Source organism: Neobacillus sp. 19 (assembly GCF_049463095.1).
Lineage (GTDB): Bacteria > Bacillota > Bacilli > Bacillales > Cytobacillaceae > Neobacillus.
In genome coordinates this window covers 1-57,671 of record NZ_JBMPZU010000041.1, presented here as the reverse complement: position 1 = coordinate 57,671, position 57,671 = coordinate 1, and the positions used below count along the sequence as shown (strand labels likewise).

Here is a 57,671-nt window from a genome sequence, read left to right as displayed (position 1 = left end):
AGAAGGCCAACGAACTGATCGGCCCAATGCCCTTTTTATGAGAGATTTAATGTTCATGACACCTGAAGGAGCAATCATTTGCCGCCCTGCTATTCCTGCTAGACGCGGCGAAGAAAAAGCGGTGGCAAGGACACTCTCATCTCTTGGTGTTCCAATTATTAAAACCATTAATGGTGATGGCTACTTCGAAGGCGCTTGTGCGATGTGGGTCAATCGAGAAACAGTGATTATTGGAACTGGCAGCCGGTCAAACGAGTCAGGTGCCCTTCAAGTAGAACGAGAGCTAAGAAATATTGGTGTCAAAAATATCATTAAAACGCAAATCCCTTATGGATCCATCCATTTAGACGGTTATATGAATATGATTGATGTAAATAAACTTGTCATTTTTCCTTGGCATACAACCTATGATTGCATGAAACAACTACTCGACCTTGGCATCGAATTAATAGAACTGCCATTTATTGATGAACTCAAACAGGGAATGAGTTTAAACTTTGTTGCCTTAGCGCCAGGAAAGATTGTCATGCCATCAGGTAACGAGAAATCAAAGAAATTATTTATGGAACATGGTATTGAAGTGATTGAGATTGAGATGGACGAAATCATTAATGGCTGGGGTGCCATCCATTGTATGACTGCTTTTTTAAATAGAGATCCAGTGTAAAAGGATTGAGCTTCGGCCCAATCCTTTTTTATAGTTATACCTTAACCTTCAACAATTCAGCTTCAAAATTAGTTAGCAGAGTGAACAGCAGCGTTTTAGTACCTTCTAAAAGGTGATCCTGGTTAATCCAGTCCTTTGGTTCTTGAATAAACTCCCCTGCTGGAATGTGGCTCCCTAGCTTCTGTTCGAAGACTGAAATGATCTCATTCGTGAATTCAGGATGAAACTGGAGCCCAATCACATGATCCTCATAGGAAAAAGCCTGGTTCTTACAGCCTCTGCTTGAAGCAAGCCTCAAAGCCTCAGGCGGCAAATCATATGTGTCTCCATGGAATTGAAACGCTGTAATGCTCTCTCCGATTCCGTCAAAAAGCGCCTGTGATTGAACATCCGCTTCCAGCCTAATTGGCCACCAGCCAATTTCTTGGTGTGTGTGTGGATAGACTCTTCCACCTAAAATTTCTGCTAATAACTGGGCACCTAAGCAAATACCCAACACCTTTTTCTTCTGCTCAATCGCTTCACGGATAAAATGCTTCTCGTCCACCAGCCATGGGAAATCCGCTTCCTCATAGGCTCCCATTCTTCCCCCTAAGATAATCAGCATGTCAAAGTCCTGCATAGATGGGACAACCTCATTGTTGTACATTCGGGTGCATGTTAAAGAATGGTTCCTTTCTTTTACCCATTCCTGAATATATCCTAAGGTAGCCAATTCGTCATTTTGAATATAATGAATTCTCATCATGTTAACTCCTTATACAATAAATAAATTTCATTTGACATTATTTAGGGGTTCCATTTTGTAAAAAAATCCTAATATCAATTGGATATTAGGATTAGTTATGACCTGTGAGGGGTTCGAACCCCCGACCTCAACCCTGTCAAGGTTGCGCTCTCCCAGCTGAGCTAACAGATCTCTTATTAAGCTACAAATCTAATTATAGTGAAAAAGCTAAAAATGTCAATAATGTTTTAATGTTTTTTCTCAAAAATTTCCCGACCACATAAACATACACTCCATTTCCACTTGAATAAAGAACTAACGTTCGGTTACAATAGGAGATAATGAAGGGAGTGAATTAAATGGATGGGCTTTTGATCCGTTCAATCGAAGAACATTTGCCGTTGGAGATGATTTACCTTGCGAATAACCAGGAATTATCGCAGCGCAAACTGATTGTAAAAGAAGTGAATGATGACTACATTCGTGCCTATTGTTTAAGTCGGAAACAAATGCGTACCTTTAAACGTGAAAACATTTTATCTATTATGCCTGACTCACAATCCAAACATCGCTATCTTCATTAATCCTTCTCCCGCCCTTATCCACTACCATTCATACTACTAAAAGCAATTCCTCAACAGTTATGTTAAAATGCACTTGTACTATTCGAATCAAGGGGGAATTGTCGTAATGGAATTTCCAAAAGGCACTATTAAAGAACTTATGTTTCAGAGTAAGGAACTTGGCGAGGAAATGCAGCTCCTTATTTATCTCCCAGCAAACTTCTCACCGCTTTATAAATACTCGCTGCTAATTGCGCAGGATGGCCGGGATTATTTTCAGCTTGGCCGGATTGGTCGATTGGCAGATGAGTTTCTTTTTGGACGGGAGATTGAAAATATTATCATTGTTGGGGTACCCTATAAAGATGTAGAGGACCGCCGGCGAAAGTACCATCCCGATGGCAGCCAAAACCAGCAATATATTCGGTTTTTAGCGCATGAATTAGTGCCTTTCCTCGATAGAGAGTTTCCAACATATCATATGGGCACCACAAGGGCTCTTATTGGTGATTCGCTTGGGGCTACTGTTTCATTAATGACTGCACTGCAATATCCACATACTTTTGGAAAGATACTACTGCAGTCTCCAATGGTAGACGAAAAGGTATTGAAGCTGGTCAATGACTTTTCCGAAGCACAGCATGTGGAAATTTATCATGTGATCGGCTCCCAAGAAACGGAAGTTCGAACCACGGATGGCAAAGTAAGTGATTTCCTAAGCCCGAATCGGGAACTCTCTAAATTAATCACCAAAAAGCCTTTTACATATTTTTATGAGGAGTTCAACGGAAATCATACCTGGACATATTGGCAGCCGGATTTAAGAAGGGCATTAAAAATGTTATTTTAGTCTTATAACTTTCGGCACAAGTTTTTATCTAGGTATGTAAGTTATTTTATATATTTTGAATTTTTGCTATAATGATAAGAAGCCTGTTTTTTATTTTATTTTTTTAAAATATAATTTTTTTAAAATGGAGGTTAACCTATGAAATTTGGAGTTGTTATTTTCCCGTCAAAAAAGCTTCAAGATTTAGTGAATTCTTATCGAAAGCGCTATGACCCGCATTATGCCCTTATTCCTCCACATCTAACGTTAAAGAATGCCTTTGAAGCTCCTGAAGAAGATGCAAAGGAGTTTGCTGATAAATTACGTCAAATCGCTAATAATACTAAGCCGTTCACATTAAAAACATCAAAAATCAGCTCATTTAAGCCTGTCAATAATGTGATTTATTTTAAAATAGATCCGACGGAAGAGCTTTTACATTTGCACAATGATATTAATCAAAAGTTTAACAGTCAAAGTGTTGATTATGCTTTTGTACCCCATATTACAATTGGCCAAAAGCTTTCTAACGATGAGCACTCAGACGTCTTTGGTGCACTGCGGATGACAAATGTAAATCACGAAGAAACAATCGACCGTTTCCATCTTCTTTATCAGTTGGAAAATGGTTCTTGGACCGTTTATGAAACATTTCGACTTGGAGAGGAATAGTTGACCGTGACCGTTAAAGTTGTTGAAAATCAAAAAGAACTTGATGATGCTTTTTCAGTAAGAAAGATTGTTTTCGTCGAAGAACAAAATGTTCCACTTGAAGAAGAAATCGATCAATATGAAGATGATGCCACCCATTTTGTAATGTATCATCAAGGATTACCCGTGGGTGCCGGCAGATTTAGAGTAATTGATGGATATGGGAAAGTTGAACGGATTTGTGTTATGAAAGAAGCACGAAAGACAGGTGCCGGAAAGGCGATTATGAAAGCAATTGAGAGCCATGCCCAAGAACAAGGATTACACAAATTAAAGCTAAACGCCCAGACTCAAGCCATTCCTTTTTATGCCGGCCTTGGCTATGAAGTGGTTTCAGAAGAATTTCTGGATGCAGGAATTCCCCATAAAACTATGATGAAAGAAAGATAAGCTAAATGTTTATTGGAAAGACGAGTGACTTTGCACTCGTCTTTTTTTATTCAGTGCTTATATTAATTACTGGTAATCTCACTTTTGCTCATGAATCTCCTTCCCCTGCCTACACGGTTTTGTTATGATAGAAGATGTCTTATTAGAAGAAATAGAGGTTTAAATATGAAAACAGCTATCTATCAAAATCAAAATATATCACTAAATCAACTAGCTCGCGGTCACTATCAAAAGATATTTCTTGCCGGAAAAAATGGTGAACTGCACTGTCCTGTTTGCAAGGAGAAGGTGCGCTTGTTTCTTGGCATTCAGGGGAACCCTCATTTTTATCACGCACTTTCACCTGAAAAACAATGTCCGGATCCCGTCACTCCAAGTACCACCAAAGAAGAAAATGAACAATACATTGAGCGCAACGGATTTAAGATTCCACAAGCCAGAACCATTACAGCAGCCTCCAAAGACTTAGAATTCTTCAAACCTGCTAAAAACATTGAATACACTGTCCCGTTTAATCAAAAAATCAGTCAACATCAACACGATGTTCCCCCCTATTTACAGCAGCTTGCTGAAAACGGAACGGTCCTTGATCAAAGTCAGGCTGCGGCAGTTACGGAAACGGAGGGCTCCCTTTTGGTCCTCGCTGGTGCAGGAAGCGGCAAAACAAGGGTATTAACAGCGCGAACCGCTTTTATGCTGGAAGTTAAGCAAATCGATCCACGCAATATCATGCTCGTTACCTTTACATCGAAAGCCGCTGCCGAAATGAAGAACAGGCTGCTCACCTACCCGAATATGAAAAGAGAAAAAATCAATCGGCTTGTCACCGGCACATTTCATAGCATTTTTTATCGCATTCTTATGTTTCACGATGGAGGGAATTGGTCTTCTGACAATTTGCTGAAAAAAGAATGGCAGCGGGATAAAATTTTGAAGGCAGCCGGTAAAGAACTTAACTTGTCAGAAAAAGAATTTGCCTATGATTTAGCACTGCAGCAAATTGGCTTTTGGAAAAACTCGCTTAGATTTCCAAATGAAGTGAAGCCCGAAAACGCGTGGGAAGAAAAAACTGCGGTCCTATATCAAAAATATGAGCAATACAAACAGCAACATGGACTGTTTGATTTTGATGACATGTTAATTGGTTGTTATCAGCTTTTGAGCACCTCTCCTGCCTTGCTGGAACAGTACCAGAATCGCTTTCATTACTTTTTAATCGATGAGTTCCAGGATATAAATAAGGTCCAGTACGAGCTCATTAAACTTCTTTCAGGAAGAAATAAAAACGTTTGTGCTGTTGGTGACGATGATCAGTCGATCTACTCGTTTAGGGGCAGTGACCCTAGTTATTTATTGGAATTTGAAAAGGATTTTCCCTACGCTAAACTGGTAACCCTTGACCAAAACTATCGTTCAACACATGAAATTGTGGCCGCTGCGAATCAAATGATTGCCGCAAATAAAATACGGCGGCCGAAGAAAATGAAGGCACAATTTGCGTCTGGAACGCTGCCGTTGTTATTTTTTCCCTATGATGAAGAGGAAGAAGCAACGATGATTGTCACCGATATCCAGGAACAGATTTCAAAAGGAGCAAACCCTAGTGATTTTGCGATTCTTTATCGGACAAATGCCAGTTCCCGTGCTGTGTTTGAACGCTTAGCCAGCTCCAACCTTCCGTTTAAAATCGACCAGGATGCGGAAAGCTTTTACGACCGTTATATTGTACGGAGCGCTTTAGCCTTTTTAAGGGTCAGTTTAAACGAAGATGATTTGCAGGCACTAACAGATATTCTTCCGTTATTATTTTTAAAACAAACGGTTCTAAAAGATATTAAAGCAGAGAGCATTCTAGAAGACTGCAGTTTCCTTGAGGCCCTTTCACACTTGAAAACATCCCATGCCTTTCAAGAGAAAAAATTGAAAAAGGCGGTAACGGTTATCCGTGGTCTAAAGCATTTGTCCCCTGCCGCGGCCATAGAAAAGGTTGAAAAAGACCTTGGGTTTCTTGATTTTCTTAAAAAACGGGGAAATGAGTCAAGTAAGCTTGAAAAAGGATCGGATGATCTAAAGGACCTTAAAGTGGCAGCAAAAAGCTTTGAGTCAATTGAGGCATTGCTGACCCATACCGCGCATATGTCGGCAATGAACAAGGAAATAAAAAATTTAAGCAAACATTTTACGGATGCCGTCAGCCTTAGCACAATCCATCGTGCGAAAGGGCTTGAATACGAAACAGTTTACATGATCGGTGCTGTGGATGGAAGCCTGCCTCACGATTTTGCCTTAGATGCTTATCGAAATGGCGACTTTACCGGTCTTGAGGAAGAGAGAAGATTATTTTATGTAGCGATGACTCGTGCCAGGGAGCAGCTGTTGATTTCTGTGCCGGGCAGCAGAAGAGGAAAAAAGGCAAACCGCTCAAGGTTCTTAGCTCCGATAAATAAAATGAAGAAGACCGATTCCTAATATTTTAGGAGCAGGTCTTCTTTCTTTACTTCTTATTCATCATATTCGCAATTGTATTGAAATCAAGCTGTTTGCCATCGTTAATAATGGATTTAACAATTTGATCTTCCATATCTTTACTTACTGGTTTATTGGCAATTTGAGACACTCTGCGAATCACATTACGGACTGTTTTTTCATCTTTAAAGTTAGCATGCTGCAAGGAGTTTGCTAAATCAAAGATATCTTTCATGTTGACGCCCGTTTTCTTTTCTATGTTTTTAAAGAACCCATTATCCATGTTCAAAACTCACACTCCTTCATAAACTACTTTATTGTATGAAGGATTAAGAATTTGGTGATTACAAGGAAAAGAAAGGGGCTGGCCACTTTTTGGGGCCACCCCTCCCATCGAAACAAGCTTAGTAAATCTTAATAGAAGCTTGCACCGACAATGATTAAAAGGATGAACAATACAACGATTAAAACGAAAGTAGAACCTCCGTAGAAACCGCCGCCGTAGCCGTAGCCGTAGCCGCCATATCCAAAGCACATAGACTGTCACCTCACTTTTGTAATCTCATTAATAACATATGAAATTACTTAATAATGTGTATAGGCATGACAGCCTTATCAAATAGTTAGAAGAAAAATGTGCTTTTCACCCTTTAGGTTTAAAAATTAGTGCCCCAATAAATCCAAAAATAATTGCCGCGGAGATTCCTGAGCTGGTCACTTGGAACATGCCTGTTAATACGCCAATAAGTCCATGTGCCTCCGCATCCTGCATTGCCCCGTGGACTAAGGAATTTCCAAAGCTTGTGATGGGTATCGTTGCTCCTGCCCCGGCAAAATCAACTAATGGTTCATACAGTCCGAACCCGTCTAATACAGATCCGATGCAAACGAGCAAGCTTAAGGTATGTCCAGGAGTTAGTTTCGCTACATCAAATAAAAGCTGCCCAATGACACAAAATAGCCCGCCAATCACAAATGCCCAAAAAAACATTGCAAGCATTGACTCACCCCCTATTCTTCATTCATCTCAATAGACACAGCATGTGCAATACATGGAATCGACTCATTTTGTTGAAAGCTGAGCGGGGATAATAACGCCCCCGTCGCTACTGCCAGTATTCGTCTATAGGTACCCTTTTTTAACTGATTTAGCAAGTGTCCATATATAACTGTAGCCGAACACCCCGCACCGCTTCCTCCGGACTGAACCGGCTGATCATCCTTGTACATAAGTAATCCGCAATCCTGAAATTGTTTTCTTTGCAAATTCAGGCCGCTCTTGTTAAGCAATTCAAATGCGGTATCATGACCGACTCTGCCTAGGTCTCCGGTCACAATTAAATCATAATGTGATGGATCTAATTGCAGATCACGAAAATGCGCAATAATTGTATCTGCCGCTGCGGGCGCCATTGCCCCGCCCATATTAAACGGATCAGTTAATCCCATATCAATGACCTTCCCGATGGTCGCCGAAGTTGTCACAGGGTGCTGACTTCCCGTCTGATTAGGCTCCACAAGGGCCACTCCAGCGCCGGTTATCGTCCACTGAGCTGTCGGCGGCTTCTGGCCGCCATATTCTGTCGGATAGCGGAACTGCTTTTCTACAGCTGCATTATGGCTTGAGGCACCTGTTACCACATATTTTGCCCCCTGATAATTAACCACAAAAGACGAAAGTGCTAACCCCTCCATTGATGTGGAGCAGGCACCAAAAAGGCCGAAATAGGGAATCTGCATCGTTCTGGCTGCAAAGCTCGTTGGCGTAATCTGATTGATTAAATCACCGGCAAATAAAAATTGCACTTGTTCTTTTTGAATATTTCCTTTCTCCAAGGCCAGTTTAATAGCCTCTTCAAGCAATAAACGATGTGCCTTCTCATATGACTCTTTTCCCATCCAAAGGTCTTCATATAATAAATCAAAATCATTCGCCAATTTTCCATTCGCTTCAAATGGTCCGCCCGTTACACCCGTGGCTGTAATCATTGGCCGATTTGTGAATACCCATGATTGATGCCCTTTTAACAATTACAAAACCCCCCAAATTACGAGCAGCGTTTTAATCAATGCAACAACGAACGCAGAGAATACTCCAAAGAGAATGACTGAGCCTGCGAGTTTAAACATATTCCCGCCCACACCGAGAACAAATCCTTCTGTCCGGTGTTCAATCGCTGCTGAAATAACAGCGTTTCCAAATCCGGTAACCGGTACGGCACTTCCTGCCCCTGCAAATTGCCCCAGCCGGTCATATACGCCAAAGCCTGTTAACAGCATAGAGAAAAAGACCATCGTTGCAACAGTAGGATTGCCGACACTCTGTTCGGTAAAATTAAAAAAATATATGTAAAAATAACTGACAGCTTGACCAATCACGCAAATGAGTCCGCCTACCCAAAATGCCTTAATACAATTCTTCAGTACAGGTCTTTTTAGTTCATGCTTTTGCTGAAGCGCTTGATAGTTCCGCTGCTGTGGGGTCATATTTTGTTGTTTTTCTTTGCTCGGCATACTTATTCTTCCTTTCTTACTTTAGATCTTCTGTCATTTTTACGATTTCCTTAAACCGCTTTTCGGCTTCCTTCCGAGTAAATTTTGCTGATTCCATGCGCTCATTCAGCCTGACGGTTTCAAGAAAAATCTTATAATCGCTTGAGACCGTAAATTTTTCTTTCGGATATTTCTCTTTTAGCATTGAACTTACATTCTTTTCGATCTTTTTCATTTTAAAACGGTGCAGATGCTTCACCTTATAAACGACAAGCGTATCCTTTTTCCCCTTTACAACGGCAACATCATAAAGTTCCGGCAAAGAACTGACCTCCTTTTTAATTTCTTCCACTCCGTCACTGTTCTTTGCTTTGTCAGTCATGACTGGATTAGGATTTGTCGTTTTCACCAATGCTAGTCGACTGTCTTTTTCCTTGTCGTTATGATTACAGGCTGCCAATAATAATAAACACAAAAGCATGAATAATCGGTATTTAGTCGCCATCTTATCCCTTTCCTTGCTCCATTTTTAAAGTTACTCTTATGAAGTAGTTTTTTCACATTAACAAAAATTATGACTAGGTTAGTTAATTTTTACTGTTAGGACCCTCACTAAAATGAAAAACTGCCAGATCCCCAGCAGTTTTTCATTTTACTTTGAAGTTTTTTTACCACACCCACAGCCTTTTCTCCGTTTTGTGTTTGCCGCTTGAACTGTTTGTTTTTTCTGCTGTCCTTGTTTTTTTGTATTCATCTTCTCTCTCCCTCGAATCAATAGATTTACTCCTAATTAGAATATGATGTTAACTAATGTCTTGTCTCAGCGAAAGAATTATTTTTCGATAAAATACTGTACAAAAAATTCAATAATTGAAGCAAAGCCTGCAACCGCTAAAATAAGTATGATAGGTGCAGCAATGGTAGGGGATAGATAGCCAGCTCCTACGATAAGGGCTGATGCCCAGATTCCCGTACACCAATAACAACTGAGAAGTTCACCTAGAAATTTCTTAACCCCTGATTTCTTCGGAAGGTAATAGACCTCTAGTTCGCCTTCCTCATTTTCCTCACTTACTTCATCAAAAAAAGGGGCGCGAATAAATTCGGTAATTTTATCAAAAACAAGTAATCTTGTCAGCCTAAAGCTTGCGAGTGACAAAATAATCAAGTTTAAAAAGGTTATTTTCATCTCAAGTGGTCCTTTCTTATACAATTTGCGCTTATATCCGCCTAATTTTTCCAAACAAGGCAATTGTCCGTAACCCAAATGCGCCTTGTTAAATATGTTAGTAATGTAAGATATATAACGGTATAAGGAGGAAAAATAAATGGGTTGTGGAAATAATCATGACGATTTTCGCAATGGTAACTGTGTATGCGAAGTAGTTCGTGCCATTAAAGATATCCAAGATAATGCTGTAGAAGAAGAATGCGCAGAGTGTTCCAGCTGTTTTACTGAACCACTAGGTGCTATGGTGTCACCGGCTAGGAGAGAACCGGTTGATACACGAGTATTTGTCTTAAGTACGGCAGACGGAACTCCGTTTCATGCATTCTTAACGCATGAAGGTAACGCCTGTGTATCCATCTACTTCCGTGTAGAAGAAGTATTTGACAATTGCTGTGCTACACTTCGTGTTTTAGTGCCTGGACACCGCGATAGCAGCGGACACTTTGCTCCGGTGAACCTTGTTTCAAGCAGCGACAAATGCTGTGTGGACCTCACAAAGGTTTGCCAGGTCGACAGATTCCGCGCCAGCAGAGATTGCATTACGGTTGACTTGAAATGCTTCTGTGCGGTTCAATGTATTGCAGACGTTAACCTAGGATTATGCAATTAAGATAAACTGCTAAAGAAAATGAGCCAGTCGTGAATCGGCTGGCTTTTTCAGATTGTCCAGTTCCAGCGCCCTAGCGGCTAGTGTCCTTCGCGTTCCGCTCTACGATAAGTCAACATCGAATCGCCTCCGGCTCTTCGTGTTTCCTTTATCTCAGTTGGAACGCTCCAGGCCATACGCCGCTGACCAGGGCGCTTCCGCTTTTCTTTTTTCTAGATATTCTTTATCCCGATCATGATGACATCCTTTATTTCCCCTAGCGGAATGGTTTTTGATGTCTGGTCGTGAAATTGGATTGTAACATGGTTTTGATCGTATTCCGTTAAATAACCTTGATAATTTTTTTCAGCGGTATAAAAGACACATGGGACAGGTGGAAGTACTTTTGGAAAGTTGATTAGGTAGTCTAATCGTTCCAATACATCCATTTCTTTAAAGGGTTTGACCCTTTTAAGACCTGTTCTTTTGTTTTGCGGATGATGGGCTGTTTGTGTATGTTCTGCTTTGACTACTTCAATTGGGATCGGTTCCTGGAAAAGCTCCTTTTTCGCAAGGGAAATTTTCTTTTGAGCGTTATTCTGAATTTCCTCCTCTTGAGGTTCCTGTTCGCTCCTGCTGGTATATATCTCCTGCATATTATTGTTTGTTGGCATCCTAGAAAAGGGCTGATGAACATATAAAAGCGGCCCCTTACTCTTCATTTTCGACATGAATCACACCTCACCTCCTAATCCCCTCATCCTACACAATATATGTATGCAAAATGCCTATTCCCGTTCACAAGGAATTTCCTCATATAAAAGAATACATAACAAAAGCCCGCTTTTTTACGCGGGCTAAGGTTTTTATTATAGAATGTGATACCCTGAATCAACGTGAATGTTTTCGCCTGTAATCCCACGCGAAAGGTCACTGAAAAGGAATAGAGCGGTGTCACCGACTTCTTCAGGTGTAGTTGTTTTCCGTAATGGTGCCTTTTCTTCAATTTCGTTTAAGATAGAATTGAATTCTCCGATTGCTTTAGCTGAAAGTGTACGGATGGGACCAGCAGAAATGGAATTAACACGAATCCCATCTTTACCGAGATCTGCTGCTAAATAACGGACGCTGGCATCAAGAGAAGCTTTTGCAACACCCATAACATTGTAGTTCGGAATCGCGCGCTCGCCGCCTAAATACGTTAATGTAACAATGCTGCCGCCCTCAGTCATTAAGCCTCGTGCTTCTTTGGCTACAGCTGTTAATGAAAAGGCGCTTATATTTTGTGCAAGGAGGAAACCATCCCTTGAAGTGTTGACAAATTCACCTTTTAATTCCTCTGTTTTGGCAAAGGCAATACAATGTGCAAGACCGTGAATCGTTCCGGCTGCCTCCTTTATTTTTGCGAAACAATCGGCAATTGCTTCATCATTTGTTACATCACATGGAAGTACAAGTGTCCCTTCCGCCTCTAACGAATCAGCTAGTTCACGAACACTGCTCTCAATTCTTTCACCGGCATATGTGAAAATTAATCTTGCCCCTGCATTATGCAATGATCGGGCAATTCCCCATGCAATACTTCGTTTATTAGCTACACCCATGACTACATATGTTTTACCTGCTAATGAAAAATTCATATTTAAAAGTCCTCCTACAATAATTACAAGATATTAGCACTTGGTACTAATATTACACTAATTTTCCACAAATGAAAAGCATGTGATTCTTTCCTAAAAATGATTTTTAACATGTTTCGCAAAATTCCAATTCCCTTTTCAATTCATCTACATATTCCTTTGAGCCTGTTACAATCAGGCGGTCATGCATCTGTAATTCAGTATCACCATGGGGAACAATCGAATCCTTCTCTCTAAAAATTCGTACAAAAATAATATCACCTGTAAACGGAAATCTTCTTAACGACATCCCTTCAAAATGCGGATTCAACATCACAATTTCAAAAAGCCCTTCCTCTTGGTCCGTTAGAATGTTAATCAATGTAGGTGATTCGATTAACGCCCGGAGCAATGTTTTTGAAGACTTAAAGGCAGAGTACACTTCAATATGCTGCTCTCTCAAGCTTTGTTCTAAATCTTGACTTTCAATCCGGGCGATTACCCTTGGAACGGTTTTCTCCTTTGCTGCAATCGCCAAGACTGCATTCACATTTTCATCCCCTGTTGAAATTACCACAATCTCAGACTGATATACATCTGTATGTGCAATGGTCTCAATGGAGTAATCAGGGATTTCGATAATATCAAAAAGCGAATTGGCAATCTGCTTTTCCGACTTTTCCATTTTTGTATGGTACAGAACTGGATCATATAGTCCGGACTTTAACTCCCGCGATACTGGCAGAGTAACCTGGTTTGCACCTAAGAAAGAAACACGGACCTTTTTGCTCGTAACCGCTTCTTTCGGAAACAACTTTTTAAAGACAATTGGTGTAATAATTGATGTAATTACCGCTACTAAAATTAGTGTCCCCTTCATCTGCTCCGTAATAACCCCAATTCTCTCCCCTATTGTAGCGGCAGCAATAACCAGTGAAAGGGTCGATGTAAGTAGAAAACCGGAGGAAATTACCGTTTTTAGATCATACCAAATTTTTAACAGGTAGACTGGCAAAAGTTTAGATAGCAAGAGACCAACTAGTAAAAGCGGGATTAAAAGCAAAAGCTTCTTTTCACTGAAAAGAGACCACACATCGAGATTCACACCTACCATCACGAAGAAAATTGGGATTAAAAAGCCGTATCCAAAGGAATCTAGCTTATGGACAAGCTCCTGGTTTGGTGATAATAACGATACAAGAACTCCGGCTAGAAATGCTCCAAGGATATTTTCAGCACCGACAGTTTCGGATAAACCTACTAGGACAATAATAAGTGTAAATACCGCTCTTGTTCCAATTTGTACTGTCCCAGTTGACAAAGTCTCAATGAAGTTCCGATTTTTAAATCTTTTTCCGACAAAATAAAGGACAATACCAGCAGCGAATAAAATCAACAGCAGCCAGGTATTTCCGTGACCCGCTTCATACAGCGAGACAAAAATGGCAAGCAAAATCATCGTGACTAAATCAGCTATGACAGCAACCAGCAAAATAATTTGTCCGATTACTGTTTTCATTAGGTGGGCCTCTTTTAAAGTAGGCACAACTACCCCGAGCGAAATGGTCGAAATGATAAGTGTCATTAAGAAGGCATTATCGATAAATCCGGCAATGACAAACAAATAGGATAACCCAAGAGAAAAAACAAAGATTCCGGCAAAGATAATGGTGGCGACAGCAAACGTATTTGGCTCTTTTTTACCGTTCGGAAGAATTTCCCGCTTTTTACTGCCTGTAAAGGCCGTAAAATCAATTTCAAGCCCGCTTAAAAACATCAGGAAGATGAAGCCAAGGGATGAAAGTGTAGAAAGCCATGCGTCCTGATGAACGATATCAAAACCGCTTTTCCCAATAATCAGCCCCATAATAATTTCAGCAACGACTACCGGGATAAAATTCAATTTAAACCTATGTAGAATAATGGGAGTTATAAATGCCATGGTGACAACCACAAGCAAAGAAATGACTGAGACGTGCTGCTCCATAATTACTTCACCTCTTAAATCTAAAGATTCCTTTTAATAAAGTTTCCTCTTTTAACAAAAAATAATTGAAGGATCAGGGGGTGTAACCAATGAAAATTGATATTATCGGTGATATTCACGGGTGTTTAAACGAGTTTAAGGAGTTAACCTTAAAGCTTGGCTACAGATGGGATAATGGTTTACCAGTGCATCATGAGAACAGGTTACTTGGTTTCGTTGGTGATTTAACGGACAGAGGGCCCGAATCTCTAAAAATGGCTGAGATTGTTTGGCAGCTAGTCGTCAAGCTAAAACAAGCTTATTATACTCCTGGAAACCACTGCAATAAGTTATACCGTTTCTTTCTAGGGAACAAAGTTCAGATTGCACATGGACTTGAAACAACTGTAGCAGAATATGAATCATTATATAAAAAAGACCAGCAATCCATTCGTAAAAAATTTATTGAGCTTTATGAAAAGGCCCCACTTTATTTAGTATTAGATAATCAAAAGCTCATTATTGCACATGCTGGAATAAAAGAAGAGTTTATCGGACAGACACATGCAAAGGTTAAAGAATTTGTTCTTTACGGAGATATTACGGGTAAAAAGAATCCTGACGGCACACCGGTTAGACGGGATTGGGCGAAAACGTATCATGGCGATTCCCGTATTGTTTACGGACATACACCGGTAAAAGAGCCGCGAATCCTTAACAATACGTATAATATTGATACAGGTGCCGTATTTGGCGGCAAGCTTACCGCATTAAGATACCCTGAAATGGAATTGATTTCTGTACCTTCTTCTATGCTTTATGTTGAAGAAAAATTTAAAGAATTTGATTGATTAATTAAAAATGACGAGGCTGATCTCAGGTCAAAGCAGATCAGCCTCTAATATGACACTCATATCCTGTGGAAGCGATGCTGAAAACATCATCTCTTCTCCGGAGAATGGGTGCTTAAATTTGATTTGTTTGCAATGAAGCGCCTGCCGATTGAGTAACGTTACATCTCCTCCATACAAATCATCACCGAGCAAGGGATGGCCAATATAGGACATATGAACCCTAATTTGATGCGTCCTACCTGTTTCAAGTTGTAACTCAATATGTGAAAACGCATTATGTCTCTTTAGTACCCGATAATGCGTACAGGCATATTGACCGTCGTTACGTACTTCTCTTTCGATTATACTGTCCTCTTTACGGCCAATCGGTTCCTTAATACTACCACTATCTTGCGCAAGTAAACCAGCGGCAAAAGCCTCATACGTCCTTTTAACCTGTCCGTTCTGCTGCATTTTGCTAAACAAGTGATGAACATGACGATGCTTAGCAATTAAAACAATCCCCGATGTATCACGGTCAAGCCTTGTGACGATATGAGATGTTGCTTTAAGGTTAATCCGTTGATAGTAGCCGACAAGGGCATTGGCTAGACTGCCCTTAGGGTGTTCCCTAGAGGGAATCGTATTCATACCAGCTGGTTTGCAGACAACAAGAAGATAATCATCTTCAAACAAAACACTTAACGGCAGATCCTCGCCTTGAACTCCTTCGCTGGGATGCTCAGCGGGAAATACAACCGTCAGGACATCGCCCGTTAAAAGTTTGTATCGGACATTCATTTCTTCACTATTTACCCGTATCCCTCCGCCTTTAAACTTAATATCAGTTAAAGCCGTACGTGAAATCTCTTCCTTTTTTAAAAATTCCTTTATTAACATGCCGCTATTCTGTTCATCGATTATCCATTTCAATTGAAAACGAGATGTCATAATATTGCTGCCTTCCTCCTAGTCCGAAATAAATGAGTCATGAACTCTTTTCCAGAATGGAAATGGACGAAAGCGGGCAAAACGAATCTTCTCCTCCGGCACCCTAAATTGAATCGATTTAACGTCCTTATGAAGCAGTGTCAAATGATCAATCGTTACCTGAAAATCTGAACGGTTAACAGGTTTCAGCATACAGTTATGATGTGCAGGAAGGATTAGCGGCGAGCCCACTGTTCTAAATACCTTGTTATTAATGGACGCCATTTCCGCGACTTGAATGGCAGATATCGCCGGGTGAATAATTGCCCCACCCAGCGCTTTATTATATGCCGTACTTCCAGAAGGAGTTGAAACGCAGAGACCATCGCCACGGAACCGTTCAAAATGCTGGCCGCGAATTTCAACATCCATCACAAGTGTTCCCTCTACACTTTTTACTGTTGATTCGTTTAGGGCTAAATACCTTGATTCCTTACCGGCATGCGAGTATCGAATGATGACCTCAAGCAGTGGATATTCGACAACTTGATAAGGAGTTTTAGCTATAGCAATCACAAGCTTTTCAATTTCATCCGGTATCCAGTCGGCATAAAAACCGAGGTGCCCTGTATGGATGCCGACAAATGCCGTTTTGCTTAAACGACTGCTGTAGCGGTGGAAAGCATACAGCAACGTTCCATCGCCGCCAATGGAAACAACAATATCGGGCTGGTCCTCATCGTAGATAAGATCAAAATCAAGTAAATACGTCCTCATTTTGTGCATTAAAATGTTTGATTTTTGATCTCCTTTTGAAGTAATCGCAAATTTCATTTGTTTATGCTCCTTGTAATTAGTGGCTTTCAAAAGGCGGTCATATGATTAGTTCTTATCTTCCTGCGTTAACTCTTTCTTTCTTGTAAAAAAAGCTTGAGCTTCCTGGATTTCACCGCGGATTATTGACATTTCCTCGTCAAGCCGAAAAGCGGCTTCGGAAGCTCTTTGCAGTCTCATTTGAATATCAGTTGGAAATACTCCTTTATACTTGTAATTTAATGAATGTTCAATTGTCGCCCAAAAATTCATTGCCAGCGTTCTGATTTGAATTTCGGCAAGGATTTTCTTCTCGCCATGAATGGTTTGAACCGGGTAGCGAATCACCACATGATAGGAACGATACCCGCTCGTCTTTTTATGAGAGATGTAATCTCTTTCCTCCACTACTTCCAGATCATTGCGGTGTCTTAACAAATTGACAACCATATGTATATCTTCTACAAATTGACACATAATTCGCATGCCTGCAATATCTTGCATTTCCTCTTCCAAACGTTCAAGCGGTATACCTTTTTGATTAGCTTTATCGAGAATACTTGCGATTGGTTTAACGCGCCCTGTAACAAATTCAATGGGTGAATGAGAAGAATCTAATTCAAATTGCCCCCTCATTCCCTTTAATTTTATTTTTAGCTCAGATACAGCCTGCTTATATGGGGCTAAAAATTGATCCCAATGCTTCATGATTTCACCTCGATGAAAACAAATTATGTTTAGAAAATCCCTTCAACTTTTGTAACCATTTCATTCCCATAATTACTATTACCTTTAATATTACTAATTACATATTCTAATTCCTCAGAAAAATTTGTTAGCTCTAACTGTTCTTCATTATAGGCAATACAGACCGGTGTCTCTTGCTCGTTCGCAGTCTTTAATAACGGCCAGATTTCTTCAGATAAAACGATATATGTATAATCCTCTTGATCCTCCATTAAATAAATGAATGCATACTGGTCAGAATCCACAAGAATCTGCTCCCCCGGAACCAATCCGGTGATGGGTTCATTTGTTTCTAATATAAGCTTGTTTTCTATCAAGTTCGCCTGTTGGATTGTAATCCTTTTTTTCATCTCGTTTCCCTCCATCTTTCACCATCTTATTTTAACATAATTCACCCATTTCTCCCAAGGATTGCAGTTTGATAATGATAGCTGAAATCACCTGCAGTGGACATGTATGAACGTTCATCGTTATGATTAAGAAAACTATCATCGAGAAAGGGTGAGCTGCGGTGTCACAAAATATTGAGATCGAATTTAAAAATATGCTTACAAAAAAGGAATATGAGCAGCTTCTTAAGGAATTCAAAATAAAGGATGGCCAAATTTTTTCCCAAGAAAATCATTACTTTGATACAGCCGATTTTTCTTTAAAGGAAACGGGTGCTGCTTTACGCATCCGTCAAAAAGGAGGAGCTTACGAAATGACCCTAAAACAGCCTAATGAGGTTGGACTGCTAGAAACCAATCAAACCTTAAGCCGGGTAGAAGCGTCATTGGCAATGAATCAGGGGCAGCTCCCATACGGAATCATCCAGGAACTAATCGCAGAACAGGGTATTCCTTTTTCCAAAATAGATTATTTTGGATCGCTCACGACAAATAGAGTAGAATTTCAATACAAGAATGGATTACTTGTTCTTGACCATAGTTCTTATATGGGAATTGATGATTACGAATTAGAATATGAAGTGGATTCCTTTACCGAGGGACAGAAAATTTTCCTAGAACTTCTTGCTCAATTTGGGATTCCAAAACGGAAAACGGAGAATAAAATCCTCCGCTTCTATAATCAAAGATATAAACAGTTATAATTGATATAGGAAAATTAACCTAAAGGAAAACTTTACTATTCTGTAAAATTCCCCTTTTCAAGGCAATTCATTTGAGATATGAATGGGGCATTGATAAAATATGAATACAAAAGATTTTAAAGGAGTTGTCAACATGATTGAAAAAAAGCTTACACCATTTGAGGCCATTGGTGAAGATACATTATACCGTCTTGTCGACACTTTTTATGGCCTCGTTGCACAACATCCTGAGCTCTGCTCCAATATTCCCAAATCAATTTACTGAAATAGCACGAAAACAGAAGCAATTTTTGACACAATATTTAGGCGGGCCCCCGATTTATACAGAGGAACATGGACATCCGATGATGCGTGCCCGTCATTTGCCCTTTCCAGTTACACCATCGCGGGCAAAAGCATGGTTATCTTGTATGAAAAACGCAATGGATATGGTCGGCTTACATGGTACAATCCGAGATGATTTCTATGACCGGCTCTATCTTACTGCCCAACATATGATTAACACGCCTGACGAAGGCGAGATACCAGGTGAAAATCGTGAGTAATTCTAAATCACCCGGCGCAAAGAAACGTTGCAGCGGCGGTGATAAAAAACCAATTGAAATATATATGTTCATTGATCCGCTTTGCCCTGAATGCTGGGCACTTGAGCCGATTTTAAAGAAACTGCATATTGAATATGGAAGGTATTTTTCAATTAAACATGTGTTAAGCGGACGGTTAGCGGATTTAAATTTGAGCAAGAAAAAGAACTATGAAAATATTGCTCAACTCTGGGAAATGACAGCGAGCAGAACGGGCATGTCCTGTGATGGAAGCTTGTGGTTAGAAAACCCTGTAGATAACCCTTATACTGTTTCGATTGCCCTGAAAGCTGCCGAATTACAAGGCAGACGCGCGGGTCTCCGTTTTCTCCGGAGAATTCAGGAAATGCTGTTTTTAGAAAAGCAGAATACTTCTAATCTTGAGGTATTAAAGGAATGTGCCAATAGTTCAGGCTTGGATGTTGAAGAATTTATGGCAGATATCCATTCTGAGAGTGCAGCGAAAGCCTTTCAATGTGATTTGAAAATCACCTCCGAAATGGATGTTTATGAAATTCCTACCCTCGTGTTTTTTAATGAAAATACCGAGGATGAAGGGATTAAAATTACTGGTTCCTATCCTTATGAGGTGTATGTCCAAATATTAGAGGAAATGCTTTCTGAAAAGCCAGTACAATCTCCTCCGCCTTCATTAGAAACATTTATGAAATTTTTTAAATTTGTTGCCTCGAAGGAAATTGCCGTAGTCTATAATATGTCGATTTCACAAATTGAACGGGAAATGAAGAAATTGCTTTTAAAGCAAGTGGTGGAACAAATTCCGGCCAAGTACGGAACATTTTGGCGGTATATTGAAGAATAAACGAATGTCGGTTCAATGTGTTCCGACAATTTTTATGCATATCCAGAAAACGAAAATGCCTTGCAGTTTTAAACACTGCAAGGCATTTTTCTATTAATACGAACAAAGGGGATGGGAGAAATTTTTCACGGTCAAACAAAGGGGTATATGTTTGTTGTGATCAACTTCACGCATTAAATATACCATGCGATTAGAGCTGCTGACAATAAGTTTGTGCTACATTTCACAATATTGTCAAAAAGACAGGTTAAAGTCATATATTCACGAAGTGGACAATAAACATAGTAGTGAACAACCTTACAAAGGTGGAATTTACTGTGAGCAAAATTCCTTTTGTCATCATCGTACTTTTTATAATATTTGCTTTTTTTCTGCACATTCTTGCATTACTTAAGATTTTTCCTATATTACTTAGTGCTCCTATTTTATTTATTTCTATATTAATCTTCCTTACTTATCTTAATGATCGTAAACGATTTAAGGGATTTTAAAAGGGATGGACCTAGATTTAGGCACCATCCCTTTTCCTTACTTATATTAATAATTGTTCTAATTCGTTCAGTTTCTCTTCAAACACTTTACAAGCATTTTTAATTGGATCGGCACTTGTCATGTCAACTCCCGCTTTTTTAAGTACTTCAATTGGGTAATCTGAGCTTCCGGCACTTAGGAACTCCTCAATATACCGTTTGACAGCAGGCTCGCCTTCTTCTAAAATCTGCTTACTAAGAGCGGTAGCTGCACTGAAGCCTGTTGCGTACTGATAAACATAGTAATTGTAATAGAAATGCGGAATTCTTGCCCATTCTAAACCGATTTCCTCATCAATCACAATATCCTCTTCTCCAAAATACTTTTTATTCAGTTCATAATAGGCCTTTGTTAAAGCATCGGCAGTTAATGCCTCATTATTTTGTGCCATTTGATGAATGAGATGCTCAAACTCAGCAAACATTGTCTGGCGGAACACAGTTCCTCTAAAGCCTTCTAAATAATGATTTAGGAGGTAAATGCGCTTTTGCTCATCATCAATTGTTTTTAACAGGTAATCATTTAATAGTGCCTCATTACAGGTGGAGGCTACTTCAGCAACGAAAATCGAATAGTTACCGTACGGATATGGCTGAGCTTTCCGTGTATAGTAACTATGCACGGAATGGCCAAATTCATGGGCTAATGTAAATAAATTATTCACATTATCCTGCCAATTCATTAAAATATATGGATGTGTCCCATATGCTCCAGAAGAGTATGCACCACTGCGCTTCCCTTTATTTTCGTGAACATCAACCCAGCGATTTTCAAAACCTTCTTTTAAGATTTTCACATATTCCTCGCCTAATGGTGCCAGTCCCTTAATGACTAAATCCTTTGCCTCATCGTATTCGATCGGCATTTTCACATCTTTTACTAACGGGGTATATAAGTCATACATGTGCAGCTCCTCTAAACCTAACACTTTTTTACGAAGCTTAACATAGCGATGTAATAGGTGAAGATTTTCGGTCACTGTATTGACAAGATTATCATAAACACTTTCCGGAATATTGTTTGCAGAAAGGGCGGCATGTCTTGCTGAATCATATTTTCTAACTCTTGCATTAAAGTTGTCCTTTTTCACATTTCCGCTTAACGTGCTTGAAAAAGTATTTTTAAAATCTCCATACGTTTTATAAACAGCTTTAAAGGCATCGCGGCGTACCCGCTGATCTCCGCTTTCCAAGAAACGGCTGTAACGGCCGTGGGTCACTTCAACCTCTTCACCATTCTCATCTTTAATGGTTGGAAATTGAAGATCGGCATTATTCAGCATCCCAAAGGTGTTGCTCGAGGCGTCCATCACTTCTCCTGCTTCTGCTAAAAGGGCTTCTTGCTCCGCACTCAGCACGTGTGGCCTTTGAAGATTAATCTCCTCCAACGCATGTTCATATAGTTTTAACTCCTGTTTCTCATTGAGGAAACCTGTAACTTTGCTTTCGTCAATTGAAAGAATTTCAGGAACAATAAACGCTAACTGACTCGCTGCCTGAGAGTAGAGATTCTTCATTCTGTCATCTAACCCTTGATAAAAAGAATTGGTCGTGTCTTGATCGTAGCGCATATGTGAGTATGTATAGAGCTTTCCAATTCGTTCTAACAGTTTATCTTGGAACTGTAGCGCATTATAGAGTGTCTCCGCACTCTCTCCTAATTTCCCTTCAAATTCTTTAATCCCTGGAATTTGATTTTTTACCTCTTGAAACTCTTTTTCCCATTCTTGATCACTTGCAAAAATATCTTCTAAATTCCACGTGTCTTCCACAGCGATTTCACTTCTAGCCGGTAGAGATTTTACAGCGGTTTCATTTGCCATGATCCATCCTCCATTCATTGTGATAACTCATAAACCTTCTCATAAATATATTCTCTTTATTCTTCCATTTTCCTTTTTAAAGCGTAAGAAAAGACAGAACATCTCCACTTATTATACCCATTCGTTCATTTTCAATTGTTTTTTAGAAGGATATTGCTATTTTTTTGATAAAAACGCAGTTTTACTTCTTCACTTTCACTATTTGACCTTGGTATGACGATCCTTCGTTGTAATTGATATACAGAGTCTTGTTTTCGTGTCAGTATTCCCAGGTGTTCCAAGGTTTGTACATATTCAATAAGTGGTAAGATTGGGTTTAACTGCTGTAGTTGTGGAAGGGTTCTTATCAATATTTCGCATTTTCTTTTTCTCTTGTTAAAATGAATGGTTACCTCTTGAAAAGTTATGAAATCGCCAGGGTTCTTATTGGCTAATACATCAAGATAGAAATAGGTTTGCCAAATGATTGGAGGTGTTTGTAATAGTAATGCATGTGCTACTGGAAGACCAATTTCAGGAGGTAATAGGAAAAGATTAAGGCCTCGGCTATAAATCTCATGGAGAAATACTTTTTGACTCGGCTGCGGATGAAGTCCCCAATTGAAGATAAACTTTTCAGTCTCTGCTTTCCAGCTTGATAAATTAAACTGGTTCTTTTGATAAGGTTCTAATAGCCCATCTAACTCAATATTGTGTTGTGGAATAAAGGAATACTTAGCAAATGCGTTTTTTATCGAGAAGGAGGTAATCGATTCTACCAATTGAAATAGATGCTTTTCGGGGCAATAAGCAGGAATATAAAGATTTCCTGAAGAAGTACTTCGTAAAAATAAATATTGAAAAGTGGATAATGAGATGATGTCTTTCTTTTTTTGGTGGATGTGACAACTGGAGATGATCCATAGTGGGGTATAACCATTTTCCAAATACGTTTTAGTCCTTTTATTAAAATCCATTCCCGGTATGGTTGAACATTGATACTCTAATGCATATTTGTTTCCATTATGTTTAAACATTATGTCAGGCCGCTGCTGAATTTCACTGTCATAGTATTCAATTTCTGCCGGAATCCCTTGTCTTATAAGCCATTGAAAAAGTTGCCGTTTCCCTTCGAGATGTTCATATGATTCATTTTCAAAACTATCTCGGCATGTGCTTCCACGTTTATGTGCAAAGTGAAAAATCCGCTGATCTCCTAATTTAAGTACTACACTCTCTCCACAGATGGGACAAACAAATTCTTCCTTACTGCGATAACTCATCAGGGTTTCCTTTTTATAATTAAGACCGAGACAAAGTTTTTTACCTGTTTTTGTACGTGCGGTTAGCAATTTTACTCTCCTCCTTTTCTACCTTTAACTTCGCCAAATTCTGCTAAAATCCTCTAAAAAAAATAAAAAAATCCCGTCGCAATTCAACGAGATTTTTACCCTTATAAAATTAGAATTTGTCAGTTCTTGCTTAGAGAATTTTCCAGCTCCAGGGCGCTTCCGCTTTTCCTTATAAAAGTGGTGATAGTAACCGTGCTGTTGACTCCAATAATCTAAGGCCAATATGACGTTCTTGAAACGTTTTTAATTCTAGCTGTTTGGCATATTCAAGGTCATTAATATATTCTTCAACAAGCTTTTCTGTACTTTTTGTCCGGAATAAGAATGCATTCACCTCGAAATTCAAGTGAAAACTTCGCATATCCATATTGGACGTCCCGATTGAAGCAAGTTCATCATCAACGATTACGATTTTACTATGCATAAAACCTCGTTCATATTCATATACCTTAACTCCCGCTTCCAGAAGCTCAGGGAAATAAGATCGTGAAGCATGAAAAACAATTCGTTTATCAGGACGGTTCGGTACAAGCAGCCTCACATCTACACCGCTTAGTGCGGCGACTTTGATGGCTGAAAAAATATCTTCATCCGGAATAAAATACGGTGAAGCAATCCAAACCGTTTTTTTTGCAGAAGCAATCATCGAGAAGAAGATATTTTTAATAACGCTCCATTCATTATCAGGGCCGCCGGCAATAAGTTGAACACCTCCGTGGCTTTTATGATCTAATTGGGGTGATAAGTATTCCGCTGTCAAAAAACTATGATTTGTCATATAATACCAATCTTGCAAAAAGATAAGCTGAAGTGTCCGAACAGCTTCCCCTTTTAGCATTAAATGTGTATCTCGCCAATAGCCAATATCCTTGTCTCTCCCTAAATACTCGTCCCCAATATTTAATCCGCCCACAAAACCGATTGTTCCATCAATTACAATGATTTTACGATGATTCCGGAAATTAAATTTATTATTTAAGAAAGGCAATTTTACTGGGCCAAACGGGACCGTTTCAATTCCGGCATTTTTCAATTCATTAATGTAGTTTTTTGATAGTTGCCATGAGCCTACGGCATCATACAAAAAGCGAACCTTAACTCCTTCATTGGCCTTATTAATTAAAATATCTTTTATTTCCTGGCCGATATGATCGTGACGAACTATATAATATTCGAGATGAATATGATGTCGTGCCCTTTTCAATTGTTCAATAATTTGACTAAAGGTTTCTTCTCCATTGGTTAATACCTTTGTAGCTGTATCAAAGGAAATAGGGCTGTTCCCAAGTTTTTGAGCCAAATTAAATAGCTTCCCGTGATGTTCACCCATTAAACTGAGCTTTTCTTCATTTCTCGGGTCATCTTCCCCTTCTACTGTGAGAAATGCTTGTTTATCAAGGAAATACTTCTTTCTAAACATCTTCTCTTTCCGATAATTACGTCCAAATAAAAGATAAAAAATAAAACCAATAAGCGGAAAGCTCCCTAATACAACCAACCAAGTAATAGTTTGGGTTGGATGACGATTTTCAAGAAATATCACAAATCCAATAAAAATAACGGAAAGCGAAATTAAAACACTTAAGAATCCAAAAATTCCACTTTCTAATTGATCCTTAAAGAAAAACAAGAGTCCGGACAATACTGCTAAAAATATAACCACCCTTACAGTGTTTTTCAAAGGAATCACCTGCCAAACATCTCATTATAATTTAAAGTATGAAAAATACCGATTTCAATTATGAAATCGGTATCCTTTTAGGTAAAATATTTTCGCAGTTCATCAAAAACATCTTTAGAAATAATTTCTTTTCCATACTCATGAACACGATGAATTGTAAGCTGTGTCTCATAACCGTATTCGAGTAAGATACTAAGAATATTATCAATTTCATCTTCTTCATATATATCTTCCGGAAATTCTGTATATAAATAATATTTTCCTTCAAAGTGATAAAGTTTTGTTACTAGATCATCTAAACCTGCTCGATTCGATAAGCTGATGATATCTTCAAAGTCATGAAATGCAAGCAGAAATTCTAATGTCTCTTCCTCGAGCAATATGTCTTCTTCATCGGAATGATTTGGATTAAAATGCTGATCTAAGATCTCTTCAATATTACCATCTACAGGAATGTCTTTTATTTTTTCATTAGGAATGGGGAGCTCAAACTTTTGTCCATCTTTAGAAAGCTGTGCTTTGGTAACAAGAACCTCTAAACCCTTGTCAAGTGCTTGGACTTGTATCCAAAGTGGACCTTCAACGACAAAATCCTCTTCACCATGAACCTCATCCATCATTTCCCAAAAGAGTTCTTCACTGCGCTCTCGATTGTACCAAATTTCCTCACGATCAAAGCCTCTTTCTTCAATGTCACCATAGGAAATATAGAACTTCACAGTATTCTCATTAATGCGTTCAATCTCCATCATAACCTCTCCCTTCCATTTTCCATATTGAAGGGACTATATACCCCCAGCAGATCATGCCATTAAATAAATTACTTCAAAAAGGTAAATAATCTTGTACTTTCATTTTATGACAAAAGCACTAATAAGGGAAATAAAAAACACGAAATTCTAAAAAACCATTATAATGCCTATATGTTATTCTAAAGATATACTAATTATTCCGTATTATCAGGATAAAGACGGATGAAAGTTCCTTATATTGTATCAAATTGCAGGTTCAACTACAAATTTCCGGTCTATATAAGAAAAGCGCAAGCGCCCTGGTCAGCGGCGTATGGCCTGGAGCTCTCCAACTGAGATAAAGGAAACACGGTGAGCGTAGCGAACCGATGTTGACTTATCGTAGGGCGGAGAGCGAAGGACACTAGCCGCTAGGGCGCTGGAGCTGGACATTTCTCAAAGTCAAAACTTATAAATTCTTATATAAAAAAGACCTCCGTTTAAGAAGGTCTTATCATTTAATTGACCATGCGCTGCGCTTCACGCAATTGAAATGTTCTTACCCTTCTTGGAAGGAAACGTCGAATTTCATCTTCATTATAACCAACTTGTAAACGTTTTTCATCAATAATAATGGGACGACGTAATAACCCAGGATTATCTTTAATTAAACCAAATAAATCTTGAAGTGGCATTGCATCTAAATTCACATCTAATTTTTGGAACGTTTTTGATCTTGTAGAAATGATTTCATCCGTTCCATCTTCCGTCATTCGAAGAATTGCCTTTATTTCCTCCATTGATAATGGTTCAGAGAAAATATTTCTCTCTGTGTATGGAATTTCATGTTCTTCTAACCATGATTTAGCTTTTCGACATGATGTACAACTTGGTGAAGTGTATAGTGTTACCATCCGTGCTTCACACTCCTCTATTATTTGCAATTTATATTATAAATACCCTGTAAAATGGAATTAAAACTTATAAAATGTAAATTCATAATTAAAATTATTATAAATAAGTAATTTATATCATTAATTATACACCACAGTTTCTAAAAAAGGTATCCTTTTTTCAAAAATGTTTAAATAGCCAAAACCAATCCATTATTTATGTTCACATTATATTAGACGAATGATTTCTACAAAAGTTTCAAAATTTTATTCATTCTCACCAAAAAGTTTTGATTTTCTCTTCTAAAATATTCGTTCCTAAAGGGAGTGTTTTTGAGGGTATATTAAAACTTGATTCTCAATTAAAAACCGGTAATGAAAACGCATTCATTTTATTCTAAAACTTTCTCCTTATTAATTTATTTTCCTCTTTCAATAAGAACCAAGTTCTTTTACAATTAAGTGTAGGGGATATTTCATTTCTCATGATGACTATTCAAAAATGGAGGGTTTTTATCATGGTTGGATACATAGCTGATTTAACGATTGTCGCACTTCTAATCATTGGAATTACTGCCTTTATGGGGGTAATTACAAATGGTATTGGCGAAAAAGTATTCGGGGGCAAACGTCGTTCTGAATTTGTTGATGAAAGTGCAAAATATCAGGTAGGATGGAAAACTGTTGGCGGCAACCGAAAATAAGATAAAAAAACGATCTCAATAATCGAGATCGTTTTTTTTATTATTTTGATTGTGCTTGATATTGCTTATATTCTTTCTCCGAACAAAGAACAAAATGACCTGGGGTAACTTCCCTGAATTCAATTACCTCATTTTTATCATAATTATGACTTGCCGGATCATAGGATTTACGTTTACGTGTCCGCTCACTGATCGGATCCGGTGATGGAATCGCTGATAATAGCGATTGCGTATAGGGATGTAATGGATTTTTATAAAGGTCATCCGCAGATGCAAGCTCCACCATTTTTCCAAAATACATTACGCCGATACGATCGCTAATGTATTTAACCATCGAAAGATCATGGGCAATAAACAGATAGGTTAAACCCTTCTCTTTTTGCAGCTTCTTCATTAGATTTACAACCTGTGCTTGAATGGAAACGTCCAAAGCGGAAATTGGTTCATCTGCAATAATGAATTCAGGCTGAACAGCCAGTGCACGGGCAATGCCAATCCGCTGCCGCTGCCCGCCGCTGAACTCATGTGGATACCTGTTAGCATGTTCCTTGTTTAACCCAACAGTTTCCAGGAGATCATATACTTGCTGCATCCGATCCGCTTTTGATGTTGCCAATCCATGGATATCAATTCCCTCGGCAATAACATCAGCAATTTTCAATCTAGGGTTTAAAGATGCATACGGGTCCTGGAAAATCATTTGCATTTTACGATTAAAATCTTTCAATTGCTTTTTTGACTTTTTACCGTGTACATTCACACCATCGTACAAAACTTCCCCACCGGTGGCATCATACAAGCGGATAATCGTTCTGCCTGTTGTCGATTTACCACAGCCAGACTCACCTACAAGCCCCATTACTTCACCCTTATAAATATCGAAGGAAACGTTATCGACTGCCTTAACTTCATTCGGCTTTCCTTCGTTAAAATATTGCTTTAAACTTTTAATTTCAAGTAGTTTTTCTCTCTCAGCCATCTATTTTCCCTCCTTCATACCAGGAGTCCGACTTTTTTTTAATGTTGCAGCACCGCTTGCTGCACCCGCTATACCAGCATATTGGCTATGACGCCTTTTAACTGCCTCTGGCGGTTCAACTTTAGGAGCATCCGGATGCAATAGCCAAGTTGCTGCATAATGGGTATCAGACACCTTAAAGAATGGCGGCTCTTGCTCCATATCTATTTTCATTGCATACGGGTTACGCGGTGCAAATGCATCTCCCTTAGGAGGATCTAATAAATCAGGAGGTGTTCCTGGAATTGAGAATAATTCCTCATCATCTGTATCCATGTCCGGCATAGAGCTGATTAATCCCCATGTATACGGGTGTTGAGGATTATAGAAGATTTCATCCGCCGTTCCTATTTCTACAATTTTCCCGCCATACATAACCGCTACACGGTCGGCAACATTGGCAACAACACCTAGATCATGAGTAATAAAAATAATCGAAGTATCGATTTTCTTTTGCAGGTCCTTCATTAACTCAAGAATTTGGGCCTGGATGGTCACGTCAAGAGCTGTTGTAGGTTCATCCGCGATCAGAACTTGAGGATTACATGCTAAAGCAATTGCAATTACTACCCTTTGTCTCATCCCGCCGGAAAATTGATGCGGATACTGATTGATGCGGATCTCCGGTTTTGGAATCCCAACCAGCTTTAATAATTCAACGGCTCTTTCTTTCGCAGTATGCTTGCTCATATTCTGATGTTTAATAAGCGGCTCCATGATCTGGTTTCCAATTTTCATCGTTGGATTTAATGAAGTCATTGGATCTTGAAAAATCATCGAGATATCATGGCCGCGGATTTTTTGCATTTGTTTATCCGTTAACTTGGTCAGGTCTTTCCCATTAAAAAGGATTTCCCCGCTCTTTATTTCAGAATTGTGTTCCGGTAATAAACGCATTATCGATTTAGTCGTAACAGATTTTCCCGATCCAGACTCACCAACAATCGCTAAAGTTTCTCCTTTTAACAAATCAAAGCTAATTCCGCGAATAGCTTTCACTTCTCCCGAAAAAGTGTGAAACGATATATTTAAATCTTTTACTTGTAATATTTTCTCCATAGGAATTCACCTGCCTTCTAATCACGCATTTTTGGATCCAGCGCATCACGCAATCCATCAGCTACCAAGTTAAAACATACCATAATTAATGCAATCATTATGGATGGAATAATCATTTGATATGGAAAAGCCACCATTGATTTAAATCCATCATCCACCAAAGTACCTAATGATGCATGTGGCTCTTGAAGTCCCAAGCCAATAAAACTCAAGAATGCTTCGAAGAAAATGGCGCTAGGGATCGAAAACATTGTATTAATAATAATGATACCAAACATGTTCGGAATCATATGTTTGAAGACAATGGAAGTGTCCGATGCCCCCAAAGTTTTAGCAGCCAGCACAAATTCCTGACCTTTATATTTCAACACCTGTGCCCGGACAACACGCGCCATACTTGTCCATCCAGTAATACCTAATGCGATGATAATTGGACCAATCCCCGGCTTCATGACAAGTATCATTAATACGACAATTATCAGGTTCGGGATTCCGACAATAACTTCTATAATCCTTTGCAAAATACTATCGGTACGACCGCCCATGTAGCCGGAAATAGCACCATATGCTACACCAACCAACATATCAATTAATGCCGCCATGAAAGCAATGAATAAGGATACTTGTGTGCCCTTCCAAACACGGGAAAATAAGTCTCGTCCCAGAAGATCAGTGCCAAACCAATAATAAGCATCAATGTTTCTTACTTCATAGGCATTATATGTGGTTCCGTTACGTCTTTCTAACGTTCCATCAAAAGGCAGCCAGTGGATATTTTCCAATCCCTGAATACGAGGCGGCAGGTTGTTATGCTTTGTATTTTGATGATCGTACTCATAAGGTGAAATCATTGGTCCGACAAACGCCATCAAAATCAGGATTATCAGAATGACTATGCTGACAACTGCTCCTTTATTCTTCCGAACACGAAGCCATGAATCCTGCCAAAAGTTTAGACTTGGCTTAGCAATTTTTTCGCTTTTTGATGGATCAATATGGGCGGGTGCAAACATGTCTGGTGAAATTTGAGAATCTTTGTTAATCATTTACCTTTCCCCCCCGAAAGACGAATACGCGGATCGATCACTCCGTAGAGTATATCAACAATTAAAATAACAACAACGAATAAAGCTGAAAATAAAAGTGTTGTACCCATTATGACAGGATAATCATTTGACCCAATGGATTTAACAAATTGTTCACCCAAACCGGGAATTCCAAAAATCTTTTCAATAACGAGTGAACCGGTCATTAGACTGACTGCCAAAGGTCCCATGACTGTCACAACAGGAATCAACGCATTTCTTAAGGCATGCTTTATACTGATTTGAAAGCGGCTGGCGCCTTTTGCTTTTGCCAAAGTGATGTAATCAGACCCCAATACATCAATCATTTCAGTACGCATAAACCTAGCAGCAATTGATATTGGGAACATTGCGAGAGCTATTGTCGGCAAAACCGTGTATTCCGGGCCTCTCCACAACATGACCGGAAACCAGCCCAACTTTACTGCAACATAATACTGAAGTAATCCAGCAAAAATAAACGATGGAATGGATTTTCCAACAACAGCTAAGAAAGTAGATCCATAATCAACCCAGGTGTTTTGCTTTAGTGCAGCAATGGTGCCCAAAAATATTCCAAAAATTGCTCCAAACACCATTGCCTGCAAACCTAAAATTGCTGAAGGACCTATTCTGTTAGCAAGAAGGGTTGTAACAGGGGTGTTATTAAATTGGAAGGAAATCCCTAAATCACCTGTCACCGTATTTTTCATATATTTAAAATATTGAACAGGGATTGGGTCGTTTAATCCGTACTTATCCAACAAAACTTGTTGTTGAGTTGCATTAAGCTTTGTAAAACTTTTAAATGGGCTGCCTGGCATTAGCTTCATCAGGAAAAAAGTAACGGATGCAACAATAAGCAGGGTAATAATCATGTAGATTATACGCTTTAAAATATATTTTGCCATGCCTGCACCTCCTAATTAATTAAATTTTCGTCATCTTTCGACAATTCCCATACAGGTAAAAAGAGAGTATATTTGGAAATATACTCTCTTCTTATTTGGTTAGTATAGCTACTTTTTAAGGATTTTAATCCACTGGTAACTATAGTCAGGACCGAATGCATGGTGAGCAAAACCACTTACCTTTTCGTTAATCAAGAGATTTACGGAACGTTGGTAAACCGGCACAATTGCTACATCATCTTCTAAAAGAACCTTTTCAGCTTCGACTAGAGCATCCCAGCGCTCTTTGTCTTTGGCAGCTAAATCAGTTTGCGCTGCTTTAATTAACTCATCATATTTTGCACTGCTGTAATCCATTTTGTTATGGTCGCCGCCAGTTAGGAATAGATCCATAAATGTCATTGGGTCTGCGTAGTCAGGACCCCAGCCAGTGAATAATAAATCGTAATCCATCTTTTGTTCACGTTCAATACGGATATTAAATGGAACAGGTGTCATTGTAAGCTTCAAACCAGGAAGGTTCTTCTCTAATTGGTCTTTAATGAAAGAATCAGAAGCTTTGGCTGTTTCGGTATCACCGCCAACATAACCTAAAGAAAGTTCTTTTACGCCAAGCTCAGCTAAACCTTTATCCCAATACTTTTTAGCTTCTTCTTTATTCATTTCATTATAAGTCTTTGCAGATTCACGGAAATCCTTGCCGTCTAAGAATGCAAATGATTTTGGCACGAAGAAATCTGCTGCAATTGAGCCGTTAGCTAGTACATCATCAGCTAAAGCTTTTTTATCAATTGATAAGGCAATTGCTTTACGGATGTTGATATTTTTCAATGCTGGATTCTTTTGGTTCATTTTAATCCAGAAAAGTGATGGTTCTTGGTATTGCAATAACGCTGGATCACCTTCAAATTGCGAAAGGATTGCTGCTTGTGCAAGTTTTGGTGTGATATCAGCTTCACCTGCAGTAAATGCGTTTGCAGACGCTTGCGGATCTTTAGAAACAGCAAAGTTAATCTTTGTTAACGTTACGTCTTTTGCACTATGGTAAGTTTCATTTTTCTCCATAGTCCATTCAGTTGCTGTCGGGCCATCCCATTTAGTCATCTTAAATGGACCATTGTATAGAATGTGCGCCGCATCTTTGGCATAATCTTTGCCTTGTTCTTCAACAAACTTTTGGTTTTGCGGGTAGAACAATTGGAATGTAATGAAAGATTCAATATAAGGAATTGGTCTTTCAAGAGTAATCTTTAAAGTGTAGTCATCTTCAGCCTTAATGCCAAGATCTTCTACTTTGGCTTCGCCTTTACCGATTTCAGTAGCGTTTTTGATTTTGCCTTCCATAAAGTAAGGGCCATATTCAGATGCAGTTTCTGGGTTGATAGCACGCTGCCAAGCAAACACATAGTCATGTGCTGTTACAGGATCTCCATTAGTCCATTTTGCATCTTTTCTTAATTTTACTGTTAGTTCAGTTTTATCAGCATTGTATTCAGGCATTGCTTCAGCGCCGGCAGGTACAACCTTTTGATCGGCGTCTAAACGATACATACCTTCGTTAACAGCATTCATCGTGGTGAAACCCATAACGTCAGTTGCTAACACACTGTCCATAGTTGGAATTTCAGCAGACTCAAGCACGTTTAATACTTGTTCATCAGCAAGTTGTTCTGCAGGGGCTTTTTCGCCGCCTTTGTCTTTCCCTTTGTCTGTTCCTTCGTTTTTATCGCCGCCTGAACATGCTGCTAGAAACATGCTTAGTACAAGTGATAATACTAAAAGTAGTGAAAGTTTTGTTTTCTTCACTATGTAGACCTCCCTTTTCTATTATTCTGAAAAATTACTACATTTTCTATTATACATAATTTAAATAAATTGTACATATTTTTTTAATTTTTAATTTACAATTTCGATACAATTTTTACGTTAGGATTACAATTTGCTGTGATATAATTTAGGCTTATACGGATTTTTTTGTATAATACTTATTAGGCATCCCTTTATAAATCAATGTTTTGGAGGTCATTTTATGAATTTCCGTTTTAAAAGAAAACTTTATATTCTAACTTTCACACAGTTGGGAATTATTATTATTTCTTTTATTTTCCAACATGAAATTTCATTAGTTAGCTATATCAATATATCTTTTTATATTTCCGCAGCACTACTTTTAACAGCATCACTCCTTTATACCATTCATAGCGGTTTCTATGATGTGATCTCAAGATCGATTAATCTCGTCTTTTCAAGAGACAGAGATGAAAGGAAATTAGAAGACATCCCAAGATTATCTGAAATGGTTACTATTGATGAAAAACCCCTCCTTTTTCATGGACTAATGAATGGTCTATTTATGATGATTGCCCTCATAGCATATTATTTTTAACTTACTTGAAAATAAATATGCTAATCCTTTATAATGTGATTAATCGAATAAAATGTGCAGCAATGATAAAGAATAGTACGTATTACCCCTCGTTACAGAGAGTTTGTGGATGGTGAAAACAAACACGATGAGAATACGGAATGGACTTTGGAGCCTCTTTCTGAACTCTTTAATTGTTACGATTAAACTAGTAGGAGTAGACGTCATCCTTACGTTACAAGGACTCTCCATAATCGATGTATGAGGAATGGAGAACTGAGTGACTCTTTTAGAGTAATTTAGGGTGGTACCGCGAACCATTCGTCCCTAGTAATTTTTGGGGACGAATGGTTTTTTTTATTTAATTTTAGGAGGAAACAGAAATGAAAACAATTTTTTCTGGTATTCAACCGAGTGGAACAATTACACTTGGGAACTATATAGGAGCGATGAAACAATTCGTAGAACTGCAAAATGAATACAACTGCTTCTTTTGCATTGTCGATCAGCATGCTATTACGGTCCCACAGGATCCAAAAACTCTCCGGAAAAATATTCGCAGCTTAGCAGCATTATATCTTGCTGTTGGAATCGACCCCGAGAAGGCTACTTTGTTTATCCAGTCAGAGGTTCCAGCACATGCACAAGCGGGATGGATGATGCAATGCGTATCCTATATCGGAGAGTTGGAGAGAATGACACAATTCAAAGATAAATCTTCTGGTAAAGAAGCAGTTTCAGCAAGCCTGTTAACCTATCCCCCGTTAATGGCAGCTGATATTTTATTGTATAATTCAGATCTCGTTCCTGTAGGTGAGGATCAAAAGCAGCATATGGAATTGACTCGAGATTTAGCTGAAAGATTTAACAAGAAATATAACGATGTTCTTACTATACCTGAAATTAGCCTGCCTAAGGTTGGAGCACGCATAATGTCACTTCAGGAACCTACGAAAAAAATGAGTAAATCTGACGCTAACAAAAAGGCCTTTATCACACTATTAGATGAACCGAATCAAATTGTGAAAAAAATAAAGAGTGCAGTTACCGATTCTGATGGAATTGTAAAGTTTGATACAGTTAATAAACCTGGAGTTTCAAACCTATTATCGATTTATTCAATCCTTGGTGAAAAATCAATTACCGAACTTGAAGAAATGTATGCGGGTAAAGGCTACGGAGACTTTAAAGGTGACTTAGCGGAGGTAGTAGCAAACTTTATTAAGCCCATTCAAGACAAATACTACCATTTATTGGATTCAAAGGAACTTGACGACATTTTGGACCACGGTGCCGAAAAAGCTAATCAAGTTGCCAGCAAAACGCTGAAGAAAATGGAAAATGCAATGGGACTTGGAAGAAAAAAGAGATAATCAAAAAACGCTAAAAAGCCTGACCCCCAAAAGATATGCAAAGCATACCTCTGGGTCAGGCTTTTTAGTTTACTTTTGGACCGTGCTCCATTTCCCATAGCTTTTCAAAAAATGGCTGCCCTTTAATTAAATTCTCACAGAATGTTTCATGCTGTTTCGACCAGCCATACTTCGTCTCTTCAAATAATTGTTCCCATGCATCTTCGAAATTCATCTCTTGAATGGTTGAATATTGTTCAGGACACCATTCCGTATACCAATAGCGAACTTCTGCTTCATTATTGGATGAAAGCAATTGATCAAGTGCCATAAATAGCAGCTGTTTTAATTGCCGTTCTTTTCTGGTCAATCCTGTCATAAGTTCTGGTTCTGGAGATAAAATATGGAAATCCTTACTTTTCAGTGATGGATAAAAATGATATTGTTTTGCCTCATGCTGACTGATCATTTCATATACAAGCTGTTCCTGTCTAGGAATCAATCTGCTCTTTCGAATTGGTATATTATAGCCAATTGTATCAATTACTAGGATCCCAATCCCATCTGTAACAACAAAGCAGTAGTCGAGCTGAACTCTTTCATGGTTTTTTCTTAAATAGGCTTTCTGGTAAATATCGTCGAGAAGCTGTTGGGGCAGCTCTGACAGGTCATTTTCAATATAGTTAAACAGTATCGGCTCGACTTTAATAAGTGGTGCCTGGTCTAACAGTTCCACTCCGTCATCCTTACGCCATTCATGAAAATGGCACACATTATACCCGTTTTCTTCACCCTCAAACCAATTTACCCATACATCATGAAGATACAACATTGTACATCCCCTCACTTCAAGAAACTGTTTTGTCAATCAGTATGGGCAGAGCTTAGTTAAATTATTCCTTTATATATATTTTGCCCCATTTACTATTAATACTGATAACATTCGCCGCTCGAATATTTACCGCTATTTATATGAGGTTGTCCCAATATTTATACCTAATCGTTGAATGGATAAAAAAAATCTACCATATCATGATGGTAGATTTTTATCTTCTTGATTTAGGGTTGAAAGCATCTTTTAACCCTTCACCAATAAAGTTAATTGATAAAATGGTGATGGTAATTAATATTGCCGGAGGCACCCAAATCCAAAGTTTAAATTGGATGACATCAGGTTCAATTGCTGAATTTAACATGTTGCCCCAGCTCGGAATCTCTTGTGGTACACCGAAGCCAAGAAAGCTTAAACCTGTTTCTGCAACAATCATAGTAGCAAATGTAATCGTAGCCTGAACAATGATAGTTGATAGAATATTCGGTAAGAGGTGTTTTACTATAATCTTGGCAGGCGAGCAACCAATCGAAATAGCAGCCGTAATATATTCATTCTCTTTTTCAGTAAGAATTTTACTTCGGACAATCCGAGCGATTCCACCCCAGCTTAGGATACTGATTGTTCCTATTAAAACCCATAACCCATTTACTTTTCCAAAAAATATCGCATTTAGAACAATTACAAATACAAGAAAAGGAAAGTTTAAAATAAAATCTGTAAATCTCATTAATAAGCTGTCGACGGCACCGCCGAAATACCCCGAAATTGATCCGATTAATGTACCTAGTAAAATAACAAACAGTGTACAGCTCATTCCGACTAATAGTGAGATTCGGCCACCGTATAATAATCTGGTAAAGACATCACGGCCGGCTTTGTCTGTTCCCAGCCAATGATCTCCGGATGGCTTTAGGGACATTTCTCCAATATTAATTCTTGTAACATCTGCCGTTGTAATATACGGTGCAAGGAAGGAAACAATCGCTACTATTACTAAAAAGATGAGGCTCGTCATAGCCAATTTGTTTTTTATAAACTTTTTCCTGGCAAGTGCCCATGGTGACAAACTTTTCTTTGGGGGTGCTGTGATTATTTTTGAATCCTTCTGAGTAATAATTTCCATCTCTATTTCCCCCTAATCTAAGCGAATTCTCGGATCTACAACACCGTATAATATATCGGCTACTAGGTTGCCAATTAGTGTTAAGAAGGAGAACAACATTGTCAACGTCATTAATACTGGATAATCTCTTGTTCCAACAGATTGCAAAAATAGCTGTCCAAGTCCTGGGTAAGTAAAAATCGTTTCAGTAATAATTGCGCCACTAATTATGGCTACTAAATCAAAGCCTAAAAACGTTATAAGCGGAATAATTGAGTTTCTTAAAATATGAACATTGTAAATCTTTCTTTCTACAGTTCCTTTTGCACGTGCCGTACGAACAAAGTCTTTTCGGCTATTTTCTATAATATCATTGCGTAAAAATTGCGTATAGCTAGCAGTACTTAATAATCCTAGAACTACCGCCGGAAGGAATACATGGTGTAGACGGCTTAACCAATACTCAAGTGTCCCCTCTGTCACACCTATATCAATTGAACCATTTGATGGAAACCATCCAAGTGTAAAAGAAAATAAGAAGATTGCAAATACACCTGCGATAAAAGAAGGAATGGATAACCCTAAATAATTTAGTCCCCCAATTAAATTATCTCCAAGTGTATAGGGCTTTCTTCCGGCGTATGTTCCCATGATGAAGGCGAGAATATACGTGATAACTATTGAAGAAAATCCAAGCAGCAATGTGTTCGGAATACGTTCTCCGATAACCTCCGCAGCCGGAATTTTAAAACGGGCTGATTTTCCAAAATCACCTTGTACAAAGTTGCCAATCCAGCGGGCATACTGCTGTGGCAGCGGATCATTATAGCCCAATTTTTCCCGCATTTCCGCTATATATTGTGGATTTGTATTCCTAGGATCAATCTCTCCTGAAAGAGAATCTCCAGGCATTAATTTTGCCAACGTAAAGACTACAATGGAAATTAGAAATAACATCGGAATCATGCCCAAAATTCTTCGAAATGCATACTTCAGCATGTGCATTCTCCTTGTCTGATAAACTATGTTAAATACGAGTGTTTATGTAACTCCATTCATTAAAAGGGGAGGGGCAGGGAGAACAGATCTCCCTGCCCCTCCCAAATAATTTCCCTGAGCTTAAAGTAAAATAATATAAGCATTTAACATAGTCTAATACATGTTAGTCTGCTGCAATTATTGTTTAATCCACCACTCATTTGGACGGTTCATACCAGCAACAGTGAATGTAACTCCTTGTACACGTTTGCTGACAGCCATTGTTTCTTCAAGCTCAGCAATTGGTAATGCAGGAAGTTCCTTCATGAAAAGTTTTTGCCATTGTACATATAGATCCTTACGTTTGTCGGCATCTGTTCCAACAACGCTCATATCAACTGCTTGATCAAGCAATTTATCACTGTCGGCATTTACCCAGCGTGGATAGTTCCACAGTGCTTTAGAGCTCCAAAGTGGTGTTGGATCCGGATCGGTACCAGTAGACCACCCGCCGAAGAAGACTTCCATCGATTTATCTGCTTTTTCAAGCATATCGTAGTAAAGGTTTGCATCTGTCATTGTAAGCTTTGATTTTAATCCTACTTCTTCCCAATATTGAGTCAATGCTTTTGCACGTGATTCAAATGTTGGGTTTTGAGTCGCATAGTGGCTGAAGTTTACCACAAATTTCTTACCATCCGGATCTTCACGGAAGCCATCTCCGTCAACATCTTTGTAGCCAGCTTCATCTAATAATTTCTTTGCTTTTTCTGGATCATATTTGAATTGCTCTAGATCTTTATTGTCTGCTGCAATCCAGTGGTTTGTAGGTACTGGACGGTTTACAGGTTTACCAACGCCAAAGAAGAACGCCTTTACCCACTCTTCACGATTGATTGCATAGTACATTGCTTCACGTAATTTAACATTTTGATATTTTGACTCATTCATAATGTTTTGGCTGCCATCCCATGTTCCTAATCTGAAACCAACATAGTAATAGCTTAGGCCTGGATATGTTACTGCTTCAACATTATCAAGTGCTTTAACTTCATCAATAATACTTGGGTGGAAAGAAGTCATATCAAGTGTGCCATTTTTAAGTTCCCCAACAGATAGAGATGGGTCGATTACTTTTAACACAACTTTATCGATATGCGGTTTACCGCCGAAGTAATCGTCGAAACGATCCATTTCAACTGATTCTCCTGGAACAATTTTTGTTACTTTAAATGGCCCTAAACCAACAGGCTTTGTACGTACTTGTTCAGATGACATCATATCTTTAACAGCCATATCTTTGAATTCTGTGCGATTCATTGGGTATGTCCATAGGTTTTCTAAGTTGTTTACACGTGCTTTATCAAAAGTAATTTGGATGTGGTAATCATCAACTACTTTAATACCGGAGATTTCTGTTGCTTTACCATCATGGTAATCTTGTGCACCTTCAATTTTATTTACGTTTTCAAAACGCGGGCCTTCATAGTCCTTATCAGCAACTACTTTTAATGCAAATTCCCAGTCTTTAACTGACAGTTCGTCCCCATTATGCCATTTAACACCTTTTTTGATTTCAAAATCATACACCTTATTGTCTTCTGTTTTCCAAGAAGCGATATGCGGCTGTGCTTGCAACTTTTCATCAAACTTAATTAGGTTTTCATCAAAGAAATCCATTACATACGCATCAGTTGCAGTTCCATAGAAGGAAAAGTTAAATTTACCTTCCGGTGCCGAATCCAGTGCATATACTAATGTTCCGCCATCTTGCGGTTGACCTGCTGTTTCACCGGTCTTATTGCCTTCTTTTTCCTTTTCCTTTGTACCAGCTTTTTCTCCTCCGCCGCTGCAAGCCGCTAAAAATGCAGATAGAACTAACATTAATGCCGCTAACATAAGCATACTTCGTTTCTTCATTTTGTTCCCCCCTATTAGATTTTTAATTTCCTTTTTATTAGTAAAGGTGGCAAGCTACTCGATGAGATGGCTTCACCTCCTTTAATACCGGTTTTGTTTTAGAACATTCCTCCATTGCCATTGGACAGCGAGGATGGAATGGGCATCCTGATGGAGGATTGATGGGACTTGGCACGTCTCCTTTTAAAATAATTCTTTCCTTCTTGATTCTTGGGTCTGGAGATGGAATGGCAGATATTAGTGCCTGGGTATATGGATGGAGAGGTTCTGCATAAAGGAGATCCTTATTTGCAATCTCTACCATGTTACCTAGGTACATAACACCAATTCGATCACTCATATGTTTAACAACACTTAAGTCATGCGCGATAAATAGGAATGTTAAATCAAATTCCTTTTGCAAATCTTTTAACAGGTTTAAAACCTGTGATTGCACGGATACATCCAGTGCAGAAACCGGCTCGTCGGCGATTATCAATTTTGGTTTGAGCGCAAGGGAACGGGCAATTCCGATTCTTTGACGCTGTCCGCCGGAAAATTCATGTGCATACTTATAATAAGCTTCGGGCGGCAGACCTACTTTATCCAATAAATCCAGAACCTCTTTTTTTAATTCTTCTTTACTCTTTTTTGAAAAATTATAAATGGGTTCCGCGATAATATCTCCAACCATTTGCATCGGGTTCAAGGAAGCATACGGATCTTGAAAAACCATTTGCATATCTTTTCGAATATCACGCAATGATTTACCTGAAATCCTGGTAATATCTTTTCCATCAAACAGAATTCTGCCTTCGGTTGGTTTCAATAATCGTAAGATTGTCCGGCCGGCAGTTGATTTGCCGCAGCCGGATTCACCAACAAGTCCAAGTGTTTCTCCTCGCTTAATCTCAAATGAAATGTTATCGACCGCTTTAACATTCCCAATTGTCCGTTTAAAAAAACCACCTTTAACAGGATAATAGGTTTTAAGGTTTTGAATCTCTAAAAGATTTTCAGCTTGAAAGGAAGCGCTTTCTTTATTTTTATGTACTGATACTGAAGTCATCACTTCACCCCTTCTCTTGGATTACTAGATTCAAAGAGCAAACAGGCAACCTCATGGCCTTGTTCAACATCTTCGAGAACGGGGGTAATTGTAAAGCATTCAGGCATTGCACTTGGACAACGGTTGGCAAATCGACAGCCAGCCTTTGGCATATTCGTTAATGATGGAACAATTCCTTTGATTGAACTTAAGCGTTCTTCCTGTTCTTCCATTTTAGGAATTGCGCCTAATAGAAGTGTGGTATATGGGTGTTTAGGATTATGAAACAATGTATCGACATCGGTTCGTTCAACAATCTTTCCTGCATACATTACGATCACTTCATCACACATTTCCGCAACTACACCTAAATCATGTGTAATAAGAATGACCGACATATCATTTACCTCTTGAATCTCTTTTAAAAGTTCCAAGATTTGTGCCTGAACAGTAACATCGAGAGCTGTTGTCGGCTCATCCGCAATTAACAATTTAGGCTGGCAGGCAATTGCGATCGCTATCATAACTCTTTGGCGCATACCACCTGATAATTGATGCGGATATTCATCAACAATCTTTTCAGGCCGGGAAATTCCAACACTTTTTAATAAGGCAATCGCCTTCTGCCTAGCTTCTTGTTTAGATATTTTTAAATGGTTAAAAAGAACCTCTTGCAACTGGTATCCGATGGTAAATACCGGATTCAGTGAGGTCATTGGCTCTTGGAAGATCATTGAAACATCCTTCCCGCGGATTTTATTAATTTGGGATTCGGACATCTTCTCAATATTTATTCCATCAAATATAATTTCGCCTGACTTTACTTTGCCAATTCCTTTAGGCAGCAGCTGCATAATCGAAAGGCTCATAACTGATTTTCCACAGCCGGATTCACCTACAACTCCAACTATTTGCCGTGGCTTTACCTTAAATGAAACATTATCAACGGCATTATAATCCGTTCCATCAATATCAAAGGCTGTCTCTAAATTTTTCACCTCGAGCAACGGTGCCTCTTTGAGTAATGGCTTTTTTTGGCTCATAGTACACCTTCTTACTTTTTTAATTATTCTGCTAATTCGTTATATTTAAATAGAATTCTATTACAGAATTGTTACAATTGCAAGACTTTTTTACATAATTGGTAATTTCAGTTTTTTTAAAAATAAAAAAAGCCTTTTATACCAGGCTTTTTCTGTTAGTATAATTCTTTCCTATTCGATATATTTGGCGGCAGGATTGGAAAAAGATAGTTTCGTAGAATAATTATGACTTTTGTAGTATTGCCGAATAACATTATACCCAGCTGCATAGCCGAGCAATTTTGGTACTGCCCTGCCGCCATATAATAGTTCATCGTGTCCTCTTTCATTCTTTTTCGTCTGCAGCTGATGTTGTAAATATCTTTCCCAAAACCTTGCTAGTTCCTTTTCTGTATACATATGACACCAATTAGCTAGGTATTCCCGGCCGCAATGTTTGAATACTGCATACTCTGCCAGCCCCTCAATGATAATAGAGTCCAGTAACGTATAGTCTTCCATTTTTTTATTTAACATTCTCAATCTGCAGACATGGTGATATTCATGAACAAATAATGCTTCTATTTCCTTTGGGTCTTCGTGCTCCGATAGAAAAAGAAACATTTTATCTGGAAAGGAAACACCCGCCTTGCTTTTTTCCTCTTTTATAAAAAAACCACCCGTCTGGGCTAACGGAAAGAGAAAGACTGGCACATCCGGCCCATTCCATTTTGGTTTATATTTTCGAAATAGCATTTCAACTTGATTCCATGCTTTTTTTTCCACCATCTTGTTATAATTGTTTTTGGAGGAACGTGAAGGCCGGTACATTCCAAAGTTCACTAATTGATTATAAATTTCTTTCACTTGCTGCCCTTTAAAATAAGGAAGAAGCTTTTCACAGATTTTAAGCGGACGATCAAACTCCTTTTGCAGCCATTCATCTGTTCGAATGATCCCCATTATCTCACCCCATTAACTCAAGTTCTCCCTCTGGTCATTTTATGAATTTTTAGAGAAGAAGTTCTTAATTTAATGGTTTCTTTATAGAAAAGCGCAAGCGCCCTGGTCAGCGGCGTATGGCCTGGAGCACTCCAACTGAGATAAAGGAAACACGAAAAGCCGGAGGCGGTTCGATGTTGACTTATCGTAGGGCGGAGAGCGAAGGACACTAGCCGCTAGGGTGCTGGAGCTGGACATTTCTCAAGGTCAGAATTTTATTATTTCTTATATCTCATAATAAAAAAACGGCCAGGACATCTGCCAGGCCGTTTTCGAATTCTATTCGTATTTTTTAAAGACGATGGTAGCATTATGACCGCCAAAACCAAGCGAGTTGCTCATAGCTGCCTTAATTTCTTTCGATCTTGCTGTATTAACAACATAATCCAAGTCGCACTCTGGATCCGGTGTTTCATAATTAATGGTCGGTGGCAGCATACTGTCTCTAATCGCCAGCACGGTAAAGATAGCTTCAACACCGCCCGCTGCACCAAGTAGATGACCGGTCATGGATTTGGTTGAGCTCATGGCCAGCTTATATGCATGCTCTCCAAATACTTCTTTAACAGCAAGTGTTTCAAACTTATCGTTATATTCGGTACTAGTACCGTGAGCATTCAAGTAATCAATTTCTTCCGGAACTAGTCCGGCATCGTTAATTGCCATTTTCATTGCTCGTGCACCGCCTTCGCCACCAGGTGCAGGTGCAGTAATATGATATGCATCACCTGTTGCACCGTAACCAACAATTTCTGCATAGATTTTCGCACCGCGGGCCAATGCGTGCTCTAATTCCTCCAAGACAACAATTCCTGCCCCTTCACCAATGACAAATCCATCACGGTTTTTATCAAAAGGTCTGCTTGCAGATTGCGGATCTGGATTTGTGGAAAGAGCCGTATTGGCACAGAAGCCCGCAACAGACATTCTTGTAATTGGTGCTTCTGCCCCGCCGGATACCATTACATCTGCATCACCACGCTGGATTACTTTAAAAGCATCTCCTATCGAATTCGTACCGGTCGCACAAGCGGTAACCGTACAGGAATTAAATCCTCTTGCTCCTAGTGTAATCGAAACTTGACCTGTAGCCATATCAGGAATTAACATCGGTACAAAGAATGGGGAAACACGCTTATAGCCCCGTTTTTGGAATATCTCAAATTGTTGTTCAAATGTTTCCATTCCACCAATTCCGGACCCAATCCAGACTCCGACACGATGAGAATTATCTTCATTAATTGTTAAATCGGCATCCTTAACCGCCATAATTGCGCTTGCTACAGCAAATTGGGTGAAACGGTCCATTTTACGGGCATCTTTTTTTTCCATAAAATTTTCCGGATTAAAGTCTTTTACTTCTGCCGCTACTTTTGCAGGATATTCATCAGCATTCACTCGTGTCATCGGCCCAACGCCTGATTTTCCTTCCAATATCCCTTTCCAAGTAGTATCCGCATCGTTTCCGATTGGTGTCACCGCTCCGATGCCTGTTACTACAACCCTACGTTTTTCCATTTCTACATCTCCTTTTCTACACTAACTGTTCCCTATATGATCTCTCTTTATTTGCCCCAGCGAATGGCGATTGCGCCCCATGTTAATCCGCCGCCAAAGCCGACCATAACAATTAAGTCATCATCTTTGATTTTTCCTGCTTCCAATTCTTCAACAATAGAAATAGGGATCGATGCTGATGATGTATTGCCATATTTATTAACAGTTTTTGACATTTTTACTTCAGGAAGTTCTAATCGCTGTCTTGAAGCCTCCATGATGCGAATATTGGCTTGGTGCGGGATAAGAAAATCAACATCCTCTTTCGTTAAACCTGCCTTCTCTAGAACATGGACACAGCTCTCACCCATCTGCCTTACAGCAAACTTGAAAACCTCCCTGCCATTCATAATGATATATTCGTCCTGATAAAGGTGTTTTGCACCTGTACCGTCAGCACCGAGTTCAAAGGAAAGGATTCCCCGGTTATCTGAAACTTGACCGATAATAGCTGCCCCCGCACCATCACCAAATAATACAGCGGTATTACGGTCATTCCAGTCGGTAATTTTCGAAAGTTTTTCAACTCCAACTACTAGTACGTACTTATAGGCTTCGGACTCAATAAATTGTTTAGCAGTGATAATTCCATACATAAAGCCGGCACAAGCTGCACTGACATCCATGGCAGCTGCCTTTTTCGCTCCTAATCGTTCTTGAATCCGGCAGGCAACGGATGGAAACGGTGAATCGGGTGTGACCGTTGCTACTAAGATTAAATCAATCTCTTCCGCGGTAATCCCAGCAGCTTGTATGGCTTCTTGAGCAGCAGCAAACGCCATGTCTGACGTATTAACATCATCTGCAGCAATTCTTCGTTCTTCAATCCCTGTTCTCGTACGAATCCATTCATCAGAGGTATCCATTACTTTTTCTAAATCATGATTAGTTACAATTTTTTCAGGTAAATACCTGCCCATTCCGATAATTCCAGCTCTCAAAGGTTCCAACTCCTTTAATTTCTCTAACTTGCTTCTTTATTCACCAAGATTTAATATCAATTATTATGACTTGGTACTAATTTTATCAAATAAATCCTATTTTAAGCAACTATTTCTTCGTTTTTATCCTCCGCTAATGTACATTCCTTTTATTCATTTAAACATATTCTAATTTAAGTGATCCTTTCAGAAAGGAGGCGCCTATGGAATGGAAGATAGGGAGCAGCAGGAGCTAGAGTGGAATGACCCTGAGGAAAAAGAAGATTTAGGGGAGCTTGAACAGGATCGGTTCACCAGTTTTATGTTTGGTCATAGAAGAGAACACAATCCGCATCATCAAACAAATCATCATCGGCAAGAACATACTCATAACCAATCCACAATTAATTATGAAGAGCTAATGATGAATATCGATACTCTAATGGAATCTGTCCGAGGACTAAAACCCTTATTTCATAAAATTTATCCATTTGTCGAACAACTTTGGAAAAAGAAATAAGCTGCCGTTAGGAGCAGCTTATTTCTTCATTTCTAATTCAGTTAACGCATCTTCTCTGCCAAGCTCATAGGCTTCATGCATTACTTTTGTAAACAGGTTCATAAATGGCTCAATTAGTTCCATTGATAATTCAACCCCAGATTGGTCTAATTGGGCTTTCGCTTCAGGCAGGTATTTCATCGCAATCTGCATAAATTGTAATGTCTTATCTTGATTATTCATATGTACTCCTTTTAAAAAATTATTTGGGTAATTTTCCTGTTTCTTTATATTGTTCAATTTTCAGATTCATTTTTCCTATAAAGTCTTTTGAAACTAACGGGCTAAATTTACCTAGAGAAATGACATTGTCTTGAAAATCAAATGAAAGATTACCTGCTTTTAACTTCCCCTCGTTATATTGTTCAGCAACCTTTTCATATAATGTATCGACCTGTTGAATAGTGCTTGTTAATACAGTTGATTCCCCAAGGTCAGACTGGTCTGAAACATAGCCAATCACATAGGATCCCTGTTCCTTCACCTGTTCAATAACAGGAACATTAAAACCATCCCCGGCAGGGTATACAACATCGACACCTTGTTTTAACATTTGATTGGCTAGTTGAGTAGCCTTTTTTTCATCATCCCAATTTCCGACGTATTCTATACTTACATGTGTTTGATTATTTTCAGCCATCGCACCTTGATAAAAACCTTCAATTTCAGGCTGCCATTCATATGCTGCTAAAACTCCTACTTTATTAGTTTTAGACATATGAGCCGCAACCATGCCGCCAAAAAAGCCCATCGCATGTGCCTTAAAGTTCAGGCTTGTTGTGTTTGGGTTCTTTGCATCGCCATTAAAACTGACAAAGTGAATTTTAGGATAGTCTTCCGAAATATTATTAAAGTATTCTGCATACTCTGAACCATGTCCAAAGATCAGATTGACCCCTTTTTGCTCAAATTCCTTCACTGCTCGTTCAACAACAGCCTGTGAATTCATTCCTTCTTTATAAAATACATCCACATTAAATTTGGATTGTATTTTTAACATTCCCTTATAGCCTTTTGTTCCCCATACTTGGTCATTTACTGTTTCAGGAACTAACAAGCCAACCTTCTGTAAATTGCCTGTCGTCTTTGTTTCCCCGCAAGCCCCAAGTAAAAGAAGACATAAAAGAATGATTCGAAACCGGTTAAACATTCTACGCACTCCTTTATTACCGCAGCCACTTCCATCACATGTTTCTATCTAAGATTACTTTTTTTAAAAATTGAATCAAAAGCGAAGAAAACGTCTAGTTCCTTTTATTCTACCCTTTGAACAAATAATTGAAAAGACAAATTTCGTGCACTACTACTTTTCCATGATTCAGTTTGTCTAATTAACTCATTATTTAGCATCCGTTTTGAAATACACGTTGGACATGGTCTATCTGTTTTGTGATGGAATCCGCAAATGGTGTTACGTTTTTAACAGGGAGCTTAACAATTTGATGATCCAATTGCAACGGTTCATTACGGCTGATGTCCATTAATTTCTCATCTATTTGGAGAAAAGCGGCACAATTAGCCCAATAATTATTCTTCCCGCTTTCAACAATAAAACGCCCGGAATTCTCAGTTTCAACTGTGTTAATAATGGTATTAATTGCATCATCAATATACAGAACATCACCCGTCCATTCTCTTTCATCTTTTCTGATTTCTGCCTTTTGAAAGGTAGAAAGGATAGCCTGGTGATACAGAAATGTTTGTGGCTGCCAAGGACCGTAAATAGCTGGTACATAAAACCATTGAACCTTCTTTGCTAATCCCTTTATTTTTTCTATGAAAGTTCCGATGGCCTCTATACTGTTAGCCCTAAGCAGTTGAATAGGAAGTATGAATACAATTTCCGTATTGTCTTTATTGCTCTCCATATATTGGATGATTGATTTTGCCACTTGATCGTGCTGCAAAATTTTTTCATTCCTCAGCATATATAAATCGTAAATAGGAAATAGAATGACTGTTTCAGCCTTCTCTTCTTCCCGTCTGTTTGCCCACTTAGACAAAGGGTTTTCGCTAAAGTTGGCATTTCTTCCCACCTCAAACCTTTTTTCCTCGAGTAATGGACTTTTTTCTTGTTCATCTAGTTGAACACCGATCACTTCGATTCCTTTATTCAGGAGCGTTTTACATGCGTGAAAACTAACAAAATTGTATATTCCAAAAATAATAGCCTTGTCCATTAAAATTTTCCTCCCCAAACTCGCCTTAATGAATCCTATGCCATTCATTAAGGAATTATTTCTATTTGAGGAGGAACCAGACTTACAGTTCAGTTTCATGGCTGTTCAAAAACTTGATGAAAATTTTTCCAAGCTGTGGTTTTTTTTCTGGAAGAATAAAAGTAGGATTAATTTCAGGAGATTTGATAATTTGTTGGTATAATTTCGATTGGTTATATGATTTTCCACCGGCTAGGACATGAATGATCTTAACGGGACATCCAGACTCCATGTTTACGAATTCCTCCATGCTGTTTATGGCCCCTTCAATCCATGTTTGTTCCGTATTATGTGCTGCAGTTAGTTCTCTCATTAATTTTTTATAAAAAAATTTATGTTCCTTTTCTTGTTCAAGGTGATGCTTTAAGGAAAGAATAGGATTAAGCAGGATTACCGACCTGATGCATCCCTTCATTTTCTCCATTAACCTGACCGCGACCAGCGCTCCCATACCTTCCGCCAAAATATGAATTTTATTATTTAGGATTTCGCTGCGAATCACATGCTGATACAACCTTTGAGCAAGTTCAACAGCTTTATCGCTCCCCCAATTTCGCCCATAAAGATTTGAGGAAAAAATGGTGTACCCTGCATCTTTTAATTCATCAATGATGGCTAGCTTTCCTTCGTTTTGTGTCCAAAAGCATTTGCTCTCGTCCACAAAATGCCTTTCATCTCCAATGATTAAGATCCCAAATCCTGTTGGCTTTTCGGGGTAATGAATGATATTCCATTGGGTATCCATCTGAAAATTGCGATTTTCCATTGCTAAATCTCCTTTTACATATTTCCTCAACATATTGTATGTCATTTCACAAAAGATGAAAGGGAGTTTGCCCATTTTTCCGAATGACTTGAAAAGTTATTTCAGAAATTGATTTTATCTATATTTTTTTTACCGCGTATGGTAGTATTAACATTGATGAAAAATAAGTAAGAGGTGAAAAATAGTGCGATTTTTTTGGACCTTCTTCTGGTCATTTCTATTAGTGCAAATGCTTACATATGTTGTTAGTTCTATGACTCCAGGTGCAAAATTTGAATTTATGCCAGGCGTTATTGTATCTCTTGGTGTTACTGTTTTGATTTTCATTGCTGCTTCTGTTATTCCAAGAGAGCCTGTAAAGAATCATTAAAATAGGAGAAAAGGTCTTCCAAGTTATTGGACGACCTTTTTCTTTCTTATTTTACCTGAACCACCACTTCCCCATCTTTTATCATGATCTCCACTGTTGATTGATCATGTACCCTGCCTGCTATGATTTCACGTGCAAGCTTTGTTTCAATATTTCTTTGGATATACCGTTTCAGCGGTCTTGCACCGTAGATCGGATCAAAGCCATTTACCGCAATGAATTCTTTCGCATCCTCGCTAATTGAAATATCGATTTGCTGTTGTTTCAGCCGATTTTGCAGTTCCTTCATCATTTTCACAACAATATTTTTTATTTCTCCTAATGACAATGACTTAAATAGGATGATTTCATCAATCCGATTTAAAAATTCCGGACGGAAATGGCCTCTTAGCTGAGTCATAACTTTTTCTCTTGCTTCCTCTGAAATTTCAATCTCATTTTCACTTCGTTCAAGTAAGAATTGTGATCCAATATTGGAAGTCATAATAATTACTGTGTTTTTAAAGTCGACTACACGGCCTTGTGAATCTGTTATTCGTCCATCATCCAATGCCTGTAAAAGAATGTTGAACACTTCAGGATGAGCCTTCTCAATTTCGTCCATTAAGATAACGGAATATGGTCGTCTTCTAACAGCTTCCGTCAGCTGCCCTCCTTCTTCATAACCAACATATCCAGGAGGTGCGCCAATAAGCCTTGAAACCGCATGTTTTTCCATATATTCAGACATATCTATTCGAATTATATGTTCTGCGCTGTCAAATAACGACTCTGCTAATGCCTTTGCCAGCTCCGTTTTCCCAACACCCGTCGGCCCTAAAAATAAAAATGATCCAATTGGCCGGTTTGGATCCTTTATACCGGCACGAGCGCGAAGAACAGCATCTGCAACAAGATTCACGGCTTCGTCTTGCCCAATGACTCTTTCATGTAAAATGGATTCTAATTTCAACAGTTTTTCTCTCTCCCCTTCAACCAGTTTAGAGAGAGGTATTCCTGTCCATCTTGAAACAATATTTGAAATTTCTTCGCCGGTAACTTCCTCTCTAAGCAGCCGTTCGTCCTTTTCCGCCCCATTTTCTAATTGATTAAGTTCTTTTTCTGCCAGCGGAATTTGACCATGTCTTAGTTCTGCTGCACGGTTTAAATCATATTGATCTTCAGCCTGCTGCAGCTCCCGGCGAAGCTTTTCTAACTGCTCTCTTTTTTCCTGGACTTTCTGTATTCCTTGTTTCTCTTGCAGCCATTTTGCCTTCATCGCATTCGCCTGTTCTTTTAAATCGGCAAGTTCCTTTATAAGTGCTTCGAGCCGTACTTTACTGCCTTCATCGCTCTCCTTACGTAATGCCGCCTCTTCAATTTCCAACTGCATCACCCTGCGAGTCACCTCATCAAGTTCCGTTGGCATCGAATCAATTTCAGTGCGAATCAAGGCACATGCTTCGTCAACAAGATCAATCGCTTTATCGGGCAAAAATCGATCAGTAATATAGCGATCTGATAACGTAGCTGCTGCCACGAGCGCATGATCGTGAATCTTAACACCATGATGGACTTCAAATCTTTCTTTTAAGCCCCTTAATATGGAGATGGTATCCTCTACATTCGGTTCTTGGACAAGTACCTGTTGAAATCTGCGTTCAAGTGCCGGATCCTTTTCAATATACTTTCTGTGCTCATCAAGTGTAGTTGCTCCGATACAATGAAGCTCACCGCGTGCCAGCATCGGTTTCAACATATTGCCGGCATCCATCGCACCTTCCGTTTTTCCGGCTCCTACAATGGTATGAATTTCATCAATGAACAGTAAAATTTGCCCTTCACTTTTTTTAATCTCGTTTAAAACGGCCTTTAGTCGCTCTTCAAATTCACCCCTAAATTTAGCTCCGGCAATCAACGAACTCATATCGAGTGAAAAAATCGTTTTATCCTTTAAGCCCTCTGGAACATCCCTCCTCACAATCCTTTGTGCTAATCCTTCGACAATGGCGGTTTTTCCTACACCCGGTTCACCGATTAATACTGGATTGTTCTTTGTCTTTCTTGATAAAATCCGGATCACATTGCGAATTTCCGTATCCCTGCCGATGACTGGGTCCATTTTACCGGCTTTTACTTCGGCGACAAGATCTCTGCCGTACTTTTTAAGAGCTTCATATCCTGCTTCTGGATTTTGTGATGTCACTCTTTGGTTCCCCCTTATTTCTTTTATAGCATTTAAAACGGTTTCAGGTGTTTGCCCAAATGCTTGCAGAATCTTTTTCATTTCCGAATCATTTGTGTGGGCTGCGGCTAAGAGGAAGTGCTCAACTGAAATATATTCATCGGCGAATTTCGTGGCAAATTCTTCGGCGCTGACCAATAATTTTTGCAGCTTAGCCGTTATATACAGTTTTCCTTGTTCCACTCCTGAACCCGTAACTTGCGGTTTCTTTGACAAAGATTCCAACAGTTTTTTCTTCACTTGTTCTGACTGTAATCCAGCCTTTTCTATAATAGAAGTAATGAGACTGTCCTCTTGATTCATAAGAGATAAAAACAAATGAGATTCATCAATTTCTTGATGATTTTCTTTAACCGCTAAGGTCTGTGCCTCCATAATCCCTTTTTGTAAACGCTCCGTCATTCGGTTTAAGTCCACTTTATCGACACCCCTTCTGACCATTTTTGACCTTTTCTTTTATTATAAGACACTTTCTAAATAGAAGTAAAATTTTTCACATAGAAAAAGCCATCCGTTTGGATGACTTTCCATATTTACTAATTAAGGTTTTCTTTGATAAGTCCAAACCCTTTCATCATTTGATGTTTCGGGAAATGGATCCCCAGCTTTTAGCTTAATTTTTTTAGGGTTAAGCACATTATCACCCGTTTCACCAACTTCTATATACACACCATTATTTGGAGCCTTTTTTCCTGATTTAAACTGACGATTTTGTCCCACATTTTTCCCTCCTTCTCATCTACATTATTATTATTTCCATTTTAGGTTTGTCCATTATAGGAATTTCTTTCAAATTCCATCAGCAGTCGACATTATTTCCTAAGGAATATATCCCAATCCCATGTAACTACTTTTTGACGATTGTATGAACTTATTCCACATTTATTGCTAATTATTCTTAGTTAACAATATAATTATAGTAATATCCTGTAAATCAAACCTTTGCTGGCATTTATTTTTTAAAATTAATTCGAACCTTTAAGGTGGTTAGTCGTATGCAGATAGTAACAGAAATGCCCGTAACGTTGTCACACCTCTTTGATACGGTTCACCATATGAAAAAGATTGAAAAAGGGAGTTTTCTTTTTCAAGAAGGATCGCGAGCAGATGAATTATACATCGTACAAAGCGGGATTCTTCAAATTAGTAAGATTATTCCCGATGGAAGAGAGCTTACACTAAGAATGTGCTCCAAAGGAGACTTTGTCGGCGAATTAAATTTATTCTCCCCTTCTTCACGATATTTATTAAGTGCACGTGTTGTGGAGAGTGGTGAGGTGGCGGTAATCATGAAGGATGTTCTTGAGGAAAAACTTTCACAAAATCTCCCTCTTTCATTGGAATTCATTAAATGGATGAGTTTGCAATATCGTAAAACACAAACCAAGTTTCGCGATTTAGTTCTTCATGGAAAAAAGGGTGCATTATATTCAACCTTAATTCGAATAAGTAATAGCTATGGGGTTAAAACGAATAAGGGAATTTTAGTTGAGTTACCGTTAACGAATCAGGAGCTGGCGAACTTCTGCGGAACCTCTCGTGAAGTCGTAAATCGTCTGCTAAGTGATTTACGAAAAATAGGAATAATCTCCATTGATAAAGGGTCAATCACCATTCATGACTTGGATTATTTAAAACGTGAAATTGATTGTGAAGATTGTCCAATAGAAATTTGCAAGGTTGACTAAATAAAAAAGTCGGTCATTACGACCGATTTTTTTATTTTAAGATCACTATTTGTATGGCAATGATGATGAAAAAGAGCACCGAATTAATTATTTCGTAAATACCAATTTGCTTTGGTGATAATTTCTTTCCATAAAAAAGAATTGCCCGAAGTAAACTCGGAATAAAACTAAGTGCTGCAATCCAATAGCCGGCCGCAATCCATGCAGCAACAAGCAGTAGATGGTAGGCCCAAGAAATCCATTTGAATTTCGTATTTTTCTTTTCCCTAATCATGGATTTGACGTAAAACGTACAGCCGATAAAAAATAGCACAGATGTTAAAAAGGGAAAAATAATGGTCTCAAATGAAACAGCACCTCTCCCTAAATAACTACCCGCTAAGCCGGCAATTGAAAAGGCAAAAACAGCGCTTAAATCGTTCATAAAAGCACGATCTTGATTTTTTGCGGTAAAGTAAGCATTAATAATAAAAAAAGGGATCATTAGCAGGCCAAAGAATACAATAGACGGCCTTTCCAATAGTGGTAGCAATAACAGCAATAAAGCCGGCACTAAATAGATTAGCGACCACTTTGTATAAAAAGTGAGCTTTTTCTTTTTAAACAATAGCAGCATTGGATATGTTGCCAAGTACAATAAAAGCCAGCCAACAAAAAATGGGATATGCCTCCAGAGGAATCCTCCATCTATTACCCCAAGCCAAAAAGGGATGATCAACATTGCCCAAGCACCATGTTGTTTCGGTAAAAATAATTTCATCGCTTTCACTCCTCATTCCTGCTTACCTATACTATAAATTAGGACAGTAGAAAAAAATGTGAAGAGCATCACATGATAAAGCAAAAAAGAAGGCATTTGCCTTCTCTTATTTGACAACTTTATTAACATTTATGGCCGATCTCATTAACAAAGTTTTTGATTTGTTGAACGGTCCAACTTATGACTGCTTCATCATCGATATGAAAGATCGGCACATCCAGTTTGGCTGAAATGATGTCCATCATTTCAGCCTCCCAGAATACCACGGCTTGAACATTGTTTACGATATCTAATAACGTTAAATCCTGTTTTTCTTTCATTAGAACAAGCTTTGGGTAATTTTCCTGCTTATATCCTTCGACTAAAATGACGTCTGTCTGAAAATAGTGCATCAACTCGATCTGTTCTTTTAAACTATATGCACATGGTTCTGCTTGAAGAATCAGCCTGCCATCTCCTTCAACAAGGGTGGCAATCGCTCCTGCTGACAAGTGTTTTGTTGTGTCTTTTTTTTCTGCAGCATCGGGCTTCCCGCCATGTCCGTGATGTTTAATTGTCACCGTTGTTAACCGATTTGTTGACAGTTTTTCGATGAGCTTGGAAGTAAGGGTAGTTTTTCCGCTATTTTGATAACCAACCACTTGAAAAATAATCGGTTTTACCACGGCCACTCGCTTCCGGTCTGATCTTCAAGCATAAGCACCTCTACATCACAGCCTGCTGTAAAGCCTCTAGTTCCGCCTGGAAGAATCATTAACGAATTTGCACCAGCAAGGCTCATGATGATATTGGATTTGTCTAGACCACTTGGTGTTGTTTTTAGCCTGCCTTCCTCGATAAACGTGGAGCTGCGAACAAATCTTGTAAATGGATTCGCTTTTGGAAAGTCCACTTCAAGTAAGGCCTTTTCTTTCCTTAAATGGGGTTTTTCAGAAAATAACATTTTTCGAATAATTGGGCGGGCAAACAATTCAAAGCCAACATAACAAGCAGATGGATTACCAGAAAGACCGAACAAAATCTTCCCCTTATATCCGGCTACTGTCGTCACACTGCCTGGGCGCATCGCTACTTTATTGAAAAACACCTCGGCACCTAATTTTTCATAAATGGCAGGAAGATAATCAAAGTCCCCTACCGATACTCCGCCTGTTGTAATTAATAAATCAACTTCATTTAACCCTTCTAGTACAGCATCAAAGCATGTATCAAATTCATCGGGCAGTTTTCCAAAATATTTAACCACACCACCGGCTCTTTCGATTTGGGCGGCAATCATATGGGAATTACTGTTGCGAATTTTCCCCGGCACGAGTTCTTCTTCTACTTCTAAAAGTTCAGTACCAGTTGCAAACAAACCGACAATCGGTTTTTTCGCCACAGGGACATCCTTATAGCCGAAGGTAGCCAGCATGGCTTGGATACCCGGATTTACTAAAGTTCCCTTATTTACCAATACTTCTCCTTCTCTAGCATCTTCACCTATAAAGGAAACATTTTCTCCCTTGTTAAAGCTTCGTTTTATCGACATATAGGGGGTTTCGTCTTTTTCGTAGTCCTTTGCAACTTCAAACATGACGACAGCATCTGTTCCTTCTGGCATCATCGCCCCTGTCATAATTCTGACAGCCTGATTTTTGCCCACAACCTTTGTTGACACCGCTCCGGCACCAATGTGGTCAATCACTTCAAACTCGACTGGATGGGACTGTGAGGCCGAAAGGGTATCAATCGACCTGACAGCAAAACCATCATATGGTGCCCGATTAAAATGAGGCACATCACTTGTCGCGATCAAGTCCTCTGACAAAAAACGGCCAAAGCTTTCATTTATTGAAACATATTCCGTTATCCCATGTAATTGATGGGCCATAATTTTTTCAACTGCTTCCCCAATCGGAATCGGTTTTCTTCTCTCTAACAATTTCATCAGCTCCTGCCTTAAAACGTTTCATTTTTTTCAAATATGTACTAATAGTTTAGGGCTCCTATCCATTATAATCCTATTGAAAACTTGCTAACATATCAAATGTTACAAATTGAAGGAAAAAATGAAAAATCATAGTGGATGTGTGATGTAGGTCACCTAATTAAGATTCATTTTCAATTATGCTTAAGTCAGATACAAACATTTAAAAAATTTTAGGAGGAATGTATTATGACTTTCACCATTACCGAAAATTCATTAGTTAAAGATATTGTAAACGAATTGCCAAAAACAAGTGATGTGTTTAAAAAGAACCGGATTGACTTCTGCTGCGGCGGAAACATTCCATTATCACAAGCTGTAGATCAAAACGGACTTGATATGAACACATTAATGGAAGAATTAAACGTGGTTTTTGAAAAATACGAGAACACCGAAAAAGATGTAGAAGTATGGACTGATTCCGATTCCAATACAATTATTGATCACGTAATTAATAATTACCATCGTGTATCGGAAGAAGAATTAGCGATGCTTAGCCCCTATGTGACCAAAGTATCTCGTGTGCATGGCGATAACCACCCAGAGTTATTAAAAGTGAATGAGCTTTTTTATGAATTCAAAAAAGAATTAATTGAACATATGGAAAAGGAAAAAGCTGTCGTCTTCCCATTAATTAAACAGCTGGCAGACGAACAGTTGAAAATCGCGAAGAAGCCATTGCTATGATTGTTGAACTTGAAAAGGAACATGACCATGCGGGTGAAATTTTGAGACAAATTCGTGAAGTAACATCTGACTTTGAGCTGCCATTGGATGCCTGTGGAACATACCGTTTAGTTTATGCCCGATTGGAAGCATTAGAAGGATTAACGTTCATGCATGTCCATCTAGAAAATAACATACTCTTCCCTCGCTATTTAGCATAATTAACAACAGCCCGCTTAGGTCAAAGCGGGCTGTGTTTTTTAACCACCAATATAGGACATTTCTATTTTTTTGCGATTTTTATTCGTTTCTTCTGTTCTTTCATCTGAATATCGATCGTCTCTGCCATTCCATATAGCAGTAATCCGATCAGCTATTTGCTCATCTGTTGCTCCATTTCTCATGAAGTTTCGAATATCATGGCCATTTCCATTAAATAAGCAGGTGAAAATCTGACCATTTGCAGACAGACGTGAACGTGTGCAGCTTGAACAGAATGACTCGGAAACAGAAGTAATAAAGCCGACATTCACATCAGCATCTTTATACTTCTG

The 57,671-nt window shown here is 38.8% G+C and carries 59 protein-coding genes, 1 tRNA gene, 3 pseudogenes and 1 other annotated feature (1 of these 64 running past the window's edge); of the genes and pseudogenes, 18 read left to right on the top strand and 45 right to left on the bottom strand.

Annotated features, from left to right (window positions below; translation table 11 throughout):
• A protein-coding gene (locus ACO1D1_RS13550; RefSeq protein WP_149869339.1) for a dimethylarginine dimethylaminohydrolase family protein crosses the window boundary here: on the top strand, window positions 1-667 show its 3' portion. The gene continues 275 nt to the left of window position 1, outside the view; the window shows 667 of its 942 coding nt (coding positions 276-942); the start codon falls outside the window, past its left edge; it ends in the stop codon at window positions 665-667.
• Between the two features lie 34 nt (window positions 668-701).
• On the opposite strand, the gene ACO1D1_RS13545 is transcribed toward ACO1D1_RS13550, so the two are convergent.
• Window positions 702-1,415, bottom strand: coding sequence for a type 1 glutamine amidotransferase (locus tag ACO1D1_RS13545; RefSeq protein WP_423336207.1), 714 nt, complete (start codon window positions 1,413-1,415; stop codon window positions 702-704).
• Between the two features lie 98 nt (window positions 1,416-1,513).
• Window positions 1,514-1,586: transfer RNA gene (locus ACO1D1_RS13540), tRNA-Val, on the bottom strand.
• A 167-nt stretch (window positions 1,587-1,753) separates the two neighbouring features.
• Here ACO1D1_RS13540 and ACO1D1_RS13535 point away from each other — a divergent pair.
• From ACO1D1_RS13535 to ACO1D1_RS13515, 5 genes are all read left to right on the top strand, one after another.
• Window positions 1,754-1,978, top strand: a complete 225-nt coding sequence (locus ACO1D1_RS13535; RefSeq protein ID WP_423336206.1) for a hypothetical protein — start codon at window positions 1,754-1,756, stop codon at window positions 1,976-1,978.
• A gap of 106 nt (window positions 1,979-2,084) precedes the next feature.
• A complete protein-coding gene (locus tag ACO1D1_RS13530) occupies window positions 2,085-2,807 on the top strand; it encodes an alpha/beta hydrolase (RefSeq protein ID WP_423336205.1) in 723 nt (240 codons plus the stop codon).
• Between the two features lie 138 nt (window positions 2,808-2,945).
• Window positions 2,946-3,458 carry a YjcG family protein gene (locus ACO1D1_RS13525; protein WP_149869335.1) on the top strand — a complete coding sequence of 171 codons (513 nt, stop codon included), beginning with the start codon at window positions 2,946-2,948 and terminating at the stop codon, window positions 3,456-3,458.
• Window positions 3,459-3,464: 6 nt separating this feature from the next.
• A complete protein-coding gene (locus tag ACO1D1_RS13520; protein ID WP_149872636.1) occupies window positions 3,465-3,887 on the top strand; it encodes a GNAT family N-acetyltransferase in 423 nt (140 codons plus the stop codon).
• A 165-nt stretch (window positions 3,888-4,052) separates the two neighbouring features.
• Window positions 4,053-6,356, top strand: a complete 2,304-nt coding sequence (locus ACO1D1_RS13515; protein WP_149869334.1) for a UvrD-helicase domain-containing protein — start codon at window positions 4,053-4,055, stop codon at window positions 6,354-6,356.
• 25 nt (window positions 6,357-6,381) lie between these two features.
• Here the strand turns inward: ACO1D1_RS13515 and ACO1D1_RS13510 are convergent, their stop codons facing one another.
• The 7 genes from ACO1D1_RS13510 to ACO1D1_RS13480 form a co-directional block, all read right to left on the bottom strand.
• Window positions 6,382-6,636, bottom strand: a complete 255-nt coding sequence (locus ACO1D1_RS13510; RefSeq protein ID WP_149872635.1) for a stage VI sporulation protein F — start codon at window positions 6,634-6,636, stop codon at window positions 6,382-6,384.
• A gap of 131 nt (window positions 6,637-6,767) precedes the next feature.
• Window positions 6,768-6,890, bottom strand: a complete 123-nt coding sequence (locus tag ACO1D1_RS13505) for a YjcZ family sporulation protein (protein ID WP_149869333.1) — start codon at window positions 6,888-6,890, stop codon at window positions 6,768-6,770.
• 106 nt (window positions 6,891-6,996) lie between these two features.
• Window positions 6,997-7,353 carry a stage V sporulation protein AE gene (gene spoVAE / locus ACO1D1_RS13500; protein WP_149869332.1) on the bottom strand — a complete coding sequence of 119 codons (357 nt, stop codon included), beginning with the start codon at window positions 7,351-7,353 and terminating at the stop codon, window positions 6,997-6,999.
• 11 nt (window positions 7,354-7,364) lie between these two features.
• The gene (gene spoVAD / locus ACO1D1_RS13495; protein WP_149869331.1) at window positions 7,365-8,384 is read right to left on the bottom strand and encodes a stage V sporulation protein AD; all 1,020 of its coding nucleotides are present in this window, start codon (window positions 8,382-8,384) and stop codon (window positions 7,365-7,367) included.
• Complete coding sequence (gene spoVAC, locus ACO1D1_RS13490; RefSeq protein ID WP_149869330.1) at window positions 8,385-8,867, bottom strand: stage V sporulation protein AC; 483 nt, start codon at window positions 8,865-8,867, stop codon at window positions 8,385-8,387.
• A 16-nt stretch (window positions 8,868-8,883) separates the two neighbouring features.
• Window positions 8,884-9,351, bottom strand: a complete 468-nt coding sequence (locus tag ACO1D1_RS13485) for a YhcN/YlaJ family sporulation lipoprotein (RefSeq protein ID WP_149869329.1) — start codon at window positions 9,349-9,351, stop codon at window positions 8,884-8,886.
• A 327-nt stretch (window positions 9,352-9,678) separates the two neighbouring features.
• Complete coding sequence (locus ACO1D1_RS13480; RefSeq protein ID WP_423336212.1) at window positions 9,679-10,035, bottom strand: DUF1360 domain-containing protein; 357 nt, start codon at window positions 10,033-10,035, stop codon at window positions 9,679-9,681.
• 139 nt (window positions 10,036-10,174) lie between these two features.
• On the opposite strand from ACO1D1_RS13480, the gene ACO1D1_RS13475 reads away from it, so the two are divergent.
• Window positions 10,175-10,687 carry a CotY/CotZ family spore coat protein gene (locus tag ACO1D1_RS13475; protein WP_149869328.1) on the top strand — a complete coding sequence of 171 codons (513 nt, stop codon included), beginning with the start codon at window positions 10,175-10,177 and terminating at the stop codon, window positions 10,685-10,687.
• A gap of 209 nt (window positions 10,688-10,896) precedes the next feature.
• On the opposite strand, the gene ACO1D1_RS13470 is transcribed toward ACO1D1_RS13475, so the two are convergent.
• From ACO1D1_RS13470 to ACO1D1_RS13460, 3 genes are all read right to left on the bottom strand, one after another.
• Window positions 10,897-11,394: a CotO family spore coat protein gene (locus ACO1D1_RS13470; protein ID WP_149869327.1), complete on the bottom strand. Its 498-nt coding sequence runs from the start codon at window positions 11,392-11,394 to the stop codon at window positions 10,897-10,899.
• Between the two features lie 138 nt (window positions 11,395-11,532).
• Window positions 11,533-12,303 (bottom strand): enoyl-ACP reductase FabI, encoded by a 771-nt coding sequence (gene fabI, locus ACO1D1_RS13465; RefSeq protein ID WP_423336204.1) that lies wholly within the window; start codon window positions 12,301-12,303, stop codon window positions 11,533-11,535.
• Between the two features lie 106 nt (window positions 12,304-12,409).
• Window positions 12,410-14,269, bottom strand: coding sequence for a monovalent cation:proton antiporter family protein (locus ACO1D1_RS13460; protein WP_423336203.1), 1,860 nt, complete (start codon window positions 14,267-14,269; stop codon window positions 12,410-12,412).
• An 89-nt stretch (window positions 14,270-14,358) separates the two neighbouring features.
• On the opposite strand from ACO1D1_RS13460, the gene prpE reads away from it, so the two are divergent.
• On the top strand, window positions 14,359-15,099 hold the full coding sequence (prpE, locus tag ACO1D1_RS13455) for a bis(5'-nucleosyl)-tetraphosphatase PrpE (protein ID WP_149869324.1): 741 nt from the start codon (window positions 14,359-14,361) through the stop codon (window positions 15,097-15,099).
• Between the two features lie 30 nt (window positions 15,100-15,129).
• Here the strand turns inward: prpE and ACO1D1_RS13450 are convergent, their stop codons facing one another.
• From ACO1D1_RS13450 to ACO1D1_RS13435, 4 genes are read right to left on the bottom strand one after another with little or no spacing between them, the layout of a single operon-like run.
• Window positions 15,130-16,032: an RluA family pseudouridine synthase gene (locus tag ACO1D1_RS13450; protein ID WP_423336202.1), complete on the bottom strand. Its 903-nt coding sequence runs from the start codon at window positions 16,030-16,032 to the stop codon at window positions 15,130-15,132.
• 18 nt (window positions 16,033-16,050) lie between these two features.
• Window positions 16,051-16,845 (bottom strand): NAD kinase, encoded by a 795-nt coding sequence (locus ACO1D1_RS13445; protein ID WP_149869322.1) that lies wholly within the window; start codon window positions 16,843-16,845, stop codon window positions 16,051-16,053.
• Window positions 16,846-16,893: 48 nt separating this feature from the next.
• Window positions 16,894-17,532, bottom strand: coding sequence for a GTP pyrophosphokinase (locus tag ACO1D1_RS13440; RefSeq protein ID WP_149869321.1), 639 nt, complete (start codon window positions 17,530-17,532; stop codon window positions 16,894-16,896).
• Between the two features lie 29 nt (window positions 17,533-17,561).
• A complete protein-coding gene (locus ACO1D1_RS13435) occupies window positions 17,562-17,921 on the bottom strand; it encodes a hypothetical protein (protein ID WP_149869320.1) in 360 nt (119 codons plus the stop codon).
• A 161-nt stretch (window positions 17,922-18,082) separates the two neighbouring features.
• On the opposite strand from ACO1D1_RS13435, the gene ACO1D1_RS13430 reads away from it, so the two are divergent.
• The 3 genes and pseudogenes from ACO1D1_RS13430 (at window position 18,083) to ACO1D1_RS13420 (ending at window position 20,071) form a co-directional block, all read left to right on the top strand.
• On the top strand, window positions 18,083-18,664 hold the full coding sequence (locus ACO1D1_RS13430; protein WP_149869319.1) for a CYTH domain-containing protein: 582 nt from the start codon (window positions 18,083-18,085) through the stop codon (window positions 18,662-18,664).
• Window positions 18,665-18,797: 133 nt separating this feature from the next.
• Window positions 18,798-19,209, top strand: a pseudogene (locus tag ACO1D1_RS13425) (globin).
• Window positions 19,193-20,071: a ClpXP adapter SpxH family protein gene (locus ACO1D1_RS13420; protein ID WP_423336201.1), complete on the top strand. Its 879-nt coding sequence runs from the start codon at window positions 19,193-19,195 to the stop codon at window positions 20,069-20,071. Before ACO1D1_RS13425 ends, ACO1D1_RS13420 begins: the two are co-directional and overlap by 17 nt.
• Window positions 20,072-20,603: 532 nt before the next feature.
• Here the strand turns inward: ACO1D1_RS13420 and pepF are convergent.
• The 5 genes from pepF to spxA form a co-directional block, all read right to left on the bottom strand.
• A complete protein-coding gene (gene pepF, locus ACO1D1_RS13415) occupies window positions 20,604-22,424 on the bottom strand; it encodes an oligoendopeptidase F (protein ID WP_149869317.1) in 1,821 nt (606 codons plus the stop codon).
• A gap of 131 nt (window positions 22,425-22,555) precedes the next feature.
• The gene (locus ACO1D1_RS13410) at window positions 22,556-23,755 is read right to left on the bottom strand and encodes a competence protein CoiA (RefSeq protein WP_423336200.1); all 1,200 of its coding nucleotides are present in this window, start codon (window positions 23,753-23,755) and stop codon (window positions 22,556-22,558) included.
• Window positions 23,756-23,924: 169 nt separating this feature from the next.
• The gene (gene cls, locus ACO1D1_RS13405) at window positions 23,925-25,436 is read right to left on the bottom strand and encodes a cardiolipin synthase (RefSeq protein WP_423336199.1); all 1,512 of its coding nucleotides are present in this window, start codon (window positions 25,434-25,436) and stop codon (window positions 23,925-23,927) included.
• A gap of 77 nt (window positions 25,437-25,513) precedes the next feature.
• Entirely contained in the window at window positions 25,514-26,185 is a 672-nt protein-coding gene (gene mecA, locus ACO1D1_RS13400) for an adaptor protein MecA (RefSeq protein WP_149869314.1), read from the bottom strand.
• 500 nt (window positions 26,186-26,685) lie between these two features.
• Window positions 26,686-27,081: a transcriptional regulator SpxA gene (gene spxA / locus ACO1D1_RS13395; RefSeq protein ID WP_149869313.1), complete on the bottom strand. Its 396-nt coding sequence runs from the start codon at window positions 27,079-27,081 to the stop codon at window positions 26,686-26,688.
• Between the two features lie 497 nt (window positions 27,082-27,578).
• On the opposite strand from spxA, the gene ACO1D1_RS13390 reads away from it, so the two are divergent.
• Window positions 27,579-27,764, top strand: a complete 186-nt coding sequence (locus ACO1D1_RS13390) for a hypothetical protein (RefSeq protein ID WP_149869312.1) — start codon at window positions 27,579-27,581, stop codon at window positions 27,762-27,764.
• Between the two features lie 40 nt (window positions 27,765-27,804).
• Here ACO1D1_RS13390 and ACO1D1_RS13385 read toward each other — a convergent pair whose 3' ends face one another.
• From ACO1D1_RS13385 to ACO1D1_RS13365, 5 genes are all read right to left on the bottom strand, one after another.
• Window positions 27,805-28,743: an ABC transporter ATP-binding protein gene (locus tag ACO1D1_RS13385; protein WP_149869311.1), complete on the bottom strand. Its 939-nt coding sequence runs from the start codon at window positions 28,741-28,743 to the stop codon at window positions 27,805-27,807.
• On the bottom strand, window positions 28,744-29,841 hold the full coding sequence (locus tag ACO1D1_RS13380) for an ABC transporter ATP-binding protein (RefSeq protein ID WP_423336198.1): 1,098 nt from the start codon (window positions 29,839-29,841) through the stop codon (window positions 28,744-28,746). It abuts the gene before it with no gap.
• A 17-nt stretch (window positions 29,842-29,858) separates the two neighbouring features.
• Window positions 29,859-30,887 carry an oligopeptide ABC transporter permease gene (gene opp3C / locus ACO1D1_RS13375; RefSeq protein WP_423336197.1) on the bottom strand — a complete coding sequence of 343 codons (1,029 nt, stop codon included), beginning with the start codon at window positions 30,885-30,887 and terminating at the stop codon, window positions 29,859-29,861.
• Entirely contained in the window at window positions 30,884-31,816 is a 933-nt protein-coding gene (opp3b, locus tag ACO1D1_RS13370) for an oligopeptide ABC transporter permease (protein WP_149869308.1), read from the bottom strand. The genes opp3C and opp3b overlap by 4 nt, the downstream gene beginning before the upstream one ends.
• Before the next feature lie 108 nt (window positions 31,817-31,924).
• Window positions 31,925-33,622, bottom strand: a complete 1,698-nt coding sequence (locus ACO1D1_RS13365; protein WP_149869307.1) for a peptide ABC transporter substrate-binding protein — start codon at window positions 33,620-33,622, stop codon at window positions 31,925-31,927.
• A gap of 223 nt (window positions 33,623-33,845) precedes the next feature.
• On the opposite strand from ACO1D1_RS13365, the gene ACO1D1_RS13360 reads away from it, so the two are divergent.
• On the top strand, window positions 33,846-34,202 hold the full coding sequence (locus tag ACO1D1_RS13360; protein WP_149869306.1) for a DUF3899 domain-containing protein: 357 nt from the start codon (window positions 33,846-33,848) through the stop codon (window positions 34,200-34,202).
• Between the two features lie 53 nt (window positions 34,203-34,255).
• Window positions 34,256-34,513 (top strand) — a binding site (T-box leader).
• A gap of 51 nt (window positions 34,514-34,564) precedes the next feature.
• Entirely contained in the window at window positions 34,565-35,554 is a 990-nt protein-coding gene (gene trpS / locus ACO1D1_RS13355) for a tryptophan--tRNA ligase (RefSeq protein ID WP_149869305.1), read from the top strand.
• A 64-nt stretch (window positions 35,555-35,618) separates the two neighbouring features.
• Here the strand turns inward: trpS and ACO1D1_RS13350 are convergent, their stop codons facing one another.
• The 9 genes from ACO1D1_RS13350 to ACO1D1_RS13310 form a co-directional block, all read right to left on the bottom strand.
• Window positions 35,619-36,365 carry a YjbA family protein gene (locus ACO1D1_RS13350; RefSeq protein WP_149869304.1) on the bottom strand — a complete coding sequence of 249 codons (747 nt, stop codon included), beginning with the start codon at window positions 36,363-36,365 and terminating at the stop codon, window positions 35,619-35,621.
• 214 nt (window positions 36,366-36,579) lie between these two features.
• Entirely contained in the window at window positions 36,580-37,491 is a 912-nt protein-coding gene (opp4C, locus tag ACO1D1_RS13345; RefSeq protein WP_149869303.1) for an oligopeptide ABC transporter permease, read from the bottom strand.
• Window positions 37,492-37,503: 12 nt separating this feature from the next.
• Window positions 37,504-38,469 carry an oligopeptide ABC transporter permease gene (opp4B, locus tag ACO1D1_RS13340; protein WP_149869302.1) on the bottom strand — a complete coding sequence of 322 codons (966 nt, stop codon included), beginning with the start codon at window positions 38,467-38,469 and terminating at the stop codon, window positions 37,504-37,506.
• Window positions 38,470-38,646: 177 nt separating this feature from the next.
• The gene (opp4A, locus tag ACO1D1_RS13335) at window positions 38,647-40,368 is read right to left on the bottom strand and encodes an oligopeptide ABC transporter substrate-binding protein (RefSeq protein ID WP_423336196.1); all 1,722 of its coding nucleotides are present in this window, start codon (window positions 40,366-40,368) and stop codon (window positions 38,647-38,649) included.
• A gap of 37 nt (window positions 40,369-40,405) precedes the next feature.
• On the bottom strand, window positions 40,406-41,416 hold the full coding sequence (locus ACO1D1_RS13330) for an ABC transporter ATP-binding protein (RefSeq protein ID WP_149869300.1): 1,011 nt from the start codon (window positions 41,414-41,416) through the stop codon (window positions 40,406-40,408).
• Complete coding sequence (locus ACO1D1_RS13325; protein ID WP_149869299.1) at window positions 41,416-42,438, bottom strand: ABC transporter ATP-binding protein; 1,023 nt, start codon at window positions 42,436-42,438, stop codon at window positions 41,416-41,418. Before ACO1D1_RS13325 ends, ACO1D1_RS13330 begins: the two co-directional genes overlap by 1 nt.
• Before the next feature lie 171 nt (window positions 42,439-42,609).
• Window positions 42,610-43,380 (bottom strand): DUF2268 domain-containing protein, encoded by a 771-nt coding sequence (locus ACO1D1_RS13320; RefSeq protein WP_149869298.1) that lies wholly within the window; start codon window positions 43,378-43,380, stop codon window positions 42,610-42,612.
• Between the two features lie 318 nt (window positions 43,381-43,698).
• The gene (fabF, locus tag ACO1D1_RS13315; protein WP_423336195.1) at window positions 43,699-44,937 is read right to left on the bottom strand and encodes a beta-ketoacyl-ACP synthase II; all 1,239 of its coding nucleotides are present in this window, start codon (window positions 44,935-44,937) and stop codon (window positions 43,699-43,701) included.
• A gap of 47 nt (window positions 44,938-44,984) precedes the next feature.
• Window positions 44,985-45,917, bottom strand: a complete 933-nt coding sequence (locus tag ACO1D1_RS13310) for a beta-ketoacyl-ACP synthase III (protein WP_423336194.1) — start codon at window positions 45,915-45,917, stop codon at window positions 44,985-44,987.
• Window positions 45,918-46,125: 208 nt separating this feature from the next.
• Between ACO1D1_RS13310 and ACO1D1_RS13305 the strand changes: the two genes are divergently transcribed.
• A complete protein-coding gene (locus ACO1D1_RS13305) occupies window positions 46,126-46,416 on the top strand; it encodes a hypothetical protein (RefSeq protein ID WP_149869295.1) in 291 nt (96 codons plus the stop codon).
• Between the two features lie 18 nt (window positions 46,417-46,434).
• Here ACO1D1_RS13305 and ACO1D1_RS13300 read toward each other — a convergent pair whose 3' ends face one another.
• The 4 genes from ACO1D1_RS13300 to ACO1D1_RS13285 all read right to left on the bottom strand — a co-directional run bounded on the left by ACO1D1_RS13300 (window position 46,435) and on the right by ACO1D1_RS13285 (window position 49,440).
• Window positions 46,435-46,638, bottom strand: a complete 204-nt coding sequence (locus tag ACO1D1_RS13300) for a ComZ family protein (RefSeq protein WP_423336193.1) — start codon at window positions 46,636-46,638, stop codon at window positions 46,435-46,437.
• Window positions 46,639-46,657: 19 nt separating this feature from the next.
• On the bottom strand, window positions 46,658-47,605 hold the full coding sequence (locus ACO1D1_RS13295) for a BMP family ABC transporter substrate-binding protein (protein WP_423336192.1): 948 nt from the start codon (window positions 47,603-47,605) through the stop codon (window positions 46,658-46,660).
• Window positions 47,606-47,798: 193 nt separating this feature from the next.
• A complete protein-coding gene (locus tag ACO1D1_RS13290; protein ID WP_149869292.1) occupies window positions 47,799-48,635 on the bottom strand; it encodes a hypothetical protein in 837 nt (278 codons plus the stop codon).
• A gap of 82 nt (window positions 48,636-48,717) precedes the next feature.
• Window positions 48,718-49,440: a hydrolase gene (locus ACO1D1_RS13285; RefSeq protein WP_423336191.1), complete on the bottom strand. Its 723-nt coding sequence runs from the start codon at window positions 49,438-49,440 to the stop codon at window positions 48,718-48,720.
• A 184-nt stretch (window positions 49,441-49,624) separates the two neighbouring features.
• Between ACO1D1_RS13285 and ACO1D1_RS13280 the strand changes: the two genes are divergently transcribed.
• A complete protein-coding gene (locus ACO1D1_RS13280) occupies window positions 49,625-49,810 on the top strand; it encodes a YjzD family protein (RefSeq protein ID WP_149869290.1) in 186 nt (61 codons plus the stop codon).
• 46 nt (window positions 49,811-49,856) lie between these two features.
• Here ACO1D1_RS13280 and clpB read toward each other — a convergent pair whose 3' ends face one another.
• Both clpB and ACO1D1_RS13270 read right to left on the bottom strand, forming a co-directional pair.
• Entirely contained in the window at window positions 49,857-52,451 is a 2,595-nt protein-coding gene (gene clpB / locus ACO1D1_RS13275; protein WP_423336190.1) for an ATP-dependent chaperone ClpB, read from the bottom strand.
• A 123-nt stretch (window positions 52,452-52,574) separates the two neighbouring features.
• On the bottom strand, window positions 52,575-52,754 hold the full coding sequence (locus tag ACO1D1_RS13270; protein WP_149869288.1) for a YjzC family protein: 180 nt from the start codon (window positions 52,752-52,754) through the stop codon (window positions 52,575-52,577).
• Between the two features lie 293 nt (window positions 52,755-53,047).
• Here ACO1D1_RS13270 and ACO1D1_RS13265 point away from each other — a divergent pair, with 293 nt between their 5' ends.
• Complete coding sequence (locus ACO1D1_RS13265) at window positions 53,048-53,722, top strand: Crp/Fnr family transcriptional regulator (RefSeq protein WP_149872632.1); 675 nt, start codon at window positions 53,048-53,050, stop codon at window positions 53,720-53,722.
• A gap of 31 nt (window positions 53,723-53,753) precedes the next feature.
• Here the strand turns inward: ACO1D1_RS13265 and ACO1D1_RS13260 are convergent, their stop codons facing one another.
• The 3 genes from ACO1D1_RS13260 to glp all read right to left on the bottom strand — a co-directional run bounded on the left by ACO1D1_RS13260 (window position 53,754) and on the right by glp (window position 56,406).
• A complete protein-coding gene (locus ACO1D1_RS13260; RefSeq protein WP_149869287.1) occupies window positions 53,754-54,482 on the bottom strand; it encodes a YwiC-like family protein in 729 nt (242 codons plus the stop codon).
• Window positions 54,483-54,604: 122 nt separating this feature from the next.
• On the bottom strand, window positions 54,605-55,153 hold the full coding sequence (gene mobB / locus ACO1D1_RS13255; RefSeq protein WP_149869286.1) for a molybdopterin-guanine dinucleotide biosynthesis protein B: 549 nt from the start codon (window positions 55,151-55,153) through the stop codon (window positions 54,605-54,607).
• A complete protein-coding gene (gene glp, locus ACO1D1_RS13250) occupies window positions 55,141-56,406 on the bottom strand; it encodes a gephyrin-like molybdotransferase Glp (RefSeq protein WP_149869285.1) in 1,266 nt (421 codons plus the stop codon). The genes mobB and glp overlap by 13 nt, the downstream gene beginning before the upstream one ends.
• 234 nt (window positions 56,407-56,640) lie before the next feature.
• On the opposite strand from glp, the pseudogene ric reads away from it, so the two are divergent.
• Window positions 56,641-57,338, top strand: a pseudogene (gene ric / locus ACO1D1_RS13245) (iron-sulfur cluster repair di-iron protein).
• Window positions 57,339-57,377: 39 nt separating this feature from the next.
• Here ric and ACO1D1_RS13240 read toward each other — a convergent pair.
• Window positions 57,378-57,671 (bottom strand): annotated as a pseudogene (locus ACO1D1_RS13240) (GTP 3',8-cyclase MoaA); the annotation flags it as partial.

Bases quoted from the DNA above. Each gene is read 5' to 3' on its own strand.
- ACO1D1_RS13545 (WP_423336207.1), bottom strand. From the start codon at position 1,415: ATGATGAGAATTCATTATATTCAAAATGACGAATTGGCTACCTTAGGA.
- ACO1D1_RS13535 (WP_423336206.1), top strand. From the start codon at position 1,754: ATGGATGGGCTTTTGATCCGTTCAATCGAAGAACATTTGCCGTTGGAG.
- ACO1D1_RS13530 (WP_423336205.1), top strand. From the start codon at position 2,085: ATGGAATTTCCAAAAGGCACTATTAAAGAACTTATGTTTCAGAGTAAG.
- ACO1D1_RS13525 (WP_149869335.1), top strand. From the start codon at position 2,946: ATGAAATTTGGAGTTGTTATTTTCCCGTCAAAAAAGCTTCAAGATTTA.
- ACO1D1_RS13515 (WP_149869334.1), top strand. From the start codon at position 4,053: ATGAAAACAGCTATCTATCAAAATCAAAATATATCACTAAATCAACTA.
- ACO1D1_RS13510 (WP_149872635.1), bottom strand. From the start codon at position 6,636: ATGGATAATGGGTTCTTTAAAAACATAGAAAAGAAAACGGGCGTCAAC.
- ACO1D1_RS13505 (WP_149869333.1), bottom strand. From the start codon at position 6,890: ATGTGCTTTGGATATGGCGGCTACGGCTACGGCTACGGCGGCGGTTTC.
- spoVAE (WP_149869332.1), bottom strand. From the start codon at position 7,353: ATGCTTGCAATGTTTTTTTGGGCATTTGTGATTGGCGGGCTATTTTGT.
- spoVAC (WP_149869330.1), bottom strand. From the start codon at position 8,867: ATGCCGAGCAAAGAAAAACAACAAAATATGACCCCACAGCAGCGGAAC.
- ACO1D1_RS13485 (WP_149869329.1), bottom strand. From the start codon at position 9,351: ATGGCGACTAAATACCGATTATTCATGCTTTTGTGTTTATTATTATTG.
- ACO1D1_RS13480 (WP_423336212.1), bottom strand. From the start codon at position 10,035: ATGAAAATAACCTTTTTAAACTTGATTATTTTGTCACTCGCAAGCTTT.
- ACO1D1_RS13475 (WP_149869328.1), top strand. From the start codon at position 10,175: ATGGGTTGTGGAAATAATCATGACGATTTTCGCAATGGTAACTGTGTA.
- ACO1D1_RS13470 (WP_149869327.1), bottom strand. From the start codon at position 11,394: ATGTCGAAAATGAAGAGTAAGGGGCCGCTTTTATATGTTCATCAGCCC.
- fabI (WP_423336204.1), bottom strand. From the start codon at position 12,303: ATGAATTTTTCATTAGCAGGTAAAACATATGTAGTCATGGGTGTAGCT.
- ACO1D1_RS13460 (WP_423336203.1), bottom strand. From the start codon at position 14,269: ATGGAGCAGCACGTCTCAGTCATTTCTTTGCTTGTGGTTGTCACCATG.
- prpE (WP_149869324.1), top strand. From the start codon at position 14,359: ATGAAAATTGATATTATCGGTGATATTCACGGGTGTTTAAACGAGTTT.
- ACO1D1_RS13450 (WP_423336202.1), bottom strand. From the start codon at position 16,032: ATGACATCTCGTTTTCAATTGAAATGGATAATCGATGAACAGAATAGC.
- ACO1D1_RS13445 (WP_149869322.1), bottom strand. From the start codon at position 16,845: ATGAAATTTGCGATTACTTCAAAAGGAGATCAAAAATCAAACATTTTA.
- ACO1D1_RS13440 (WP_149869321.1), bottom strand. From the start codon at position 17,532: ATGAAGCATTGGGATCAATTTTTAGCCCCATATAAGCAGGCTGTATCT.
- ACO1D1_RS13435 (WP_149869320.1), bottom strand. From the start codon at position 17,921: ATGAAAAAAAGGATTACAATCCAACAGGCGAACTTGATAGAAAACAAG.
- pepF (WP_149869317.1), bottom strand. From the start codon at position 22,424: ATGGCAAATGAAACCGCTGTAAAATCTCTACCGGCTAGAAGTGAAATC.
- mecA (WP_149869314.1), bottom strand. From the start codon at position 26,185: ATGGAGATTGAACGCATTAATGAGAATACTGTGAAGTTCTATATTTCC.
- spxA (WP_149869313.1), bottom strand. From the start codon at position 27,081: ATGGTAACACTATACACTTCACCAAGTTGTACATCATGTCGAAAAGCT.
- ACO1D1_RS13390 (WP_149869312.1), top strand. From the start codon at position 27,579: ATGGTTGGATACATAGCTGATTTAACGATTGTCGCACTTCTAATCATT.
- ACO1D1_RS13385 (WP_149869311.1), bottom strand. From the start codon at position 28,743: ATGGCTGAGAGAGAAAAACTACTTGAAATTAAAAGTTTAAAGCAATAT.
- ACO1D1_RS13380 (WP_423336198.1), bottom strand. From the start codon at position 29,841: ATGGAGAAAATATTACAAGTAAAAGATTTAAATATATCGTTTCACACT.
- opp3C (WP_423336197.1), bottom strand. From the start codon at position 30,887: ATGATTAACAAAGATTCTCAAATTTCACCAGACATGTTTGCACCCGCC.
- opp3b (WP_149869308.1), bottom strand. From the start codon at position 31,816: ATGGCAAAATATATTTTAAAGCGTATAATCTACATGATTATTACCCTG.
- ACO1D1_RS13360 (WP_149869306.1), top strand. From the start codon at position 33,846: ATGAATTTCCGTTTTAAAAGAAAACTTTATATTCTAACTTTCACACAG.
- trpS (WP_149869305.1), top strand. From the start codon at position 34,565: ATGAAAACAATTTTTTCTGGTATTCAACCGAGTGGAACAATTACACTT.
- ACO1D1_RS13350 (WP_149869304.1), bottom strand. From the start codon at position 36,365: ATGTTGTATCTTCATGATGTATGGGTAAATTGGTTTGAGGGTGAAGAA.
- opp4C (WP_149869303.1), bottom strand. From the start codon at position 37,491: ATGGAAATTATTACTCAGAAGGATTCAAAAATAATCACAGCACCCCCA.
- opp4B (WP_149869302.1), bottom strand. From the start codon at position 38,469: ATGCTGAAGTATGCATTTCGAAGAATTTTGGGCATGATTCCGATGTTA.
- opp4A (WP_423336196.1), bottom strand. From the start codon at position 40,368: ATGAAGAAACGAAGTATGCTTATGTTAGCGGCATTAATGTTAGTTCTA.
- ACO1D1_RS13330 (WP_149869300.1), bottom strand. From the start codon at position 41,416: ATGACTTCAGTATCAGTACATAAAAATAAAGAAAGCGCTTCCTTTCAA.
- ACO1D1_RS13325 (WP_149869299.1), bottom strand. From the start codon at position 42,438: ATGAGCCAAAAAAAGCCATTACTCAAAGAGGCACCGTTGCTCGAGGTG.
- ACO1D1_RS13320 (WP_149869298.1), bottom strand. From the start codon at position 43,380: ATGGGGATCATTCGAACAGATGAATGGCTGCAAAAGGAGTTTGATCGT.
- fabF (WP_423336195.1), bottom strand. From the start codon at position 44,937: ATGGAAAAACGTAGGGTTGTAGTAACAGGCATCGGAGCGGTGACACCA.
- ACO1D1_RS13305 (WP_149869295.1), top strand. From the start codon at position 46,126: ATGGAAGATAGGGAGCAGCAGGAGCTAGAGTGGAATGACCCTGAGGAA.
- ACO1D1_RS13300 (WP_423336193.1), bottom strand. From the start codon at position 46,638: ATGAATAATCAAGATAAGACATTACAATTTATGCAGATTGCGATGAAA.
- ACO1D1_RS13295 (WP_423336192.1), bottom strand. From the start codon at position 47,605: ATGTTTAACCGGTTTCGAATCATTCTTTTATGTCTTCTTTTACTTGGG.
- ACO1D1_RS13290 (WP_149869292.1), bottom strand. From the start codon at position 48,635: ATGGACAAGGCTATTATTTTTGGAATATACAATTTTGTTAGTTTTCAC.
- ACO1D1_RS13285 (WP_423336191.1), bottom strand. From the start codon at position 49,440: ATGGAAAATCGCAATTTTCAGATGGATACCCAATGGAATATCATTCAT.
- ACO1D1_RS13265 (WP_149872632.1), top strand. From the start codon at position 53,048: ATGCCCGTAACGTTGTCACACCTCTTTGATACGGTTCACCATATGAAA.
- ACO1D1_RS13260 (WP_149869287.1), bottom strand. From the start codon at position 54,482: ATGAAATTATTTTTACCGAAACAACATGGTGCTTGGGCAATGTTGATC.